The organism is Streptomyces sp. NPDC054813 (assembly GCF_053611365.1).
Genome location: NZ_JBSHAF010000002.1, coordinates 468995 through 526046, shown reverse-complemented (window position 1 = coordinate 526046; position 57052 = coordinate 468995). Strand labels below are relative to the sequence as shown.

The 57052-nt window shown below is 71.9% G+C and carries 47 protein-coding genes and 1 riboswitch (1 of these 48 only partly in view); of the genes, 13 read left to right on the top strand and 34 right to left on the bottom strand.

Features of this window, described 5'->3' with window-relative positions:
* Window positions 1-1426, bottom strand: partial view of an amidohydrolase gene (locus ACWGJB_RS05780; RefSeq protein WP_453378977.1) — the 5' portion only. 191 nt of this gene lie to the left of the window's left edge; only the first 1426 of its 1617 coding nucleotides appear in the window; it begins with the start codon at window positions 1424-1426; its stop codon lies off the left edge, out of view.
* A 162-nt stretch (window positions 1427-1588) separates the two neighbouring features.
* Complete coding sequence (locus tag ACWGJB_RS05775) at window positions 1589-2029, bottom strand: Lrp/AsnC family transcriptional regulator (RefSeq protein WP_053759891.1); 441 nt, start codon at window positions 2027-2029, stop codon at window positions 1589-1591.
* Window positions 2030-2296: 267 nt separating this feature from the next.
* Between ACWGJB_RS05775 and ACWGJB_RS05770 the strand changes: the two genes are divergently transcribed.
* A complete protein-coding gene (locus ACWGJB_RS05770; RefSeq protein WP_453378976.1) occupies window positions 2297-2755 on the top strand; it encodes a hypothetical protein in 459 nt (152 codons plus the stop codon).
* A 1-nt stretch (window position 2756) separates the two neighbouring features.
* Here ACWGJB_RS05770 and ACWGJB_RS05765 read toward each other — a convergent pair whose 3' ends face one another.
* The 3 genes from ACWGJB_RS05765 to ACWGJB_RS05755 all read right to left on the bottom strand — a co-directional run bounded on the left by ACWGJB_RS05765 (window position 2757) and on the right by ACWGJB_RS05755 (window position 6499).
* Window positions 2757-3860, bottom strand: coding sequence for a phosphotransferase family protein (locus ACWGJB_RS05765; RefSeq protein WP_453378975.1), 1104 nt, complete (start codon window positions 3858-3860; stop codon window positions 2757-2759).
* A 14-nt stretch (window positions 3861-3874) separates the two neighbouring features.
* Complete coding sequence (locus ACWGJB_RS05760; protein WP_453378974.1) at window positions 3875-4975, bottom strand: hypothetical protein; 1101 nt, start codon at window positions 4973-4975, stop codon at window positions 3875-3877.
* A 351-nt stretch (window positions 4976-5326) separates the two neighbouring features.
* Window positions 5327-6499 carry an acyl-CoA dehydrogenase family protein gene (locus ACWGJB_RS05755; RefSeq protein WP_453378973.1) on the bottom strand — a complete coding sequence of 391 codons (1173 nt, stop codon included), beginning with the start codon at window positions 6497-6499 and terminating at the stop codon, window positions 5327-5329.
* Window positions 6500-6829: 330 nt separating this feature from the next.
* Between ACWGJB_RS05755 and ACWGJB_RS05750 the strand changes: the two genes are divergently transcribed.
* Window positions 6830-8071 (top strand): glycoside hydrolase family 18 protein, encoded by a 1242-nt coding sequence (locus ACWGJB_RS05750; protein WP_360495284.1) that lies wholly within the window; start codon window positions 6830-6832, stop codon window positions 8069-8071.
* A gap of 58 nt (window positions 8072-8129) precedes the next feature.
* Here ACWGJB_RS05750 and ACWGJB_RS05745 read toward each other — a convergent pair whose 3' ends face one another.
* The 5 genes from ACWGJB_RS05745 to ACWGJB_RS05725 all read right to left on the bottom strand — a co-directional run bounded on the left by ACWGJB_RS05745 (window position 8130) and on the right by ACWGJB_RS05725 (window position 13176).
* Entirely contained in the window at window positions 8130-8789 is a 660-nt protein-coding gene (locus ACWGJB_RS05745) for a TetR/AcrR family transcriptional regulator (RefSeq protein ID WP_453378972.1), read from the bottom strand.
* A gap of 65 nt (window positions 8790-8854) precedes the next feature.
* Window positions 8855-8995 carry an SCO1431 family membrane protein gene (locus ACWGJB_RS05740; protein WP_453378971.1) on the bottom strand — a complete coding sequence of 47 codons (141 nt, stop codon included), beginning with the start codon at window positions 8993-8995 and terminating at the stop codon, window positions 8855-8857.
* Between the two features lie 96 nt (window positions 8996-9091).
* Window positions 9092-10471, bottom strand: coding sequence for a peptidase C39 family protein (locus ACWGJB_RS05735; RefSeq protein WP_453378970.1), 1380 nt, complete (start codon window positions 10469-10471; stop codon window positions 9092-9094).
* A 189-nt stretch (window positions 10472-10660) separates the two neighbouring features.
* Entirely contained in the window at window positions 10661-12115 is a 1455-nt protein-coding gene (locus ACWGJB_RS05730; protein WP_453379041.1) for an amino acid permease, read from the bottom strand.
* A gap of 110 nt (window positions 12116-12225) precedes the next feature.
* Window positions 12226-13176 carry a hypothetical protein gene (locus ACWGJB_RS05725; protein ID WP_453378969.1) on the bottom strand — a complete coding sequence of 317 codons (951 nt, stop codon included), beginning with the start codon at window positions 13174-13176 and terminating at the stop codon, window positions 12226-12228.
* A gap of 271 nt (window positions 13177-13447) precedes the next feature.
* On the opposite strand from ACWGJB_RS05725, the gene ACWGJB_RS05720 reads away from it, so the two are divergent.
* The 3 genes from ACWGJB_RS05720 (at window position 13448) to ACWGJB_RS05710 (ending at window position 16975) form a co-directional block, all read left to right on the top strand.
* Window positions 13448-14068, top strand: coding sequence for a uridine kinase family protein (locus ACWGJB_RS05720; protein ID WP_453379040.1), 621 nt, complete (start codon window positions 13448-13450; stop codon window positions 14066-14068).
* A 430-nt stretch (window positions 14069-14498) separates the two neighbouring features.
* Entirely contained in the window at window positions 14499-16358 is a 1860-nt protein-coding gene (locus ACWGJB_RS05715; RefSeq protein WP_453378968.1) for an AAA family ATPase, read from the top strand.
* A 50-nt stretch (window positions 16359-16408) separates the two neighbouring features.
* Window positions 16409-16975 (top strand): hypothetical protein, encoded by a 567-nt coding sequence (locus tag ACWGJB_RS05710; RefSeq protein WP_453378967.1) that lies wholly within the window; start codon window positions 16409-16411, stop codon window positions 16973-16975.
* Window positions 16976-17070: 95 nt separating this feature from the next.
* Here the strand turns inward: ACWGJB_RS05710 and ACWGJB_RS05705 are convergent, their stop codons facing one another.
* The 13 genes from ACWGJB_RS05705 to ACWGJB_RS05645 form a co-directional block, all read right to left on the bottom strand.
* Window positions 17071-17484, bottom strand: a complete 414-nt coding sequence (locus tag ACWGJB_RS05705; protein ID WP_453378966.1) for an SRPBCC family protein — start codon at window positions 17482-17484, stop codon at window positions 17071-17073.
* Window positions 17481-18500: an aldo/keto reductase gene (locus ACWGJB_RS05700; protein WP_453378965.1), complete on the bottom strand. Its 1020-nt coding sequence runs from the start codon at window positions 18498-18500 to the stop codon at window positions 17481-17483. Before ACWGJB_RS05700 ends, ACWGJB_RS05705 begins: the two co-directional genes overlap by 4 nt.
* Before the next feature lie 83 nt (window positions 18501-18583).
* A complete protein-coding gene (locus ACWGJB_RS05695) occupies window positions 18584-19366 on the bottom strand; it encodes an aldo/keto reductase (RefSeq protein ID WP_453379039.1) in 783 nt (260 codons plus the stop codon).
* Window positions 19367-19874: 508 nt separating this feature from the next.
* Window positions 19875-20960 (bottom strand): hemolysin family protein, encoded by a 1086-nt coding sequence (locus ACWGJB_RS05690; protein ID WP_453378964.1) that lies wholly within the window; start codon window positions 20958-20960, stop codon window positions 19875-19877.
* Window positions 20957-22285: a hemolysin family protein gene (locus ACWGJB_RS05685; RefSeq protein WP_453378963.1), complete on the bottom strand. Its 1329-nt coding sequence runs from the start codon at window positions 22283-22285 to the stop codon at window positions 20957-20959. Before ACWGJB_RS05685 ends, ACWGJB_RS05690 begins: the two co-directional genes overlap by 4 nt.
* Before the next feature lie 256 nt (window positions 22286-22541).
* Window positions 22542-22997 carry a PH domain-containing protein gene (locus ACWGJB_RS05680; protein ID WP_453378962.1) on the bottom strand — a complete coding sequence of 152 codons (456 nt, stop codon included), beginning with the start codon at window positions 22995-22997 and terminating at the stop codon, window positions 22542-22544.
* A 14-nt stretch (window positions 22998-23011) separates the two neighbouring features.
* The gene (gene hisG / locus ACWGJB_RS05675) at window positions 23012-23860 is read right to left on the bottom strand and encodes an ATP phosphoribosyltransferase (RefSeq protein WP_453378961.1); all 849 of its coding nucleotides are present in this window, start codon (window positions 23858-23860) and stop codon (window positions 23012-23014) included.
* A gap of 47 nt (window positions 23861-23907) precedes the next feature.
* Complete coding sequence (locus ACWGJB_RS05670) at window positions 23908-24180, bottom strand: phosphoribosyl-ATP diphosphatase (RefSeq protein WP_030946750.1); 273 nt, start codon at window positions 24178-24180, stop codon at window positions 23908-23910.
* Window positions 24181-24214: 34 nt separating this feature from the next.
* Window positions 24215-24700 carry a 6,7-dimethyl-8-ribityllumazine synthase gene (ribH, locus tag ACWGJB_RS05665; RefSeq protein ID WP_351933793.1) on the bottom strand — a complete coding sequence of 162 codons (486 nt, stop codon included), beginning with the start codon at window positions 24698-24700 and terminating at the stop codon, window positions 24215-24217.
* A 22-nt stretch (window positions 24701-24722) separates the two neighbouring features.
* Complete coding sequence (locus ACWGJB_RS05660) at window positions 24723-26012, bottom strand: bifunctional 3,4-dihydroxy-2-butanone-4-phosphate synthase/GTP cyclohydrolase II (RefSeq protein ID WP_453378960.1); 1290 nt, start codon at window positions 26010-26012, stop codon at window positions 24723-24725.
* Window positions 26009-26659: a nicotinamide riboside transporter PnuC gene (pnuC, locus tag ACWGJB_RS05655; RefSeq protein WP_453378959.1), complete on the bottom strand. Its 651-nt coding sequence runs from the start codon at window positions 26657-26659 to the stop codon at window positions 26009-26011. Before pnuC ends, ACWGJB_RS05660 begins: the two co-directional genes overlap by 4 nt.
* Entirely contained in the window at window positions 26656-27261 is a 606-nt protein-coding gene (locus ACWGJB_RS05650) for a riboflavin synthase (RefSeq protein ID WP_453378958.1), read from the bottom strand. The genes pnuC and ACWGJB_RS05650 overlap by 4 nt, the downstream gene beginning before the upstream one ends.
* Window positions 27262-27417: 156 nt before the next feature.
* Window positions 27418-27548, bottom strand: a riboswitch (FMN riboswitch).
* A gap of 263 nt (window positions 27549-27811) precedes the next feature.
* Complete coding sequence (locus ACWGJB_RS05645; RefSeq protein ID WP_453378957.1) at window positions 27812-29149, bottom strand: ROK family transcriptional regulator; 1338 nt, start codon at window positions 29147-29149, stop codon at window positions 27812-27814.
* Between the two features lie 133 nt (window positions 29150-29282).
* Between ACWGJB_RS05645 and ACWGJB_RS05640 the strand changes: the two genes are divergently transcribed.
* Window positions 29283-30497 (top strand): MFS transporter, encoded by a 1215-nt coding sequence (locus ACWGJB_RS05640; protein WP_453379038.1) that lies wholly within the window; start codon window positions 29283-29285, stop codon window positions 30495-30497.
* Here the strand turns inward: ACWGJB_RS05640 and ACWGJB_RS05635 are convergent.
* A complete protein-coding gene (locus tag ACWGJB_RS05635) occupies window positions 30457-30915 on the bottom strand; it encodes an acyl-CoA thioesterase (RefSeq protein ID WP_453378956.1) in 459 nt (152 codons plus the stop codon). The two genes, ACWGJB_RS05640 and ACWGJB_RS05635, sit on opposite strands and share 41 nt — an antisense overlap.
* Window positions 30916-31002: 87 nt before the next feature.
* Complete coding sequence (locus ACWGJB_RS05630; protein WP_453378955.1) at window positions 31003-32271, bottom strand: alginate lyase family protein; 1269 nt, start codon at window positions 32269-32271, stop codon at window positions 31003-31005.
* Window positions 32272-32628: 357 nt separating this feature from the next.
* On the opposite strand from ACWGJB_RS05630, the gene ACWGJB_RS05625 reads away from it, so the two are divergent.
* Window positions 32629-34014, top strand: coding sequence for a uracil-xanthine permease family protein (locus tag ACWGJB_RS05625; RefSeq protein ID WP_453378954.1), 1386 nt, complete (start codon window positions 32629-32631; stop codon window positions 34012-34014).
* Between the two features lie 184 nt (window positions 34015-34198).
* Here ACWGJB_RS05625 and ACWGJB_RS05620 read toward each other — a convergent pair whose 3' ends face one another.
* Together ACWGJB_RS05620 and ACWGJB_RS05615 are read right to left on the bottom strand one after the other, a co-directional pair.
* Window positions 34199-35689 carry an MFS transporter gene (locus ACWGJB_RS05620; RefSeq protein WP_453378953.1) on the bottom strand — a complete coding sequence of 497 codons (1491 nt, stop codon included), beginning with the start codon at window positions 35687-35689 and terminating at the stop codon, window positions 34199-34201.
* Window positions 35686-36294: a winged helix-turn-helix domain-containing protein gene (locus ACWGJB_RS05615; protein ID WP_453378952.1), complete on the bottom strand. Its 609-nt coding sequence runs from the start codon at window positions 36292-36294 to the stop codon at window positions 35686-35688. Before ACWGJB_RS05615 ends, ACWGJB_RS05620 begins: the two co-directional genes overlap by 4 nt.
* Before the next feature lie 284 nt (window positions 36295-36578).
* On the opposite strand from ACWGJB_RS05615, the gene ACWGJB_RS05610 reads away from it, so the two are divergent.
* Window positions 36579-37172 (top strand): LOG family protein, encoded by a 594-nt coding sequence (locus ACWGJB_RS05610; RefSeq protein WP_453378951.1) that lies wholly within the window; start codon window positions 36579-36581, stop codon window positions 37170-37172.
* A 73-nt stretch (window positions 37173-37245) separates the two neighbouring features.
* Here the strand turns inward: ACWGJB_RS05610 and ACWGJB_RS05605 are convergent, their stop codons facing one another.
* The 6 genes from ACWGJB_RS05605 to leuC all read right to left on the bottom strand — a co-directional run bounded on the left by ACWGJB_RS05605 (window position 37246) and on the right by leuC (window position 47549).
* Window positions 37246-38475, bottom strand: coding sequence for a class I SAM-dependent methyltransferase (locus tag ACWGJB_RS05605; RefSeq protein WP_453378950.1), 1230 nt, complete (start codon window positions 38473-38475; stop codon window positions 37246-37248).
* Window positions 38459-42463, bottom strand: coding sequence for a non-ribosomal peptide synthetase (locus ACWGJB_RS05600; protein ID WP_453378949.1), 4005 nt, complete (start codon window positions 42461-42463; stop codon window positions 38459-38461). Before ACWGJB_RS05600 ends, ACWGJB_RS05605 begins: the two co-directional genes overlap by 17 nt.
* Window positions 42460-43728, bottom strand: a complete 1269-nt coding sequence (locus ACWGJB_RS05595; RefSeq protein WP_453378948.1) for a M20 family metallo-hydrolase — start codon at window positions 43726-43728, stop codon at window positions 42460-42462. Before ACWGJB_RS05595 ends, ACWGJB_RS05600 begins: the two co-directional genes overlap by 4 nt.
* Window positions 43725-44837: a branched-chain amino acid aminotransferase gene (locus ACWGJB_RS05590; protein WP_453378947.1), complete on the bottom strand. Its 1113-nt coding sequence runs from the start codon at window positions 44835-44837 to the stop codon at window positions 43725-43727. Before ACWGJB_RS05590 ends, ACWGJB_RS05595 begins: the two co-directional genes overlap by 4 nt.
* A gap of 103 nt (window positions 44838-44940) precedes the next feature.
* Window positions 44941-46005, bottom strand: coding sequence for a 3-isopropylmalate dehydratase small subunit (leuD, locus tag ACWGJB_RS05585; RefSeq protein ID WP_453378946.1), 1065 nt, complete (start codon window positions 46003-46005; stop codon window positions 44941-44943).
* Between the two features lie 164 nt (window positions 46006-46169).
* Window positions 46170-47549, bottom strand: coding sequence for a 3-isopropylmalate dehydratase large subunit (leuC, locus tag ACWGJB_RS05580; RefSeq protein ID WP_453379037.1), 1380 nt, complete (start codon window positions 47547-47549; stop codon window positions 46170-46172).
* A 327-nt stretch (window positions 47550-47876) separates the two neighbouring features.
* On the opposite strand from leuC, the gene ACWGJB_RS05575 reads away from it, so the two are divergent.
* Window positions 47877-48872 (top strand): TauD/TfdA family dioxygenase, encoded by a 996-nt coding sequence (locus ACWGJB_RS05575; RefSeq protein WP_453378945.1) that lies wholly within the window; start codon window positions 47877-47879, stop codon window positions 48870-48872.
* Window positions 48873-49065: 193 nt separating this feature from the next.
* Here the strand turns inward: ACWGJB_RS05575 and ACWGJB_RS05570 are convergent, their stop codons facing one another.
* A complete protein-coding gene (locus tag ACWGJB_RS05570) occupies window positions 49066-50232 on the bottom strand; it encodes a LeuA family protein (protein WP_453378944.1) in 1167 nt (388 codons plus the stop codon).
* A 238-nt stretch (window positions 50233-50470) separates the two neighbouring features.
* Between ACWGJB_RS05570 and ACWGJB_RS05565 the strand changes: the two genes are divergently transcribed.
* The 4 genes from ACWGJB_RS05565 (at window position 50471) to ACWGJB_RS05550 (ending at window position 56923) form a co-directional block, all read left to right on the top strand.
* Entirely contained in the window at window positions 50471-51751 is a 1281-nt protein-coding gene (locus ACWGJB_RS05565; RefSeq protein WP_453378943.1) for a glutamate synthase-related protein, read from the top strand.
* Window positions 51729-51953: an MbtH family protein gene (locus ACWGJB_RS05560; protein WP_453378942.1), complete on the top strand. Its 225-nt coding sequence runs from the start codon at window positions 51729-51731 to the stop codon at window positions 51951-51953. The genes ACWGJB_RS05565 and ACWGJB_RS05560 overlap by 23 nt, the downstream gene beginning before the upstream one ends.
* On the top strand, window positions 51950-53770 hold the full coding sequence (locus tag ACWGJB_RS05555) for a non-ribosomal peptide synthetase (RefSeq protein ID WP_453378941.1): 1821 nt from the start codon (window positions 51950-51952) through the stop codon (window positions 53768-53770). The genes ACWGJB_RS05560 and ACWGJB_RS05555 overlap by 4 nt, the downstream gene beginning before the upstream one ends.
* 75 nt (window positions 53771-53845) lie before the next feature.
* A complete protein-coding gene (locus tag ACWGJB_RS05550) occupies window positions 53846-56923 on the top strand; it encodes an amino acid adenylation domain-containing protein (protein WP_453378940.1) in 3078 nt (1025 codons plus the stop codon).
* Window positions 56924-57052: the final 129 nt, after the last annotated feature.

Here is a 57052-nt window from a genome sequence, read left to right as displayed (position 1 = left end):
GCGCGCCCGGCACCAGGACGCCCGCGTCGTCCCGGCCGATCGCCCGCCAGCCGCCCCGCGTGTGCGCGGTGAACGCGGCGCGTACGGAGACCCGGTGCTCGGGCGTGTGATGGAAGGCGGCGGCGCGGACGGTCCCCCAGGGGTCGAGCGGGGTGACCGGGCTGTCGGAGCCGAACGCGAGCGGGACCCCGGCCCTGAGGAGCGCCGCGTAGGGGTTGAGGGTGCCGGCCCGCTCGGCGCCGAGCCGCTGGGCGTACATGCCGTCGGCGCCGCCCCACAGCGCGTCGAAGGCGGGCTGCACGGAAGCGATCAGACCGAACTCGGCGAAGGCGGCGATGTGCTCGGGGGTGAGCATCTCGGCGTGCTCGACGCGGTGCCGGGCGGCGCGGACGCGGGCCGGGCCGACCTTCTCGGCGGCGGCGCGCACGCCCTCCACCACGGTGCTCACGGCGGCGTCCCCGATGGCGTGGAAGCCCGCCTGGAGGCCGGCCTCGGTGCAGGCGGTGACATGGGCGGCGACGGCGGCCGCGTCCAGGTAGGCGGCTCCGGTGGTGTGGCCTGCGTCGCTGTAGGGCTCGTGCAGGCAGGCGGTGTGCGAGCCGAGGGCCCCGTCGACGAAGAGGTCTCCGGCGGCACCGAGCGCGCCCAGCTCCCGCGCCTTGTCGACGCCTTCGTCGGCCGCCTCCGCCCAGTAACCGACGACCCGGGGTCCGGGCACCTCCGCGGCGAGTCGCAGCAGGCCGGTGAAGTCGTCCTCGGAGGAGATCTTCGGCCCGCCGCACTCGTGGAGGGTGCCGATGCCGAGGGAGGCCGCGTGCGCGAGGGCGCTGCGCTGGGCCTCGGCACGCTGTGCGGGCGTCACGGCCGCGAACGCGGCGGCGCGTACGGCGTGGTGGGCGTCGCTGATGAGCGGGGCGTCCTCCCGGGAGACCGCACCGGGGACCAGGTCCAGCAGGGCCGTACTGACGACCGCCGAGTGGACGTCGATCCGGGACAGGTAGAGCGGGCGTCCACCGGTGGCCGCGTCCAGCTCGGCGCGGGTCGGCGGGCGGCCGCCGGACCAGCGGGAGGCGTCCCAGCCGTGCCCGAGCAGGACCCGGTCGTCCGGGCGGGCGGCGGCGAAGTCCCGTACCAGCGCGAGCGCCGCGTCCAGGGAACCGGCCCCGGACAGGTCGAGTCCGGTCAGGGCGAGACCCGTCGAGGTGGTGTGGACGTGGGCGTCGGTGAAGGCGGGGGTCACCAGGGCGCCGTCCAGGTCCACGACCTCGTCGGCCCCGTCCGCGAAGGCGTCGGCGGCCCCTTCGGACCCGACCCAGGCGACCTGCCCACGCTCCACGACCATCGCGGTCGCGAACGGATCGGCGGGACTGTGCACCTCGCCTCGGCGCAGCAGGACGGTCTTGGGCTCGGGGGCGCGCTCATTCATGGGGACCAGTCTCCCGCCTCACCCCGATCACTTTGAACGAGGGGCGCCCTGAACGCGCCCCGAAGGGGACGCGGGGCTGTTTTCGACATCCCGCTCCGCCGCGCGGGCGCGACCAGCCACGAACCACCCGCAGGCGACGAACGACCGACAGCTCAACGGCGCTCAGATCCTCGGCGGCCGCGCCTCATAAGGCGTGGACAACACCACCGTCGTCCGCGTGGACACCCCCGCCAGGCCGCGCAGCCTGGCCAGCAGCTCCTCCAGCTCGTGCGGGGTCGCCACCCGCACCTTGAGGATGTAGTTCTCGTCCCCGGCCACGCTGTGGCACGCCTCGATCTCGGGGACGCCGGCCAGCCGGTCCGCGATGTCGTCGGGGGCACTGGGATCGAACGGTTTCACCGAGATGAACGCCGTCATGGGCAGCCCGACGGCCTCCGGGTCGACGACCGCGGCATAGCCGCGGATGACGCCGCGCTGTTCCAGCCGGCGCACCCGCTGGTGCACGGCCGACGTGGAAAGGCCCGTGGCCTTGCCCAGGTCGGTGTAGCTCATCCGCCCGTCCTTGACGAGCAGCTGCACGATTTGACGGTCCAGCTCCTCCATGGCGCAAAAACTACAGTGCGCCTGATCTCCTGGGATACCTCGGCGACCCAGGTCATGGCCGGTTCGTGATGTCACGGAGAGCAGGTTGTGAGCCTGCTGAGGGACAAATCCACCGCACCGGGCACCTGCGGGCGGCATGTGACGAACGCCACAGCCCCCGAACAGGGCTCGTGATGTTCTCGTGATTACCGCCAAGACCGGACGGGAAGTGCTTGCTGTGGTCGAGGCCGCAGTGCCGTCACGGCCCAGCCCGAGGGGGAGTTACCCATGCAGAGTCTTAAGCGCCCTGGTCGTACCACGTCCAAGCGCCCGCAGCTGGTCGTCGAGCCCGAGCCGGAGGGCGTCGAACCCGACCTCTACGAGGCCGAGGAACTGGACGCGTACGACACCTTCGAGATGTACCGGGTGATCTGCCCGGACTGTGCGCAGCCGATCGCCCTGCTGGCGGACGAGGAGTTCCTGCCGGAGCACGCACTGTGCGCCTCGCCGTGGAACCCGTTCGGTCTCACGGTCTGTGCCGGCACGGGCCGTGCGGCGGCCGAGGCCCCGTCCGCGGACGAGTCGGTCGAGCCGCAGGAGCAGGACACCGCCCTCCTGCTCACCCTCCCCCAGGGTCTGGACTGGCGGACGCAGCCCTTCTCGCACGTCGGCGGCCCGGGCTCGCGCCCGATGCGCGTACCGGCGATGCGCCTCGGCAGCAGTGACATGGGCCGTCAGGCCGCCTGAGTCACCGCACCGCATCCCAGTAGCTGCCCTGCACCATGGCGCGCAGACTGCCGTGGTGCAGGATCAGTGTGTCCGGATCCGCCGGGACGGCGACCTCACCGAAGTACACCTGCCGATAGGCGATGCGCAGCATGACGATCGCGTGCCGCAGGGCCGCGTACAGGGTGTAGAAGTCCATGTCGCGCGGGGTGTGGCCGGTCAGCCGGGCGTAGCGGGCCTCGACGCGGTCGCGGCGCAGGAACCCGGGCAGTCCCGGCTGCCCGGAGGCGGCCGTGAGGTCCTGGAAGAAGCGGTGCAGATAGACGGTCCAGCCGAGGTCCACCTCGCGCGGGGCCGGTGCCGCCATCTCCCAGTCGAGGACGGCCACGGGGTCGAAGCCGTCGTAGACGACGTTCCCGATGCGTGCGTCGCCCCAGTTGAGGACCGGTGTGCCGGGCTCGTCCGGCCACAGCTCGGCAAGCCGGTCGAACGCGGCCTCGATCAGGGGTGAACGGGCGAGTCCGTCCACCACCCAGTCGTAGTAGGCGCGTTGGGACTCGACATGCCGGTGCAGGGCGTCGCCGTCCCCCGGGAGGGCGAGGAACTCCGCCTCGGAGAGGGGTACTTGGTCGTGCAGTCGGGCCAACAGGCCCACGGAAGCCGCTTCGAGTCGCTCGCGTTCGGTATCGCTCGCCGCATGCAGCCAATTCCCCTCGTACGTATAGGGCATGACGTCGGGTGGGACACGGCCCTCGGCCCGTTCCATGACGAAGAAGGGCGCGCCGAGCGGTCCGGGGTCCTCCTCCAGCCACAGGACGCGGGGCACCGGCACATCCGTGCGTTCGGCGACCAGCCGCATGGTGCGGTACTGGCGGGTGAGGTCGTACGAGGGGAAGACCGTGTACGCCGCAGGGTCGGCCGCCAGTCTCAACGCGCAGGCGCCCAGCGGCGGATGCGGGTGCTCGATCTCGAACAGCAGGGTCTCGCTGGACATGCCGTTGGAGGCGGGGGCCGTGACGCCGACGGCCTTGGCGCCGGGGAGCCGGGCGTCCAGCCAGGCGGTCAGCCGACGGGTGAGGTCCTCCGGGTCGCGCGTGGTGGTGCGTGGGCGCGGTTTCGTCGCCATCCCGGGCTCCTCCCTCAGGGCGCCACCGAGTCGAAGCCGGTGAAGCCGCTCGGATCGTGTCTGCCGAACGAGCCGTGCTCGAAGATGCCGTGGCCGACCCGGCCGTCCAGCCGGAAGCGGGCGGAGTGGTCGGTGACGCCGTAGGCCGCGCGGGGGTGCGGTGCGGTCATGTCGTAGGTACGGCGGTCCGTCCAGGCGTGGCCCTGCCAGGTGCCGTGCTGCCAGTCGTCCGCCGGTGGGTAGCCGGCGCCGATCGCGAGCGGTGAGGAGGCGAGGATCTCCACCTCCAGCTCCTGGGGCTTGCGCGGATCGCCGAGGTGGACGACGGCGTGCTCCGGGTGGCGGGTGCCGGAGCGGTAGCCGATCTCGGCGTGGGGCCAGCCGAGTTGGCGGTCGCGGTGGCCGGGGCGGACCAGGGTGGCGTCGTTCAGGGTGCGGTAGCCGTCGGCGTCCTCCTGGGTGACGACTATCAGGAAGCGGTCCTCGAAGCGGACCGGGCACCAGATCCAGTGGAAGCCCTCGGTCGGGTTCTCCTCGGCGAGCCGCCCGCCCTCCTCCCCCGGTATCGGGCGGACGCCCCAGCTGCGGTCCCGGGTGCCGGTCCAGCCGGCCGGGTCGACGCGGAACTCCTCGCCGCCGGCCCGGATCACCCCGGACACCCCCCCGGCCTGCACGAACCTGCGGCCCTCCAAGGTCAGCCGGTCGCCCCGGCGTTGCAGATGGTGCGGCTCCCACAGGGCCGGGAAGCCGGCGGTCCAGGTGAGATCGCAGGAGAGCGCGTCGTCGTCGCAGGTCAGGCGGAAGCGCCGGAGCGGCTCCTCGACCTCGATGCGCAGCGGGCCGACCGCCAGCCGCATCCGGTCGTCGCCGAGGGCGTCCGAGGCGCGTACCGCGTACAGGGTGTCCCCGGTGCGCAGGGTGGCGTAGGCGTCGATCACTCCGACGTTCGGGTAGACGCCGAGGCCGAGGATGAGCAGGGCGCGGCCGTTGTGGTCGAGGACGTGGAAGATGCAGCGGTCGTAGGCGTTCCGGTCCCCGGTGGCGACGTGCTTCATGGAGAGCGGGACCTGGTGCACCGGGTACTCGTCGAGCGGTACGGGACGGTCGTCGGCCATGGCGGGCCTCCCCGGAGGCTGGAGACGGTCCGGCTGACGGTACGTCAGAAAACGGGAAGGGGCCAGATCCGGGAGGGGACGTCCACGAACTCACGCACGATTCGGGGCATCGGTGACCAGGGCGGCCGCCCCCGCGTTGGCCGGGCATGACGACCACCTACACCGCCCTCGGCCGTCAGCGCCGTATCTTCGTACCCCCGCCCGCGGCGTCGGCCCCGCCTCCCGCGCCGCAGGACCCGCCCATCTACCGCGATCTGATGCGGACCTGGGCCGACCGGGGCCGCACCCTGCCGGGCCGCCATGACCCGGAGTGGGTCAGGCTGGCGGCCCCGACGGTCTCACGGGGGCAGTTCAGCGACTTTCCGGTCCCGCCACATGACGGGCGATGACCATCCTCTGGATCTGGTTGGTGCCCTCGACGATCTGCAGGACCTTGGCCTCGCGCATATAGCGCTCGACCGGGAAGTCTGCGGTGTAGCCGTAGCCGCCGAGGATCTGGACGGCGTCGGTGGTCACCTTCATCGCGGTGTCGGTGCAGTGCAGTTTGGCCATCGCGGCCTGCTTGGCGAACGGCCGGCCCGCGTCCCGCAGCCGGGCCGCCGCCAGGTACAGAGCGCGGCCGGCCTCGATCTGGGTGGCCATGTCGGCGATCATGAAGCGCAGGCCCTGGAAGTCGGAGATGGGGTGCCCGAACTGCCGCCGTCCGGTCGCGTAGGCGACCGCCTCGTCCAGGGCCGCCTGGGCGAGGCCGATGGCGCAGGCGGCGATGCCGAGCCGGCCGGAGTCCAGTGCGGACAGCGCGATGGCGAAGCCCTGGCCCTCCTCACCGAGCCGCCGCTCGTCCGGGACCCGGACGTCGTCGAAGTGGACCTGGGCGGTGGGCGAGCCCTTCATGCCCATCTTCTTCTCCGGAACCGCGCCGCTCAGGCCCTCGGCGTCACCGGGGACCAGGAAGGCGGTGATCCCGTGCGAGCCCTCCCCGCCGGTGCGGGCCATGACCGTGTAGAAGTCGGCGATGCCGCCGTGCGTGATCCAGGCCTTGGTGCCGTTGATCACCCACTCGTCGCCGTCCCTGACCGCTTTCGTGCGCAGGGAGGCCGCGTCGGAGCCGGAGGCCGGCTCGGACAGGCAGTAGGCGCCGAGCAGGCCGCCGCCGAGTACCGCGGACAAGTGCTCGACCTGCTGCTGCTTGGTGCCGTAGGCGGCGAGCGCGTAGCTCGCGAGGGTGTGCACACTGACGCCGAGGCCGACGGTGAGACGGGCCGTGGCCAGCTCCTCCAGGACCTGGAGGTAGACCTCGTAGGGCTGGTCGCCGCCGCCGTACTCGGCGTCGTAGGGCAGGCCGAGCAGTCCTGACTCGGAGAGCAGGGTGAAGACCTCGCGCGGGAAGCGTCCGGCGTCCTCCTCCTCGGCCGCCCGGGGCGCGATCTCGCGCTGGGCGATCTCCCGGACGAGCGAGATCAGGTCCCTCGCTTCTTCCGTGGGCAGCTGACGCTCCACCGGCTGCGGGTCGCGGTCGGACATGGCGTCGGTCTCCTCCCTGTCGGGCACCAGCGGTCGCGGCCCGTCGGGTAGGGGCGGCTCCGCAAGTCGTTCGAGTGCGGCCCAGGTCGGCCTTCCGGGTCACGGAAGCTGCTGACCAGCGGCTGCGCAGTGAGTATGCCCGATCGGGGACCTTCCGTCACCAGTTAACGACCGCTTACTTCTCGAATTCCAGGTCAACATTCGGCCGCCCCGATATTGGTCCGAACCATTGACCCGACTGGTCTAGTCCTCCTAAGGTTCATGACCAACGCTTTACCGCGTTCATGCCAATCGGCGCGCGTTCCCCTCTCCCCCAGGAGGAGACACCCGATGCACACCCCTCACCGCTCCCGGTTCCGGGCACTGCTCTCCGCGGCCTGTTGCGCCGTCCTCGGCGCCGGACTGCTGGCCGGCGCGGGCACCGCGTCCGCGGCCGCCCCGTCCGCTCCGTCCGCCCCCCAGGTGCAGGCCGGCTCGAAGGTGGTCGGCTACTTCACGGAATGGGGCGTCTACGACCGCAAGTACCTGGTCAAGAACGTCGAGACCTCGGGCTCGGCCGCGAAGCTCACCCACATCAACTACGCCTTCGGCAACGTCACCGGCGGCAAGTGCGCGATGGGCGACTCGTACGCTGCGACCGACCGCGCCCACACCGCCGCCGAGTCGGTGGACGGGGTCGCGGACACCTGGGACCAGCCACTGCGCGGCAACTTCAACCAGCTGCTGAAGCTGAAGAAGAAGCACCCGAACCTGAAGATCCTCTGGTCCTTCGGGGGCTGGACCTGGTCGAGCGGGTTCGGCGAGGCCGCCAGGAACCCGGCCGCCTTCGCCCAGTCCTGCTACGACCTGGTGAAGAACTCCAAGTGGGCGGGTGTCTTCGACGGCATCGACATCGACTGGGAGTACCCGAACGCCTGCGGCAACACCTGCGACACCAGCGGCCGGGACGCCTTCAAGAACCTGATGGCGGCGCTGCGCTCGAAGTTCGGGAGCAGCGCCCTGGTCACCGCCGCGATCACCGCCGACGCGACCAGCGGCGGCAAGATCGACGCGGCGAACTACGCGGGCGCGGCACAGTACGTCGACTGGTACAACCCGATGACGTACGACTACTTCGGCGCCTGGGACGCGACCGGGCCGACGGCCCCGCACTCGCCGCTGAACTCCTACTCCGGCATCCCGAAGGCGGACTTCTCCACCTCGGCGACGATCGCCAAGCTGAAGGGCCTCGGCATCCCGGCGTCCAAGCTGCTGCTCGGCATCGGCTTCTACGGCCGCGGCTGGACCGGGGTGACCCAGGCGGCGCCCGGCGGCACGGCGACCGGCCCGGCGGCGGGGACCTACGAGCAGGGCATCGAGGACTACAAGGTGCTCAAGACCAAGTGCCCGGCGACCGGCACGGTGGGCGGCACGGCGTACGCCAAGTGCGGGAGCAACTGGTGGAGTTACGACACCCCGGCGACCATCGCGACCAAGATGACGTACAAGAACCAGCAGGGCCTGGGCGGCACCTTCCTCTGGGAGCTGAGCGGCGACACCGCAGGCGGTGAGCTGATCAAGGCCGTCAACTGACCCCGGTCACGGGGGGCTTGGGGCGGGGGTTCCACGAGACCTCCGCCCCTTGTACGTGTCAGGTGTCCCGGCGGGCCGGGGCAGGCGCGGGGTAGGCGGGGTCCAGTTCCTCGATGGCGCGCATGGTGCCGCCGAGCGTCTTGACCAGCAGTTCGCGCATGGTGTCGCGGGAGAGTTCGGGGTGCTCGATCCAGCTGAGGGTCGCGCCCTCCACGCTGCACAGCCAGGAGAGCAGGCCCATCCTGGCCAGCGGGGCGATGTCGCTTCGGCCGTAGGCGCCTTCGGCGATGGTCCCGACCATCGCCTCGCGCACCCCGTCACGGATGGAGTGCACCTCGGCGTCGAAGCCGACGCCGCCGCTGACGATCGTGCGGTACGCGGCCTGGTGGTGCTCGGCGTAGCGCAGATAGCTGTCGATGGTGCGGTGGACGCGGTCCACCTGGGGCAGCTCCAGGCCGCTCCCGGCATAGGAGACCAGGTCGGCGACCGAGTCCTGGATGATCGCCAGGTAGTAGCCCCGCTTGGACTGGAAATAGTAGTAGATCAGCCCTTTGGCGACATGCGCCTGCCTGGCGATGTCGTCCATGGAGAGCGCGTCGTACGAGGTGTCGGCGAACAACTTCCGCCCGATGGCGATGAGTTCGGCACGACGGGCCACGGAACGCTCGGTGCCGCGCGCCCGGGGACGGGCGGCGGCACGCTGTTGACTAATATTCAATTTAGACCCTGGTCTCAGCAGGCTGCGGGACATCCGCAGTATGCCAGGTCGGGTAGTGGGTCAGGTCACAGCAGCCCGAGTTGGGTCACCAACATGGCGATGACCACGACAAGGGTCCAGCCCATGACGTGTTCCAGGACCTTCGGGCCGTCGTCCCTGGGGCCGCCGGTACGGGCGCGGGCGGCGGTGGTGGAATGCGTGGTCATACCGTCCACCATGCCACTCGTTGCGGCTTTTGCGGCGGAGAGCTTGGTCACAGGAAAGCGGCCCCCGGTCCGTCCGGAGGCCGCCGTCGTGCCTGGTCAGCGCACCCCCACCGCCGCGAGCGCCTTGAGCTGGCTCGGGCTCGGGCAGGCCGGGAAGTACAGGTAGCAGACGCCGCCGGTGCCGGAGGCGACCTTGCCGCCGGCGTTGTACCGCTTCGTCCTCAACCAAATGTTCTCGAACTCCCGCCGCAGATAGACCCGGCGGACCGCGTCGTCGTCGGCCGAGCACGGGTCGTTGGCGATCACGTCGCCGTCCGCGGTGAAGCCGATCACCGTCATCAGGTGCCCCGAGGTGCCGTAACCGGCGCCCGTCAGCTCGCTCGCCAGGAACGACTGGGACGTTATGGCCGGGATGCCGGCCGCGATCAGCGTCTCCAGGTCGGTGAGCGAGCCGAGTCGCGTTATCACGCCCTGCAGGTCCTTGTAGGTGGACGCGTAGGCGGCGTTGAACGGCCAGTTGCCGCAGCCCGCGTACTGGTAGTCGTAGGTGTACCGGGCCGCGTGGCAGACCTGCGGGTCGGCGTACGACGGGTCGACCCAGGCCAGTTGCGCGGGCGTGAGCCGGCCGCCCCAGTACTCGACGATCATCTGCGAGGAGGTGGGGCTGCACCAGGCCTCGCCGCCGTTGTCGTACTCGGGGTACTGGCCTTTGTGGATCTCCTGCGAGTAGCGCGGGACCTTCAGCTCCTGGGCCAGCCCCGGGACGGAGGCCGGGACGGTGAAGCGGTCCGGGATGTCGGAGCCCATGGCGCCGAGCCGCCAGACGGTCGGGGTGAGCTTGGTGCCGGGCTTGCGGTAGAGGGTCAGGCGCAGCTGGTACGAGGTCAGACGCAGGCCGGTGGTGGCGTCGTCGATGGCGAAGGTGTCCGTCCAGATGGTGCTCTTGCCGTCCGTCTGGCCGTCCACCGAAGTCCGCCTGATGTCCTGGTCGCCGGCGGCCCAGCGGCCCATCACGTACCAGGGGGTCGCGGTGCCGTCGGAGTAGGTGCCGTGCAGTTCGACCTGGATCCAGGTGCCGGCCGGGGTGTCCGCGTTCCAGGAGGCGATGGTCTCGGTGGCGGGCACGGTGAGCCGGCGCACCGGGCCGGTCCAGGTGCCGTACTCCCAGCGGGCGGTGGTGCCGGTGTGCGGGTCGGTGTAGGAGGTGGTGCCGACGGGGGTGCCGATCACCACGCCGGGACGCCGCCCGGCGACGGCACCGACGCCCTTGGCGGCGCCGGTCCGCCAGTCGCTGTGGGTGGTCCACGAGTGGTAGTCGACCGGACGGGTCCGGGCCCGGCCGGTGTCCTCGGTGTCGGTGTCCGACGCCGCGGCCGCGGGGACCGCCGGGACCACTCCCTGGGCGACGGCGGCCGCCGCGACGGAGGCCGCGGCGGCCAGAACTGTTCTGCGGGACGGCTGTTCGGCTCTGCTCATGGGTGGAAGACCCCCAGGTGTGCGCGACGCTGCTGGTCCGGTGCGAGACTGTGCGCCAACTATGGAGCAGCGGGCATGCCCCTGCCAGCACTTCCGCCCATGCCACGCCCACCAATATTGGTCTCGTCCGCTGAAAGGACCCCGGCGCTCCACACCGGGGTGTCCTCCACCGGAGCTCCCGCACCGCCGTCAGATGAGGTCCATCGCGGCGACCTCGTCGGGGCGGCCGTAGCTGACCGGCCCTTGGAAGCGGCGGCGGGCGGTGGCGAACCACCAGGCCGTGGCCACGACCAGGACGACGCCCAGGGCGATCGGCGCGTAGTTGAAGGTGTCGACGGTGATCGGCGATGCCTGCGGCAGCATGAACAGGACGCTGCTCAGCAGGATCCAGGTGACCGCCAGCCAGCCCACCGGCCTGCTCCAGCGGCCCAGGTTCCACGGCCCCGGCTGGAACCCGTCGCCCAGGCGCAGCCGCAGGAACACCGGCACGGCGTAGGCGAGGAACAGCCCGACGACGTTGACGCTGACGATCGCCGTGAACGCCGTGTGCGACCACCAGCCCGGCACGATCAGGGCGAGCGAGCAGGCCACCGCGAGCCATACGGCCTTGACGGGGGTACGGGTGCGGGGCGAGACCGAGTGCCACAGCCGGGAGCCGGGCATGGCGCCGTCCCGGGAGAAGGCGAAGATCTGCCTGGTGTTGCTGGTGAGATTGGCGAGGCCACAGAAGAGCATGGCGCCGATGACGACGAGCAGCATCGCCTTGGCCCAGCCCATGCCGAGTCCGTCGATGAGAATCTGGACGGGCGGCGCGGAAGAGCTCGCCACCTTGTCGTAGTCGCCGATGCTGTACACCAGCGCGAGCATCAGAACGAGACCCGTGATCGCCGAATAACCGATCGAGCGGATGATCCCCCTGGGGGCGTTCACGGTCGCCCGGACCGTTTCCTCGGACATGTGGAAGCTGCCGTCGAAGCCGGTGAAGGTCCAGCTGGTGACCAGCAGGCCGAGCATGCCGCCGTAAAGGCCGTTGGTGAAGCCGGTGTTGTTCACGAAATGCGTCACGAAGGATGCCGACTGATGGTGGGCAGGCATCACGATCAGTGTGCTCACGATCACCACGAGTCCGATCAGCAGCCACCACACGGAAATCCGGTTCAGTACGGCGACGAGCTGCACGGTGTAGGTGTTGGCGAGCCCCTGGACCACGATGATCAGGGCCGTGATCAGGACCGTCTGGTGGGCGGTCGGGGTGTACGAGGACCACTGCAGGGCGATGAAGGCCTGGATGAAGGTGGCCGCCGCGTATCCGGTGGCCGCGGTACCGCCGATCTGGCCCACGAAGTTCAGCCAGCCCGTGTACCAGGACCAGGCACCCTTGTGGCGTTTGGCGAGTTTACCGGCCGAGAAATACAGCGCGCCGCTCGTCGGATAGGCAGAGGCGACTTCCGCCATGGCGGCACCGATGCACAGCACCATCACGCAGACACCGATCCAGCCGAACACGAGAATGCGGGGGCCGCCCGCGTTCATACCGAATCCGAAGGACGAGAAAATCCCGGAGAGAATATTGATGATGGTGAAGGAGATAGCGAAATTGTCGAACGCCTGGAATCGGCGGGTGAGTTTCCGCGGATAACCCATCGCGTGCAGGGTCGCATCGTCGTCGAGGATGACGGGGTCCGCTGTGCGTTCTGACACGTACCGGCCTTTCTCTCTGTGAGGGTCTCTCTATGAGGGCTGTGAGGGTCTCTCTATGAGGGGGTGGGCAGGCCGCAGGCGCGGCGGGCCCGGGAGAGCTGCTCGGCGGGCTCGCCGAAGACGCTCCAGGGCATACGTGAGGCGTATCGCCCCATGGCCGTGAAGACCGCCCGGGCCTCGAACTCACGCTGGGCCATGACCAGGGCGTGCGCGAGGTAGGCCAGGTCGAGCACCGGGGTGAAGCGGTATCCGGCCGCCGCGGGCTGCCAGTTGTGGTAGATCGACAGTGCGGTGGCGCGCCACTGCGGTTGTTCCCAGACCCGCTCGGCGAGCAGTTGGGTGGGGTTGTGGCTCTCCACCAGCGCGACCAGGGGCAACAGCCGTATCGCCGAGTCGGCGGGGGCCCGTTGGGCGAGGAAGGCGGCGACGTCCCAGGCGGCGTTGACCGAACCGCCGTAGCGGGTGAAGAAGAAGGACAGGAAGCGGTGGTGGGCCTCGCGGTGCCAGGGGTCGAGGGCGAGCGCGTGCGCGAACAGCCGCCAGGGGCCGGGCGGCGAGGTCAGCAGGCCGCCCGGGGCGGGGTCGTGCGGTCGGTGCAGCCGGGCCATGGCCAGCTTGGCGGCCCAGGGTGTGGGATCGGCGGGGTTCATGGCGGAGGCCCGCTCGCAGGCGGCGAGGGCGATCCGCTCCAGCGCCTCGGCGCGCTCGTCGCGGGCGTCTGCCGCCCGGATCGCCCGCTGCACGGCCACCCGGGCCCACATCAGCGCGGACTCGGCGCTCGGCTCCTCGGCCAGCCAGCGCTCGACCAGGTCGGTACCGGCCGCCTCGGAGGCCAGGATCAGGGAACGGTGGGCGCGCAGGGCGAAGTCGGCGCGGGTCTCGGCCAGGGCCTCGCGGGCGCTGCGATATCTCCCGGCGCGCACATCCACGCAAACGCTCGCGAGCAAGCGGTCATCGGCCGCCGGATGCCATACGTACTGCCCCTCGAATAACTCCGCGGCCATCTTCCCCTGTCCGTCCCCGTTCGACGCTTCGCAGTCGCGCAGAAGGCACCCTACTCAGCGGCACACGCACCGGGAACGTCCGATTTCGACATATCGGTCAGCGGGTCGGAAATATTAGCGAGGACGCTGGAGAACGGCTCGAAATTAGTTCAAGCCGATACTTCTCGGGGGCCGTAAACGCCCGCTATGCGCCGCACTACTAGAATGTTTCCGGAAAACACCCCACACCACGCGACACCACACCACACCTCAGCACACCCCGGGAATCGTCATCCACCGCCTCGCCTCCGCGCTCCAGAGCCTGCCGCCTTCCTGCGGCCCGGTCCGCCTCGTCGGCGTCGACGGGCACGCCGGCTCCGGGAAGACCACCTTCGCCGGGCGGTTGGCCACCGCGCTGGGCGGGGCGCCGGTCCTCCACCTCGACGACATCGCCAGCCACGCGGAGCTGTTCGGCTGGACCGGACGGCTGCTGACCGAGGTGATCGAGCCACTCGGCCGCGGCGACACCGCCCACTACAGGCCCTACGACTGGCGCACCCGCGCCTTCGGCCCGCCCCGCCCGCTGCCGCCGGCCCCCGTGATCCTCGTCGAGGGCGTCGGCGCCGGGCGGCGGGCGCTGCGCCCGTTCCTGGCGCGGCTGCTGTGGATGGAGGTGTCCCCGGAGGAGTCCTGGACCCGGGGCAGACTGCGGGACGGGGTGGAACAGCGGGACTTCTGGGTCGAATGGGTCGGGGCGGAACGCGCACACTTCACCGAGGACCCTTCCAGGCCCTACTCCGACCTCCTGGTAACACAGTCACAGAAGGGGTACGAGGTACTTCCGGGGCCCGAGAAGACCATTGGACCGGACCACACGGTCACCCACCGTGAGGGGCCGTCGGCAGTGTGCTGAACTTGTGAAGACGCGCCCGTAAGAAGTTGCCTCAGTACCTCAACTCGGCTTGACCCAATGGCCGTACAGGACTTACGTTCTGAATGAGCGGCCCCTGGGAGCCGCCCCACAGACGCGAAGCCCCCGGTTGTTCCCCCGTGATCGGGGGCTTCGTTCTGCCCTTTACCCCTTTTGTGTGCGCCGCGTGCGCTTCCTTGCTCACCCTCGGTCACCGGGCGGTGTGCGCCCGGTCTGCTCCCACCTCGCCAAACGGCCTGTGCGGCACCCTTCGGCGGGCGGTGGAACCGCAGGTACGATGCCCTCGGTGCGACCTTCGAACGGCTGCTTCGCGCATCTGCAACTCCGGTCCGCGGCACAGCGGTTCGACCAACGGCGGCCATCGGGGGGAGCCCGGGGGCCAACCACGGGGGCACGGTTTGTGGGGGACGTGATGGAATTCGGCACGCAGGGCCTCGAGGCCCCGGCCGACCTCGCCTGGCTGCGAGGCGTGGACGCCTACACGATGGGCGCCTATCCGCAGGCGGAGGAGGAGTTCCGCGCCGCGGTACGGATGGATCCCGGGATGGCCGACGCCTGGCTCGGGCTGCACGCGCTGCGCGTCGACACGACGACCGCGCTGCTCAGAATGTTCCGGCACCGGGACCGCTTCGGCGATCAGCGCGCCCGGCACCGCCGCGCGCTCAACTCCTGGTACTGGCTGGGCTGGTGGGTGCAGCCGGTGCTTGAGAACCCGCGCGATCTGCTGCTCGCCCACGCCTCGCACTGGCTGGACGGCCGGCACGTCCCGGAACTCGACCGGGCCCTCGCCGGGCTGCCGCCCGTGGACGCCGACCCCCAGGTCCGCTTCCTGCACGCCTGCCGGGCCTATCTGGTCAAGGACTGGGAGCAGTTGGTACGGCACACCGACCCGCTCCTCGACGATCCCATGCTGGGCATCGAGGCAGGCCTCTTCGGCGGCATGGCCCGGGTCCGCCTCGAAATGTACGGGCAGGCCGAACCGTTGCTCTCGGCGGCGCTGATGCGCTGCCGCAGCGAGCAGCCGCAGCGCAAGGAGCTGCGCTACTGGCTGGCGCGGGCGCACGAGGGCACCGGGCGCAGCGCCGCCGCACTCCCCCTCTACCGGGCCGTGCACCGGGTCGACCCCGCGTTCATGGACACCTCGGCGCGGCTGGCCGCGATCGCCGAGGGCGACGGGTACGACGACAGCGCCGACCTCGCGGCGATCACCCTCGCCGGCGCCGGGCAGGACGTGGTGGACGGGCCGGACATGCTCGACCCGCTCTTCGGCACGGAGGGCCGCGATCTGCGGTTCGGGGAGGCGGAGCCGCCGGCCGGGGCGATGCCGTCGGTGGTCGATCCGGCGGTGCGCGAGAAGGTCGTACCCTCGCCTCCGCTGCCGGCCGGGCCGACCGACCCCGCGTTACTTGAGGAGGCGCTCGCCGAGTTGGAGCGCATGGTCGGGCTTGAGCCCGTGAAGCGGCAGGTCAAGGCGCTGTCGGCACAGCTGAACATGGCCCGGTTGCGGGCCGGGCAGGGGCTGCCGGTGCAGCCGCCGAAACGGCACTTCGTCTTCTCCGGGCCGTCCGGCACCGGGAAGACCACCGTCGCGCGGATTCTCGGGCGGGTGTTCTACGCGCTGGGGCTGCTGGGCGGCGACCACCTGGTCGAGGCGCAGCGGGCCGATCTGGTGGGCGAGTACCTCGGCCAGACCGCCGTGAAGGCGAACGAACTGATCGACTCCGCGATCGGCGGGGTGCTGTTCGTGGACGAGGCTTACTCGCTGTCCAACTCCGGCTACGGCAAGGGGGACGCGTACGGTGACGAGGCCTTGCAGGTGCTGCTGAAGCGGGCCGAGGACAACCGCGACCACCTCGTGGTGATCCTGGCCGGCTATCCGGAGGGCATGGACCGGCTGCTGGCCGCCAACCCCGGCCTCTCCTCCCGCTTCACGACCCGCGTGGACTTTCCCTCCTACCGGCCCCTGGAGCTGACCTCGATCGGCGAGGTGCTGGCCGCGGAGAACGGCGACGCGTGGGACGAGGAGGCACTGGACGAGCTGCGGTCGATCGCCGGGCACGTGGTCGACCAGGGGTGGATCGACGAGCTGGGCAACGGGCGGTTCCTGCGGACGCTGTACGAGAAGAGCTGTGCGTATCGGGATCTGCGGTTGTCGGTGTACCCCGGGGTGCTGTCGCGGGACGACCTGGCGACGTTGCGGCTGCCGGACCTGATGCAGGCGTACGGGGAAGTGCTGTCGGGGCGGGGGCCGCAGGATCCGGCCGGTATGTAGGTGCCGATACGCCGGTCCGGGAGGACGCTGTGGTGGGGGAAGAAGGACCGATGCCGGCGCCCGGTCTGTTCGAGCTGGAGACCGTCGTGGTGGGGCAGCCGAAGCGGTCATGGTGGCGCAGATACACGGGGCCCGGCCTGGTCCTGTCCACCGTGACGGGGACCCCGCTCGGCCAGGTCACGTACACCGACGACGCGCACTCCGTCCTCACCAGGACGTCCGGCGAGCTCATCGTCCGTATCGAACAGTTCGGACCGGTGCAGTTCCGCTTCATCGATGCCGCGGACCGGGAGGTCGGCACCGTCGATACCCGTGGACTCGTCAAGGCCCGCCGGCTGGGCCTCCGGACGGAGGGGGGACGCCGGCTCCTCCTCACGCGGCTGGGTCTCCTGTACGCCGAGTGGCATCTCACGGAGACCGATCCGGAAGGAGGCCCGGCGCCGGAGATCCTCGGCCGGGTCACGGTGAGCACCGTCGACTCGTGGATCGGGTTGCAGCAGTACGTGGTCGAAATGGCCCCCCGGCTGGACGCCTCCGATCGGCGAACCGTCGTCGCCTCGGTCGTCTGTCTGCACCTGCTCCGCCGGCCTCCGGGTGACACGGCCACGCCGGTGTGAGCCTCGCCCCGCCCCAGCGGCCGGAGCATGCCTGCCCGAGAGCAGCCGGGATCGCCGGGATCCCGGCTGCTCTCGGCGGCTGTCGCCCGCCCCGGTCAGGCGGCGAGTGTCTCCGCCAGGGCGGCCAGGCCGTCCCGGTAGATGCCCTCGAAGAGCGCGGTAGCCTCGGCATCGGTGACACCGTCCGCGGTGAACGTGCCCGACCACTCCACCCGGCATCCGTCGCCGCCGCGGTCGACGACCTGCAGCGTGGAACGGTAACCCGTGACGGGGAAGGGGGCCTGCTCGATCGAGTAGGTGTAACTGCGGGCTGTCTCGTCGAAGGCTTGGAGGCGTTCGACGATGACGGCGCCCTCGGCGTTCGTCAGCGTGCGCAGCCGGCCGCCCTCGCTCGACCGGCTCCCCGTGATGTACGGCAGCCAGTCGGGCAGGGAGTCGAAGCCACCGATGAGCTGCCAGACCCGGTCGGCGGACTGCCGCACGTCGAGGGTGGCGCGGGCGGCGGTCACGAGGCGTCCTTCAGGGGGACCGGCGCGTCGTGCGCGATGATCTTCTGCTCGCGCAGGGCCTTCCAGAAGCCGTACGGGACGGGCTCGACGAGCGCGGCGAGGTCCTCGGCGATACGGCTGGGCCGGGTCGCGCCGGGAATGGCCGCGGCGACGGCCGGGTGGGCCAGCACGAACTGGAGCGCGGCGGACTTGATGCCGATGCCGTGCTGCTGCGCGAGCGCCTTGATCCGGCCGACCTTGTCGACGATGTGCGCGGGCGCCTCGGCGTACTCGAAGTGGCTGCCGCCGGCGAGGATGCCGGAGCTGTAGGGGCCGCCGACGACGATGTCGACGTCCTGCTCGGCCGCGGCGGGCAGCAGGCGCTGGAGGGCGCGCGAGTGGTCGAGCAGCGTGTATCGGCCGGCCAGCAGGAACGCGTCGGGGTGCGGCTCGTCCAGGTCCAGCGTCATCTCCAACGGCTCGACCTTGTTGACGCCCAGGCCCCAGGCCTTGATGACGCCCTCGTCGCGCAGCCGGGTCAGGGCGCGGAACGCACCGGTGCGGGCGCTCTCGTACACGCCGACCCAGTCGTCGCCGTAGAAGTCCTGGGCGACGTCGTGCACCCAGACGATGTCGAGGCGGTCCGTCCTGAGGCGCTTGAGGCTGTCCTCGACGGAGCGCAGCGTCGCGTCGGCGCTGTAGTCGTTGACCATCTTGTTGGGGCGGCCGTGCTCGAACAGAGCGCCCTTCTCGCCGAGTTCACGGCTCGCGGGGTCCTCGACCTCGTCGAGGATGACCCGGCCGACCTTGGTGGACAGGACGTACTCGTCGCGCGGCTTGTCGGCGAGGACGTCGCCGAGCCGGATCTCCGCCAGTCCCGCACCGTACAGGGGCGCGGTGTCGAAGTAGCGGATGCCCTGGTCCCAGGCGGCCTGCACGGTGGCGGCGGCCTCGTCGTCGGGAATGGCGCGGAACATGTTGCCGAGCGGTGCGGTGCCGAAGCCGATACGGCCCGGCAGGAGGGAGCGGATGCTCATGGTGGTGCCTCAATCTGCGTTACTGCGTGGGGGGTACGAAGCGGGGGCGTCGCTGGTGGTGGGGCGTCGGCCCGGGTGTCCGGCTAGTTGAGGGTGTCGGGGTCCGGGCCCGTGCGCATACCGCGGTCGAGCGCGGTGAGCGCGTCGATCTCCTGCGGGCCGAGCTCGAAGTCGAAGACGTCGAAGTTCTCGCGGATACGGGTCTCCGTGACCGACTTCGGGACGACCACGTTGCCGATCTGCAGGTGCCAGCGCAGCACGACCTGGGCCGGGCTCTTGCCGTGCTCGGCGGCGATCGCGGTGACCGCGTCGTCCTTGAGGACGGCGCCCTGGGCGAGCGGGCTCCACGCCTCGGTGACGATGCCGTGCCGGGCGTGGAAGTCACGCAGCTCGGCCTGCTGGAGGCCCGGGTGGAGCTCGATCTGGTTCACGGCCGGGACGACGGAGGCGGCACCGAGCAGGCGCTCCAGGTGTGCGGGCTGGAAGTTGGAGACACCGATGGCGCGGGTGCGCCCGTCGGCGTACAGCTTCTCCAGCGCGCGCCACGTGTCGAGGTACAGGTCACGGGCCGGGGTCGGCCAGTGGATGAGGTACAGGTCGACGTGGTCCAGACCGAGCTTGTCCAGCGAGGCGTCGAAGGCCGCGAGCGTGGTGTCGTAGCCCTGGTCGGTGTTCCACAGCTTGGTGGTGACGAACAGCTCGTCGCGGGCGATGCCGGAGTCGGCGAGCGCCTGGCCCACGCCGCGCTCGTTGCCGTAGATCGCGGCCGTGTCGATGCTGCGGTAGCCGGCCCGCAGGGCGCCGGCGACGGCGGCGGTGGTCTCCTCGTCGGGGACCTGGAAGACACCGAAGCCGAGCTGCGGCATGGTGACGCCGTTGTTGAGGGTGACGGCGGGGATGGAGGTCACGAAGTTCTCCCTGTCCTTGTCGATCACCCTGGTCGCCGGAGGCGCCGGGGGTGATCTTCGTGGGTACGTAGTCGATGGTCCGTGTTGTTCGTCGTCGGCGCGCGGCCAGTGGTGCGCGGCGTCGGGCGTCCGCCCGTGGCCGGAGCCTGGATCTGCGCGGCGGCGCGGAGGTGCGGCCGAAGCCTGCGGTGACGTCGGGCAGCAGGCCTTCGATGACGAATTCGGTGGTGCCGAAGACACGACCACAATAATTGCAGACGCCGGTTAATTGCAAACGCGGCATACCGGCGTGCGCACCCATGGAGAGGGCAGGTGATTGTCTGTTCGGGCTCGCGCAGGCCCTGACGGCAGCCCTCATGGGCGGCCTGACGTCGGTACCTCCGGGCGACGTCGAGGTGCGGTGCCCTTAGTGGGGCGCGGGGAGCCGCGTGACCGGCCATCGCCGGGACGCGGCTCCCCGTGGTGCTCAGCCCACCGCGACTTCCTCCGGCTCGCCGCTGGCCCGGGGCTCGGGCGGCCTGGTCGGCCGTTCCTCCCGGTGTGCCGGGTCCGTCACCTCGCCCACCAGCAGTTCCAGCACGTCCTCCAGCGCCGCCAGCCCCAGGACCCTGCCGTGGCCGTCGGCCACCTGCGCGAGGTGCGTCGCCGCGCGGCGCATCACTGTCAGCGCGTCGTCGAGGGGCAGCTCGGCCCGCAGGGTCGTCATCGGGCGCCACAACTGCTGCGGCACCGCCCGGTCCGAGTCCTCCAGGTCGAGTACGTCCTTGACATGCACGTACCCCATGAACGCACCGGACTCGGCGGAGACCGGGAAGCGGGAGTAGCCGGTGCGGGCGGTGAGCTCGACGATCTGGCCCGGGGTGACCGACGGAGGGACCGTGATCAGGGACTCGCGGCGCAGGAGTACGTCCGTCACCGGGCGGGAGCCCAGTTCCAGCGCGTCCTCCAGCCGCTCCCGCTCCTCCGGATCCAGAAGGCCCGCCTGGCCGGAGTCCTCAAGGAGCCGGTTGAGCTGCTCGCTGGTGACGACGGCCTCGACCTCGTCCTTCGGCTCCACCCGGAACAGCTTCAGGATGCTCTGGGCACAGGCGCCCAGGGCGACCGTGATCGGCCGGCACACGCGGGCGAACGCCACCAGGCCGGGGCTCAGCCACAGCGCCGCCTTCTCGGGCGCCGCCATCGCCAGGTTCTTCGGCACCATCTCGCCGATGACGAGGTGGAAGAAGACGACTCCGGCCAGCGCGATCACATAGCCCAGCGGGTGGATCACGCCCTCGGGCAGGTGCACGGCCTCGAACACCGGCTCCAGCAGGTGCGCCACGGTCGGCTCCGCCACCGCGCCCAGCGTCAGCGAGCAGACGGTGATGCCGAACTGGGCCGCGGCCATCATCTGCGGCAGGCGTTCCAGGCCGTAGAGGACCTGGCGTGCCCTGGCCGTGCCCAGCGGTTCGATCTGGCTGCGGCGGACCGAGACCAGGGCGAACTCCGCGCCCACGAAGAAGCCGTTGGTGAGGACCAGCAGGGCGGCGAAGAACAGTTGGAGGACGCTCATCGCACGGCCTCCGCGACGGCGGGGGCGGTGCGGACCAGGCGGACCCGCTCGGCGCGGTAGTGGCCGACCCGTCGGACCGACAGCCGCCAGCCGGGCAGCTCGGCCCGGTCGCCGGGCGCCGGGATCCGGCCGAGCAGGTCGGCGACCAGGCCGGCGACCGTCTCGTACGGGCCCTCGGGCACGTCGAGGCCTATCCGCTGGAGGATGTCGACGCGGACACTGCCGTCGACGTCCCAGGCGGGCTTGCCGTCCTGCGCCGGGGCGGCCGCGAGTTCCGGCGCGTCCGGGCTGTCGTGCTCGTCGCGGACCTCGCCGACGAGTTCCTCGACGATGTCCTCCAGGGTGACCACCCCGGCCGTACCGCCGTACTCGTCGACGACGACCGCGATGGGCTGCTCGGAGCGGAGCCGGGCGAGCAGCGGCTGGACCGGGAGGGTCTCGGGGACGAGCAGCGCCTTGCGGGCGATGCGGCCGACGGGAGTGCGCAGCCGGTCGTGGACCGAGACCGCCAGGGCGTCCTTGAGGTGGGCCATGCCGACGATCTCGTCGATCTTCTCCCGGTAGACCGGGAAGCGGGACAGGCCGGTGGCCCGGGTGAGGTTGACCACGTCCTCGGCGGTCGCCGAGTCCTGGAGCGCGCTGACCTTCACTCGGGGGGTCATGACGTGCTGCGCGGTCAGCTCGCCCAGGGACAGGGTGCGGACGAACAGGTCGGCCGTGTCCTGCTCCAGCGCGCCGGCCTGCGCGGAGTGCCGGGCCAGCGAGACCAGCTCGCCCGGGGTGCGGGCGGAGGCCAGTTCCGCGGTGGGTTCGACGCCGAGGGCACGGACGAGCCGGTTGGCGACCGTGTTCAGCGCGGCGATGACCGGGCGGAACAGGCGCGAGAAGCGGGCTTGCGGGCCGGCGACGAAGCGCGCGACCTGGAGCGGCTTGGAGACCGCCCAGTTCTTGGGCACGAGTTCGCCGATCACCATCTGGATCGCCGAGGCCAGCAGCATGCCGACGACGACCGAGACACCGGAGACGGCGCCCTCGGGGAGGCCGATCGCGGTGAACGGGCCGCGCAGCAGCTCGGCCAGTGCCGGTTCGGCGAGCATGCCGACGACCAGGGACGTGATGGTGATGCCGAGCTGGGTGCCGGAGAGCTGGAAGGACAGTTCCTTCAGCGACTCGACGACCGTACCGGCGCGCTTGTCGCCGTCGGCGGCGGCCTTCTCGGCCTCGGGTCGCTCCACGGTCACCAGGCCGAACTCGGCGGCCACGAAGAAGCCGTTGGCGAGGATGAGCAGGAACGCGGCTGCCAGGAGCAGCAGGGGGGTGGTCATGATGCCGCCGCCTCCGATTCGTCGCGGACCTCGAATCGGGGGTCCGCGGTATGTCGGGAGGGGGCGGCGCAGGTACTACAGGACGATCCGTCCATCGCCGGAGAGGGTCACTCCTCGCGTAGCAGGAACCCCTGTGCGCCGGGCGCGCGACAGGGGTGGAGGCGGGACGTGAAAAGCCTCCGCCAACAGATTAATCAAGACAGGGCCCACTACGGCAGAGTGGACGACCCCGAGGTGGCCCCGAAGTTGCGTGATTTCAGCCCTGGTGCTGCTCGGGGTCATGGATCGCGTGGGCCTCGGCGAGGGCCCGCAGGGCCTTGGCGTCGGCGATGGCGCGCTGCTTGGCGATGCCCGGCTGGATGCCGAGCGCGGGCAGGCTGGTGCCGTCGCTGAGGTTCAGGAACACCCACGGGTCACCCGGGCGGAGGTTCACCTGGACGATCTCCGCCCACTCCAGATGCCGCTTGCTGGCGATGTTGACGACGGTGACGCCGGACTCGTCGGCGACCACCTTCACGCGGGCCAGCTGGGCCAGCGCCCAGAAGATCAGCGCGCCGGTGAGGACGAAGCTGAGCTGCTCCCCCGGGCCGAGCTGTTCGAGGAGCAGCGCGACCGCGGAGATGGTGGCGAACATGGCGGCGCCCGCGGTGAGCAGGATCGCGCGGGTGTGGCCCGGCCGGAAGGTGACGGGAAGGGAAGGAAGCTCGGACATCTCTCGCGGGCGTTTCAGAGGCGGCAGGCGTGGATGGCCGTGGTCAGGATGGCGCGGGCGCCGATGTCGTACAGGTCGTCCATGATCCGCTGCGCGTCCTTGGTGGGGACCATGGCGCGGACGGCGACCCAGCCCTCGTTGTGCAGCGGGGAGACGGTCGGGGACTCCAGGCCCGGGGTGAGGGCGACGGCCTTCTCCAGCTGCTCGACCCGGCAGTCGTAGTCCATCATCACGTACGTCCGCGCGACCAGGACGCCCTGGAGGCGGCGCAGGAACTGCTGGACCTTGGGTTCCTCGATGTCGGCGCCGGCCCGGCGGATGACGATCGCCTCGGAGGTCATGATCGGCTCGCCGAAGACCTCCAGGCCCGCGTTGCGCAGCGAGGTGCCGGTCTCGACGACGTCGGCGATGACCTCGGCGACACCCAGTTCGATGGCGGTCTCGACGGCGCCGTCCAGGTGGACGACGGAGGCGTCGACACCGCTGTCGGCGAGGTGCTTGGCGACGATGCCCTCGTAGGAGGTGGCGACCGTCTTGCCCTTCAGGTCCGCCAGGCCGTCGGCCGCGCCCGGTTTGGAGGCGAAGCGGAAGGTGGAGCGGGCGAAGCCGAGCGGCAGGATCTCCTCGGCGTGGGCGCCGGAGTCGATGAGCAGGTCACGGCCGGTGATGCCGATGTCGAGGCGGCCGGAGGAGACGTAGATCGCGATGTCCCGGGGACGCAGGTAGAAGAACTCGACGTCGTTGACCGGGTCGACGATGCGGAGTTCCTTGGACTCCCTGCGCTGCCGGTAGCCGGCCTCATGCAGCATGTCCGCCGCAGGGCCTGAGAGGGAACCCTTGTTGGGGACGGCGATGCGCAGCATGAGGTCGGCTTCCTTTGCTCGAAAAAGGGGGGTTTGTCGGAAAGGTTCTACAGGTGGGCGTAGACGTCGTCCAGCGAGATTCCGCGGGCGACCATCATCACCTGGACGTGGTACAGCAGCTGCGAGATCTCCTCGGCGGCTGCTTCCTTGCCCTCGTACTCGGCGGCCATCCAGACCTCGGCGGCCTCTTCGACGACCTTCTTGCCGATGGCATGGACCCCCTTCCCGACCAGCTCGGCGGTGCGGGACGTGGCGGGGTCGCCGTGGGCGGCCTTGTGCTGGAGCTCGGTGAAGAGCTCCTCGAAAGTCTTGTTGGACATGGTGAGCGCCAGACTACGCCAAACGCCGCGTCGCTCAGTGCCAGGGTTCAGATACTGAGCGGAGGGTGGCCGCCGTCGCGACCGCCGCCGTCACCGCCTCGTGGCCCTTGTCCTCGTTGGAGCCCTCCAGGCCGGCCCGGTCCAGGGCCTGCTCCTCGTTGTCGCAGGTGAGCAGGCCGAAGCCGACCGGGACGCCGGTCTCTACGGAGACCTGGGTGAGGCCCTGGGTGACGCCCTGGCACACGTACTCGAAGTGGGGGGTGCCGCCGCGGATGACGACGCCGAGGGCGACCACCGCGTCGTAGCCGCGGCCCGCGAGGACCTTGGCGGCGACCGGGAGCTCCCAGCTGCCCGGGACCCGCAGCAGGGTCGGCTCGTCGATCCCCAGGTCGCGCAGGGCGCGCAGGGCGCCGTCCACCAGACCGTCCATCACCTTCTCGTGCCACTGGGCCGCGATGACGGCGACCCGCAGGTCGCTGACATTGCGTACGGACAACTCCGGTGCACCCTTGCCGCTCACGTCTCTCCTCAGTGCTGTTTCTTTACTGGTTGCCGCAGCCGGACACGGCAGGGGTGTCCAGCCAGGGCAGGTCGTGGCCCATCCGGTCCCGCTTGGTGCGCAGGTAGCGGAGGTTGTGCTCGCCCGCCTGTACGGGCATCGGCTCCCGGCCGGTGACCTTGAGGCCATGGCTGAGCAGCGCCTCGGTCTTGTCGGGGTTGTTGGTCATCAGCCGGACGCTGCGGACGCCGAGGTCGGTGAGGATCTGGGCGCCGGCGGCGTAGTCGCGGGCGTCGGCGGGCAGGCCGAGTTCCAGATTGGCGTCGAGGGTGTCGCGGCCGCGCTCCTGGAGCTCGTACGCGCGCAGCTTGGACAGCAGCCCGATCCCGCGCCCCTCGTGTCCGCGCAGGTAGACGACGACACCCCGGCCCTCGTCCTGGATGCGGTCCAGGGCGGCGTCGAGCTGGGGGCCGCAGTCGCAGCGGGCGGAGCCGAAGACGTCTCCGGTGAGGCACTCGGAGTGGACCCGGACCAGGACGTCCTCGCCGTCGCCGATCTCGCCGTGGACGAGGGCGACATGCTCGACGCCGTCGGTGGTGGAGCGGTAGCCGTACGCCGTGAAGGTCCCGTGCTTGGTGGGCAGGTTGACCTCGGCCTCGCGGCGGACGGTGGGCTCGGCGGAGCGGCGGTAGGTGATCAGGTCGGCGATGGAGATGATCGTCAGGCCGTGCTTGCGGGCGAACGGGATCAGCTCGGGGAGGCGGAGCATACGGCCGTCCTCGCCGGCGATCTCGACGATGGCTCCGGCCGGACGCAGGCCGGCGAGCCGGGCCAGGTCGACGGCGGCCTCGGTGTGGCCGTTGCGGGCGAGGACGCCGCCGGGCCGGGCCCGCAGCGGGAAGACGTGGCCGGGGCGGACGAAGTCCGAGGGCTCGGCGCCACCTCCGGCCAGCAGCTGGAGGGTGGTCGCGCGGTCGGCGGCGGAGATGCCGGTGGTGACGCCGTGCGCGGCGGAGGCGTCCACGGAGACGGTGAACGCGGTCTTCATGGACTCGGTGTTGTCCTCGACCATCTGCGGCAGCTGGAGCCGGTCGAGTTCGGCGCCCTCCATGGGGGCGCAGATCAGGCCGCGGCACTCGCTCATCATGAAGGCGATGATCTCGGGGGTGGCCTTCTCGGCGGCGATGACGAGGTCGCCCTCGTTCTCGCGGTCCTCGTCGTCGACGACCACGATCGGGCGGCCGGCCGCGATGTCGGCGATGGCCTGCTCGACCGGGTCGAGGGTGAGGTCCTCGATGCCGTCGGTGCGGTAGAGAATCGGTGCCGCGGTCATGCGGGTGCCCCTTCCAGAGCGGGCCGCGAGCCCTGGCGGGAGCGCAGCCACCAGTCGCGCATGCCCCACAGGACGAGCGCGCCGTAGATGACGTAGACGAAGCCGGAGAAGGCGTAGCCGTTGGCGAAGTTGAGGGGGACACCGACCAGGTCGACCAGGAGCCAGGCGATCCAGAACTCGACCATGCCGCGGGCCTGGGCGTACATGGCGACGACGGTGCCGACGAAGATGTAGGCGTCCGGCCAGGGGTCCCAGGACAGGGACGGGTAGGCCTTGAAGAGCACGGCGACGGCGACGGTGCCGACGGCCGCGGCGGCGACCATCGCGCCGCGTTCGCGCCAGGTGGCGAACCGGGGGGCGATGTGACCGTCACCGCCGTCTTCGGCCCGACCCCTGTTGCGGTTCCACTGCCACCAGCCGTACAGCGCGACGACCATGACGACGGCCTGCTTGCCGGCGCTGCCGGTCAAGTGGCCGTAGAAGGCGCCGAAGAGGATGAGGCCGGAGGCGAACTGGACCGGCCAGCTCCACAGGTTGCGGCGCCAGCCGAGGGCGAGGGCGACCAGGCCGAGGATGTTGCCGATCATGTCCGACCAGAGGATGTGCTGGCCGAACAGGACGAAGGCCTCGGAGTTCAGCCAGTTCACTTGCCCGCTCCCTGCGCGCTCGCGAGCAGCCGCTCCACGTACTTGGCGACGATGTCGACCTCGAGGTTGACCGGGTCGCCAGGCTGCTTCAGGCCGAGGGTGGTCAGGTCCAGGGTGGTCGGGATGAGGCTGACGGTGAAGTAGTCGGGGCCGGCCTCGACGACGGTGAGGCTGATGCCGTCGACGGTGATGGAGCCCTTCTCGACGACATAGCGGGCGAGGTCGGCGGGGAGGGAGACCTTGACGATCTCCCAGTTCTCGGACGGGGTCCGGGACAGCACCTGACCGGTGCCGTCGACATGGCCCTGCACGATGTGGCCGCCGAGCCGGGAGCCGACGGCGGTGGGGCGCTCAAGGTTGACGCGGGAGCCGACGTCCAGCGCACCGAGGGAGGAGCGCTTGAGGGTCTCCTGCATGACGTCTGCGGTGAACTCGTCGCCCTCGTGCTCCACGACGGTCAGACAGACCCCGTTCACGGCGATGGAGTCGCCGTGCTGTGCGCCCTCGGTCACTACGGGGCCACGGAGCCGGAAACGGGAGGCGTCGCCGAGATTCTCGACGGCGGTGATCTCACCCAGCTCTTCGACGATTCCGGTGAACACTTCCCGGGTCCTCCTGCCTCAACGGGGCACGGACTCCGGGGCCTGTCGACGAACGACAGAAAGGACGGAAGAGCACACCGGGAGCGACGCCGACAAGGTCCCGTCCGTGACGGACGAGACCAGATACGGCGGCGCGCACAGATACATGCTCGCCCGCCGCGCACTGCCTCCCATCCGGACTTTAACCGTCGGTCCAGGAATTTCACCTGGTCAACCGGCCGCTGGAAGCGGACGGGTCGCGGACTGTAACCGCCGGTTCGGAGTTTCACCGACCCCGGAGTGCGCTGCTTCTGGTACACGGCCAGTGTGCCACGCCCGGGGGTGGTCCATGCAGGGGAACCGTGTGGGCTGCCTCACAGACCGTGTCACTGGACTTCCCTGACGGGACGTCAAATGCGAGAGCGACGCCCAACGGGCCCTCGGACCAGGCATCTTGACGCGATCCGCAGCTATTGACCCTACTGGTCTAGTCCATTTATCGTTCGAGCGAGCCCGGCGGCGGTGACGACGGCCCTTGCCCGTCGCCGGGTCACCCATCAGGCCGGTCGGGTCAGCGGTCCTGCGGCGCGAACAGTTCGTCCTGCGCGCGCTCCCGTGCCGTCAGAAGCGCTCCGCGCAGCACGGCTCCGCCGCCGAGGACACTCGCGCGCACCTCGGTGGCCAGCGGGGACATCCGGCGCAGCCGCTCCTCGACACGGGCGGCGAGCGCCGCGGCGCCGGCCGAGCCGATCTCGCCGCCCAGGACCACACAGCCGGGGTCCAGGACGGCTACGACGGCTGCCACGCCTACGGTGATGCGGTCTGCCACGGCGTCGAGGAAACGGGCGGAGTCCGCCGGGCGGGGTTGGCGGTCGTCTGCGGGTCCGATGGGGCTGGTCGCGCAGTTCCCCGCGCCCCTTTGGGGCGCCAGCGAGCCACCGTCAGTTCCAAGGCGCCCCTGGGACGTCTCGTCGCTCCCGCCCGAGCACCGGACCGCCTCCCCCACCAGCCGCGCGGCCGCGGGCTCGGGGCCCGTCAACCCGGCCGGGTCCAGCCCGTGTTCCTCGGCCAGTTCGGTGATCGCGGTCGCGCCCACCAGGGAGTGGTAGCCGCCGGCGCAGTCCGTCGCCGACGGCAGTGCGCGGGTGCCCGGTACCGGCAGGAAGCCGATCTCGCCCGTGCCGCCGGAGGCGCCCCGGCGCAGGCTGCCGTCCAGGACGACGGCGGCGCCGCAGCTGTGTCCCAGCCAGAGCAGCACGAAGGTGTCGCGGTCGCGGGCGACGCCCTCCTGCTGTTCGGCGAGGGCGGCCAGATTGGTCTCGTTCTCGACGCTGACCCGGGCCTCCGGGAAGCGCTCCTGCACGGCGGCGACCAGTCGGCGGTGCCAGGCCGGCAGACCCGCCGAGTCGCGGAGTTCGCCGCTCGCCGGATCGATGAGCCCCGGCGCCCCGATGCCGACGGTGTGCAACCGCCCGCCGCCGGCGGCCCCCGCCTCCTTGATCGCCCGCTCGACCAGCTCCACCGCCTGCTCGACGGCCGCCGCCTCCCCCGCGGCCGCCTTTCCCGCCTCCGGCCCGACCGGCACCGCCCCTTCGGCCAGCACCTGCCCCACCAGGTCGGACACCAGCACCGAGACGCTCTCGGTGCGCACGTCGAGGGCGGCCAGACAGACCCGGTCGGCGACGATGCCGTACAGCCGGGCGTTCGGTCCCCGGCGCTGTTCGCCGGACTCTCCGACCACCGCGATCAGGCCGGAGTCGGTGAGCCGTTCGACGAGGTCGGCGACGGTGGGCCGGGACAGCCCGGTCAGCTGTTTCAACTGCCCTGCCGTCAGCGGACCTTCCCGCTGGAGCAGGGTCAGCGCGAGCCGGTCGTTGATGGCCCGGGCGGTGCTCGGTGATGCGGGCATGACGGGCATCCTCCCAGATCGACGCGGCTCAGGACGGCCACATCACTCCCTATCTATCAGGCAGGGTCCCTGATAGTTTACGGCGCGACAGCGGGGCTGCACCCACCCGGGGAGGGGCAGGACCATGAAAGCCATGAGAGACGCGGACTACGAGCAGCACGAGGTGAAGCGGGCGCGGTACGCCGTCGCGGCCGTGTTCACCGTGCACGGTGCCGTCACCGGCTCGTTCGCGACCCGGGTGCCCTGGATCCAGGACCATGCCGGCCTGAGCGCGGGCCAGCTCGGCTTCGCGCTCGCCTTCACCGCGTTCGGCGCCTCCTGCTCGATGCCGCTGGCGGGCCGGATCAGCCATCGCTTCGGCAGCCGTACGGCGCTGCGCGGGCTGATCGCGATGTGGACGCTGTCGCTGGTCCTGCCGTCCCTCGCGCCGAACCTGTACACGCTCTGCCTGGCGATGTTCGCGTACGGCGCCAGCGCGGGGATGGCCGACGTCGCGATGAACGCGCTCGGTGTGGAGGTGGAGCGCCTGCTCGGGAAGTCGATCATGTCGGGTCTGCACGGTATGTGGAGCGCGGGCGCCCTGATCGGCTCGGCGGCGGGCACCCTCGCCGCACATCTCGGCTCGGACGCCCGGCTGCACTTCGCACTGGCCGCCGCCACCCTCACCGTGCTCGGTGTCCTGGCGGCCGGCTGGGTGCTGGACGTACAGCCCGCCGAGGACGAGGAGCCACCGCCGCGGTTCGCGCTGCCGCCCCGGTCGGCGCTGTTGATCGGCGCGGTCGGCTTCTGCGCGGTGTTCGCGGAGGGGGCGAGCCTGGACTGGTCGGCGGTGTTCCTGCGGGACCGGATGGGCAGTTCGGCGGGGCTCGCGGCGGCCACCACCACGGGGTTCATGCTGACCATGGCGATCGCCCGGATCAGCGGGGACGCGGTGGTGAACCGCTTCGGCACGGTGCGTACCGTGCGCGCCGGGGGTGTGCTGGCCGCGCTCGGCGGACTGCTGATCGTCCTCGCGGGGCATCCGGCGGTGGCCATGACCGGGTTCGCGCTGATGGGCCTCGGCATCGCCGTCGTCGTACCGCTGTGCTTCGCGGCGGCCGGGCACGCCGGGCCCAACCCGAGTCAGGCCATCGCGGGCGTCGCGACCATCACCTACACGTCGGGGCTGGTCGCGCCCAGTCTGATCGGCGGGGTCGCCCAGGCCACCAGCCTGGTGGTGTCGTTCGGTGTGGTCACGGCGCTGACCTGCGGTCTGGTGGTGTTCGCGGGCGTGCTGCGGGCGGGGGAACGCGGGGTGCGGGCGGAGGTCAGCCCGCCGGCCGCAGCAGTTCCTGACCCGCGGCCCTGAAGCGCTCGCTCCAGGGGGCGGGGCGCAGGGTGGCCGCGTCCAGCCGGACCAGGACCCGGGTGCCGTGCGCGTAGGTGGTCGCGCCGTCCACCGAGCAGAACCGGAAGCCGTAGGTCAGGCCGGTGTTGCCGAGCCGTTCCAGCCAGAGGTGGACGGCGTAGGCACCTGGCCGGGTGACCGGCGCCTCGTAGCCGATCCGGAGTTCCCTGACCGCGTTGCAGGCGTCCTCGGCCGCGGCCCAGTCGCCCTCGAAGGCGAAGCCGTGTCCCTGCCAGAGCTCGGCCCAGGCCCGCTCGACCATCACCGGGTAGCGGGCGTTGTGGAGCAGCCCGAGTGCGTCCAGGTCGTCGAAGTGGACGGTGACGGGGATCAGCCGGCCGTAGGACAGGGCGGGGGCGGTCGGGGCTTCGGCGGTCACGGATGGGGCTCCTGGGCGTTGCTGACATTTCGCTGACCTTCAGCTGACGCCAGTCTAAGCGAGCGCTCAGGAGCCCCACCGGCGGCCTCAGCCCGCGATCGAGTCGAGCTGCTCGGCGGCCGGCCGCAGCGCCCAGAGGTCGCCGCCGGGCGGGGCCTCCAGCTGCCGTACCGCCCGCTGGGCCGCCTTGTCGCCGGCGTCGGCCGCCGCGTGGACGACGTCGGACGCCGCGTAGCGGTAGAACTCCAGCTCGGGATAGGACCAGGCGGTGGCCCCGGTCGCGGCGGGCAGCAGATAGTCCACGGCCTTGAACAGGCTCTGTCCGTCCGGCCCCCGGTAGGTCCAGAGGTCCACCCCGACATGCCGGCCGATGGCCGCGAGCCGGGTGTAGGCGACCAGGTCGAAGGTCGAGTAGTGCCAGCTCCTGGTCCGGGCCAGCTCCTGCGGCTGACTCCCGTCGGCCCCGATCTGCGGGTCGATCCGCCTGGCCCGGGCGTCCAGCACGGTCTTCTTCGCCAGTGCCCGGTCGCCGGTCGCGTAGGCGAGGGCGGCGAGCTGCATGTCGTAGAAGGTGCCGTGGTTGTTGGCGGCGGCGCCCTCCTCCTTGCCGAAGGCGCTGTTCTCCAGCCAGTCACGGAAGTCCGTGTTCCAACTGCGCATCCCGGCACGGTCCCCGGCACTCCAGCCGGGTGCGCCGGTGGCGAGGATCGCGAGGGCGTCGACCACGCTCGTGTACGACTGGGAGAAGTCGATGATGCCGATGGCGCGGCCGTCGTACTTGCACGGGATGAACTGGGCGTGGTCGAGGTTCGGGTTCATCCGGGTCGCCGGGTCGAGGAACCAGGTGCGCAGGACCTGTCCGGCCTTCTCCGCGTACTGCCGCTTGCCCGTGTAGTACCAGGCCAGGGAGAGGTCATAGGTCGAGTCGAAGACCTTCTCCACGTCCTGGCGGTCGGTGCCGGTGTCGACCTCGGGATTGCGCTGTCCGTCGCGCTGGACGTAGGGGCAGCCCCAGGGGTTGTCGGCGGTGGGTGTGGTGGTGGGCCACCAGTAGGGGGCCTGGCTCAGGTAGTCGTGGACATCTCCGCCGGGCGCGGGCTTCGGTTTGTCGACGACCGTCCAGGGGCCCTGGCCCAGCCAGGCGTCGGCGCGGGTCGTCAAGTCCATGACAGCACGGCGGAGTTGGGGGTCGCCGTGGTCGAGATCAGCCTTGGTCCGCTGGAGGCGAGCGCCGTCGAGCACGGCGGTGTCGGGGGCCTTCTGGGCCCTCGCGGTCGCGTGGGCGGAGGGAACGAGGACGGCCCCGATGGCCGCCAGTGCCGTCAGGACGACGGCCGCGCGGGATCTTCCACTCATCGAGCACTCCGATCGGACGGGAAGCAGGACAGGAAGCGGACAGGAAGCAGCTTGGTCAGATACATGAACATAGTTCACGAGTGGGACCGTGCGAGCGTAGGACCGCCAGGTGGCCATGACAATGGTTCGGACCGTCTTCACGTATGAAGCCGTCATCGCGCGAGAGGCCGCGTCTTCACAGCACGTGCACGACCGGGCTCGGCGCCCAGCGCCGTGCACGACGCCGCAGGTCGAATCCCAACTCTCACGGCCCGTCCTGCAGGCGTGCGCCTGAACTGCGTGTTCCGCTAGTCGTCGAGCCCCGGTGCGGCCTGCGGGTCTCAGCACCACCCCAGCAACACATCGAGGAGCGGGACCATGGCGGGCTTCGGCTGGAAGCTGCACGGCGACGGCAAGAGCCTCGCGTCGGGTGAGGTTGTGAGACCGGACGAGCGGCTCACCTGGGGGCGCACCGTCGGTCTCGGCGCGCAGCATGTGGTCTCCATGATCGGAGCCTGCTTCGTCGCCCCCGTCTTGATGGGTCTCGATCCCAACCTCGCCGTGATGGCCTCCGGCGTGGCCACCATTCTGTTCCTGCTCATCACCGGGGGCCATATTCCGAGCTACCTGGGCAGCAGCCTGTCGTTCGTCGGTGTGGCCGCCGTCATCAAGGCACAGGGAGGTGACGCGGCGACTCTCACTGGCGCGCTGCTGGTCGTCGGCGCGGTCCTTTTCCTGTGCGGGGCGGTCGTACGCGGTCTCGGCGCCCGCATCATCCACGCCGTACTGCCTCCAGTGGTCACGGGCGCGGTGGTCATGCTGATCGGGTTCAACCTGGCTCCGGTCACCGCGGGCACCTACTGGCCACAGGATCAGTGGACGGCTCTTCTGACCATGCTCTTCACGGGTTTCGCCCTTGTCGTACTGCGCGGCTTCTGGTCCCGTATCGCGATCTTCCTCGGGCTAGCCTTCGGTTACGCCATCTCATGGGTCCTCGACCGCGCGTTCGGTGAGATCCACTCCCCCGCCGGCGGTGCCACGCCGGTCGACCATTGGCGTCTCGACCTGTCGAGCGTGCTCAAGGCGGACTGGATCGGCCTTCCGGCTCTCCATGCCCCGAGCTTCTCCCTCTCGGCAGTCGTGGTCGCCCTGCCCGTCGTCATCGCCCTCGTCGCCGAGAACGCCGGACATGTCAAGGCTGTCGGTGAGATGACGGGTGATCCACTGGACGACAGGCTCGGTACGGCGATCATGGCCGACGGTGCAGCGACGGTGCTGTCGACGTCCGTGGGCGGCCCTGCCACGACCACGTACGCCGAGAACATCGGTGTCATGGCCGCCACGCGCGTCTACTCGACCGCTGCCTACTGGTGCGCCGCCGCCTTCGCGATCCTGTTCGGGCTCTGCCCCAAGTTCGGTGCCGTTGTGGCCGCCATTCCCGGCGGCGTCCTCGGCGGCATCACGGTCATCCTCTACGGCATGATCGGCCTGCTGGGCGCCCAGATCTGGGTTCGTTCCCGCGTCGACCTCTCCAACCCCCTGCACTTGGTTCCGGTGGCCGCCGGGCTCATCATCGGGATCGGCAACGTGAGCCTGACGCTCACGCCCGACTTCCAGCTCGGTGGCATCGCGTTGGGCACGCTGATCGTCCTCATCGGCTACCACGCCCTGCGCGTCCTGGCTCCCGCCCACATGACGCACGAGCCTCCGCTCCTTGAACCGGGCAATCAGGGGTACGACCGAGGCGTGCCGGGCGGATCGTGATCACGGCACGGTACTGCTCCAGCCTGTTGAACGCTCGCTCGACGGCGTTGGGCTTCGTGTACCGCTCTTCGTGCGGGACCGGCCCGGACCGGTCCGCGGGGCGGAACTTCGCCGGAACGTCTGGAATTGGGGGCAGTCCGCCTGCTGCCCCGTGAACACACCGGCAAGCGGTACGGCCGAGGTGCTATCCGTGCGGGTGGGGCAGGGGTGCCTGCGCGGGGGCGGGGGCCGTGGCGGTCGCCGGGGTTTCCGGGGTGTTGCGGGCACCCAGTACGAACAAGGACATCAGACCGGCCGCCAGGTAGAGCACCGCCTGCGCGTTCAGCAGCGGCACCGGGCCCAGTCGGTCGGCGAGCAGGCCCGCCAGGGCCATGCCGAGGGCCTGCGCGCCGTTGGACACGGTGTAGAAGGAGCCGAGCGCCCGGCCCAGGTGGTCGGCGGGGACCCGCTGCTGGACCATCCCGAGCACCCCGGCGTAGTAGACGCCACCGGGCAGGCCCACCACGGCGAACAGTCCGACGTACACGCCGAGGGTGGTCGTGACCATCGGCGCGTTCCAGATCAGCAGCGCCAGTCCGGAGAAGGACAGCGCTCCCCACGTGATCAGTGGCTTCGGGTGGACGCGGGTGCCCAGGAAGCCCAGCGCAAGGCCGCCCGCGATGCCGCCGATGCCCTGGATGCTGCGCAGCAGGCCGATCTCGGCGTCGGTGCCGTGCAGGGTCGTGGCGACGAAGACGACGAACAGGACGACGAACAGGCCCTGTCCTATGGCGCAGAGGATGGCCGCGAGGAAGGACACGCGCAGGCGGCGGTCGTCGGTGATCACCGCGACGCCTTCGCGCCAGTGCCGGAACATCCGACCGAGGCCCGCGGCGGCCGGAGGCTCAGGCTCCTCGAACCGCTGGGGTATCTCGCGGGCCTCGGAGCGCGCGGACGCCGACTCGGTCCCCGGCACGGCCGCTGCGCCTGCGGGCGCGTCCCCTGCGTCCCCCGGCACGACCGGTCCGTCTCCCCGCACAGACACACCCTGCGCGGGCACGACCGGCGTGCGTTCCGGACGACGGATCCGGCTGACCACCCCGGCCGCCAGGAGCAGGCCGATGACCGAGGCCGCCGCCACCGGTCGCAGCCCACCGGCGACCACGATGCCGCCGAGCAGACTGCCGCCCAGGCGGCCGAGGTTGGAGTTCAGGACGACTAGGTTGCTGGCCGCCGCGCTCTGTCCGGGCTCGACGAGATCGGGCAGCAGCGCGTTCTTCGACGTCAGGACGAACTGCGCGCACACCGCGCGCCCCGCGATCACGACGTAGACGAGCCACAGCTGGTCGCCGGAGGTGACGGGAAGGAGCAGAGCCGCCAGGGCCGCGTGCAGCAAGGTGCAGACGAGCAGCAGCTTCTTGCGGTCGTAACGGTCCGCGGCGACCCCGGCTAGGGAGCCGACCAGGACGCCCGGGGCGAGTTCGATCAGGAAGGCGACGGACGTCGTCATCGCCGACTGGGTCATGCGGTAGACGAAGATCGGGATGGCGGTGACCAGCATCCAGTCGATCGTGTCGTCGAGCAGCCCGGCCGCCCATAACGTGCGGAAACGCGGGTTGTGTATCGGGGAGTTCGCGGAGTTTTGGACGGATCCGGCGGACCCGGTCGGCTGCTTTCGGCGGAGTATGGGGGTCAACTCTGCTCCTTGGGCCAGCGGAACGCCTGGACGCTGAAGCTGATCTCGGCCGCGTCGGGCGGCACGTCCCGGCGGTTGGCGATGATGTACGGGCGTACCAACAGGTCGATCACCGAGGTCAGGTGGAGGAGTTCGTCGGGCGTGAGGGTGAGTGCGTAGGAGTCGAACACCGCCGCCCGCTGCCACGGCTCGTCGAGCGAGCCGAAGCCGGCGAGGAAGTACCGGACCGTACGGGTGAGTTCGCTCAGCTCGGCCCCGACGACCGCCGAGTGGGCGGCGAGCGACTCGGGCCCGTCGCCGTCCGGCAGGAAGTCGAAGCCGGTGGCGACCGCGCGCCACGGCCGGTCGCGCGCGTCGGCGCCGTCCTCCGCCTCGACGCGCTCCACGAGTCCGTACCGGTGGAGGAGGCGGAGGTGGTAGCTGCAGTTGGAGGCCGAGTCGTCGACCGCCTCCGCACAGCGGCTCGCGGTGTCCGGTCCTTTGCGCATCAGGTGGTGCAGCAGGCGCAGGCGCAGGGGGTGCGCGAAGGCGCCCAGGACGCGCACATCGGTGATCGGGACCCGTCCGGGGCGGGCAGCGGAGTTCGCTCGGGACGTGAAAGACACCTTTCAATACTGCGTCGGGTCGGCATCGGGCGCAAGGCCTCATACGGCGGGTCAGGGCCATGGGGCGCACAGCGCTCCGGCAGGGTCGCCGGTCCCACCTGAAATAGATATTTCACTGTACGACAAAGACCAGCTCACCCAGCCACATTCCCTTTCCGTATCTCCTCCCCTTTCCTCGGTCTTCCCCCCGGGGTGGAAATGCGCCGGCGAGCGGCGAGATCCCTCAAGAATTCCTCTAGCCTGTCGAGGAGAACCCGACCACCGTCCCAGGAAGGGAATTCGACATGGCATTTCCCACATCGAGCTCGCGGCGCATCGGCGTGCTCTGCGGTTCGCGCGGCGGCCGGACGCCGCACTACGTGGAGGCGGCGACCGCGCTCGGGGAGGGGCTCGGGCTCCGTGGTGCCGACCTGGTCTACGGCGCGGGAGGCGTCGGCGTCATGGGCGCCGTCTCCCAGGCCGCGCACCGGTCCGGAGCCAAGGTGACCGGGGTGATCCCGCACGCGCTGCACGAGCGCGAGCGGGCGGTCGAGGCGTGCGGCGAGATCTTCGTGGTGCCCACCATGCACGAGCGCAAGGCGCTGATGTACCGGCTCTCGGACGCGTTCCTGGTGCTGCCGGGCGGATTCGGCACGCTCGACGAGCTGATGGAGGTGGCGACCTGGAACCAGTTGGGATATCACCAGAAGCCGGTTGTCCTCGTCAACGTACAGGAATTCTTCCAGCCCCTGATATCGATGCTGGACCGCATGTGCGAGGAAGGTTTCTTCACGCCCCGGGAGCGTTCCATAGTCAAGATCGCCGACGCTCCGGAGGCGGCGCTCGACTTGCTGGGGCTGCCTCGCCCGGCGTCCGTGACCCAGATGGCTTCCGCCTGAGCGGAAGTGGAGGGGGGTGGGCCCCGCACCGGTCGGTGCGGGGCCCACCCCCCTCCCTTCCGCCCGCCGCCCCCTACGGTCCCGGCACCGCCCGCAGCTGCGGGAACGACGGGGTGGTGAGCCGGATGCGCACGTCACGCAGCTCGTCGCGGGACGGCACGCCGCCCCGGTCGGTGAACAGCTCACGCACCGTGCGTTCGCCGTCCGCCACGTCCGGCAGCCACGGCATGACCGAGGCGGAGCCGGCGGCCAGCGGCTGCGGGGCGTCCAGCGGCTGGTAGCCTCCCGCGCGTCCCATGACCCACACCCGCTGGCTCCCGGTCACGGGGACGAACGCGGTGTCCAGGAACGCCTCGTCGCGGTCCGTCTCGCACAGGACGGGCAGCGGGTTGTCCGTGCGGCGCAGGTAGAACCACAGCAGCGGGCTACGGTCGACGCTCAGCGCCTGGGTGACCTGCCAGCGCTCCACATCGTCCAACCTGTCGACCTGGCGCCCCAGTTGGTCGTCGGAGCTGGGCACCCGCCAGTCGTACAGGTCGAGGCCGGTGGCGAGCGGGCTGGCGCAGGGCGCCTCCAGGACGAGCCCGGCCGTGCGAGCCGTGTCGTGCAGGGTACGGACGGTGAAGTTGCGCTCGCAGGGGTTGAGCCAGCTGTCCGCGAACTGCTCCTCCGGCTCCCCGAGGTCGGCGCGCAGCTGGCGGGTGAGTTCGCTGTCGCGGGTGAGGGAGCCGGCGACCCGACGGGCGAACCGGAGGTCCTGTTCGCGTCCGAGCAGCCGCATGGCCTCCTGGAACGCGGTGATCTCGCGCCGGTGGTAGGCGTTGTAGACCATGAGTTCCAGGACACCGGACGGTTTGAGGGCGGCGGCGAGGCGGGCGAGGAGCATCCCGGGGTCGGGGTGGTGGTGAATCACCCCCGTGCACACGACGTAGTCGAACTCCTCCCGGTACGGGGCGTCGCTGATGCCCTCCTCGCACAGGGTGAGGTTGGTCGCGCCGACCTGGTCGCGTGCGGTGCGGCACAGCTCCAGGGAGTCCGTGGAGACGTCGCTGCCGACGACCTCTGCGTCGGGGAAGCGCAGGGCGACGATCAGCGCCTGGTTGACGCCGCAGCCGGGCACCCACACGCGGGCGGCGCGCGGGACGCGCCGGTGGGTGAAGTCACCCAACTCCTGTGCGAGCAGGGCCGGATGGAGGGACGGGTCGTCGGGAGCGGTGAGGCGGGTGGCGTGCCAGGGGTAGGGGAACTCGGAGTAGAACTCGCCGATGATCTGCTCGGCGGCCCTGTCAGCGTGCGTGGTCATCGCGTGCCTTCCCTCCCCGGGCGATCAGTTCCCGCAGCGCCGCCGCCGAGGAGGCCGCGGCGGGCAATTGCATCATTCCCAGGTGGTCGCCGCCCACCTGGATGTGCTTGACCGGTCCCCCGGCGTGCTCCTGCCACTGCGCCACGAGCAGGATCTGGTCGTCGCCGTCCTTCTCCTGGGAGGTCAGGACGGTCATCGGGCCGTCGTAGAAGCCGACTTCGTACCCGCCGAGCGTTTCCAGCTGGCGCTGCCAGATGAGCAGGACGTCCTGCGGGAAGAGGGAGTAGTCGCGGCAGGTGGCTGGGTCGATGCCCATGGCCTGGAACAGGTCGCCGCGCAGTACCGCCTGGAACTCCTCCTCCCGCTCCTCGTCGCCGGCCAATCCCAACCGGGTCCGGATGCGTCGCAGTTGGCGTACGTAGCCGCGCCAGCGGGTGTTCTCCTGCGGGGTGCTGGGGTCGAGCAGCACCAGGTGGGCGACGTCCCCGCCGAGCGCGCGGAGCTGCCGGGCGGTCTCGAACGCGGTGACCCCGCCCGCCGACCAGCCGACCACGTTGACCGGGCCGGACACGGTGTCACGGATCTCCGCGGCGTAGCGGGCGGCGGTGTCCTCCAGGCGCTCGTCGCCGTCGGGATCCTCGCCGCGCAGTGCCCCGAGGGTGAGCCCGTACAGCGGACCCTCGCCGTGCAGGATCTCGACGAGGTAGCGGTAGCAGAAGACCGTGCCGCCCAGGGGGTGGACGAACACCGTGGGCACGCCGTCGCCGTCCGGGGCGAGCGGCGCCAGGCTGCGACCGCCGCCGGACGGCTGGGCGCTCTCGCCGAGCGCGGCGGCGATCCCGGCGACCGTCGGGTCCTGGAGGAAGCGGGCGAAGGTCAGCTGGGCGCCGAGCAGGCCGCGCAGGCGGGCGACGACGGTCAGGACGAGCAGGGAGTTGCCGCCGAGGCCGAAGAAGTTGTCGTCCGGGCCGAACGCGTCGGGGGCGAGGCCCAGGACCTCCGCCCAGGCCCGGGTGACGGCTTCCTCCGCGGGGGTGCGCGGGCCTCGGGGCACGCCGGTGGCGCCGCCGCCCCACTCGGGCTCGGGCAGGGCCGCCCGGTCGACCTTGCCGTTGGCGTTGAGGGGGATCCGCGCGAGTTCCAGGATCCGGGCGGGCACGAGATGCGCGGGGAGGGTGCGGGCGAGTTCGGCGCGCAGGGCGGCGGCGTCGAACGCGCTGCCCGGCTCCGGCACGACGTGCGCGACCAGCGCGGTGGCGCCGCCGGGCGTGCGGGCGGTGACCACGAGGGCCTGGCGGACGCCGGAGGCCGCGACGAGGGCGGCCTCGGCCTCGCCGGGTTCGACCCGGTAGCCGTTGATCTTGACCTGGTGGTCGGACCTGCCGAGGAACTCCGCCTGCCCGTCGGGCAGCCAGCGGCCGAGGTCGCCGGTGCGGTAGAGCCGCGCGCCGGGCGGGCCGTAGGGGTCGTCGACGAACCGTTCGGCCGTGGCGCCGGGCCGGTTCGCATAGCCACGGGCGACACAGGTCCCACCGATGTGGATCTCGCCGACGACGCCCGGCGGCACGGGTGCGCCGTCCGCGTCCAGGACGTACAGCGTCGTGTTGGGGATGGGGCGTCCGATGGGCAGGGTGGCCGGTGCGTCGGCCTCGCGGGCTCCCGGAGCGGCGGGGGGCGGTATCTCGTAAGCGCTGTTGGCCACGGTCGCCTCGGTCGGCCCGTACTCGTTGAGCAGCGGCACGTCGGGGGCGAGTGCGCGCCAGGCGGCGAGGGCCGCGGGCGGGAAGGCGTCGGCGCCGACGACCAGCAGCCGGGCCAGGCCGCGGGCCTGTGCGGGGGTGAGCTGGGCGGTGAGCAGTTCCAGATGGCCCGGGGTCAACTTGATGAAGCTGTACGGGGCCCCGCCCGCGAGGACCTCGCCGAGGCGGTCCGGCGGAAGGCCGTCCGGGGCCAGGGCCACGGACTGGCCGGTGAGCAGGGGGGTGTACAGATCGGGCACCACCATGTCGAAGGCCATGGAGGAGAAGAGCGGGGCGCCGCCGTCGCCCTCGGCCGCGTACCGACGGACGCACCAGGCGAGGAAGTTGGCGAGCCCGCGGTGCTCCACGAGCACGCCCTTGGGCCTGCCGGTCGATCCGGAGGTGTGGATGACGTACGCGAGGGCGCCGGCATCCGGCCCCCCGGGCAGGTCGCTCTCGGCGTGGACGGCGATGGCGGGCCACGCCTCGTCGAGCACGACCACGTCGCCGCCGAGGGCCGCGGCCCGTCCTGCGAAGGCCGACTCGGTGACGACCAGGCGCGCGTCGGTGTCCTCGACGACGAAGGCCAGCCGGGGGTCGGGGAAGGCCGGGTCGAGCGGTACGTACGCGGCGCCCGCCTTCCACACGGCGAGGCAGGCGACGACGAGGTCCGGCGAGCGGCGCAGGAGCAGCGCGACGCGGTCGTGCGCGGTGACGCCCTGGTCCACCAGGTAACGGGCCAGCCGGTTGGCCCGGCCGTTCAGCTCCCCGTACGTCAACGTCCGCTTCCCCTCGCCCAGTTCGCGTACGGCGACGGCCTCAGGGGTGCGGCGGACCTGCTCCTCGAAGAGCCGGTGCGCGCACTGGTCCTCGAACGGCGCGCGGCCTCCGTCGGCGAACCGCTCCAGCACCTCGGCGCGGCGGTGCTCCGGCATGACGGGCAGGCCCGCGAGAGGGGTGTCGGGCGCCGCGAGCGCGCTGTCGAGCAGCGCGGTGAAGCCTTCGGCCAGCGCGCGGACGCCGGTGGCGTCGCAGACGGCGGTGCGGTAGGTGAACTCGCCGGTCAGACCCTCGGCGTCGGGCCTCAGTACGAGCATCAGATCGGTCTTGGGCGCGTGGTCGGGGAAGGGGAACGCGGTCGTCGCGCAGCCGGGCAGGCGCAGAGCGGGGGCCGTGTCGTGGTCGAGTTCGAAGAACACGTTGAACAGCGGGTTGCGCAGCCCGGACGAGGCGGCGGTGCGCACGGTGTCGAGGACGTCCTCGAACGGCACGCGTACGTGTTCGAACGCGTCGAGCACGGTGTCGGTCACCGTCTCGGCGGCGTCCCGGAAGGTGAGGTCCGCGCGGACGCCGGTGCGCAGCGCGAGGGTGTTGAAGAGGGGGCCGACGACCTGGCGCGCTTCCTCGGTCAGCCGGGTGGACGCGGTCGTGCCGACGGTGACCTCCTCGGTGCGGCACAGCCGCGCGAGTAGGGCGGCGTACGCGGTCAGCAGTACCGCGTAGCGTGTGGTGTGCGTCTCGCGGGCGTACGCGTCGACCCGCTGGACCAGGGATGCGGGCAGCGGGAAGCGGTGTCCAGCCCCGTCGCGGTCCGTGCGCCCGGGGGCGCCGGTCAGGGGCAGCGCCAGGGGCTGCGCGCCGTCGAGGCGACGGCTCCAGTAGGCGAGTCCTTCGGCGTGTTCGCTCTCGGAGACAGTGGCGTGGCGGAAGTACTCGGGGGTGTCGTCGTGCGTCCGCGGGGCGGTCGGCCCGGCGCCGGTGCGGCGGGTGTAGGCGTCACTCCAGGCGTCGTACAGGATCTGCACGGAGTCGCCGTCGCAGACGGCGTGGTGCAGATGCAGCGCGACGACGTGGTCCCCGGGGCCGAGGCGCACCAGCATGGCGCGCAGCAGGGGGCCGTTCTCCAGGTCGAAGGGGATCCGCGCGGCGGCGGCGACGCGGTCCCGCGCGGTCTCCTCGGCGGCCGTCGCGGGCAGGCCGCCGAGGTCGGTCTCCGCCAGCGGGGTGGCGAGGTCCGGATCGACCACCAGGGAGAGGCCGTTGTGACCGTAGCGGGCGAAGCGGGAGCGCAGCAGGGGCTGTTCGGCGAGCACGTCGCCGAGTGCGGCGCGCAGTGCGGGCCGGTCCAGCGGCCCGGTCAGGCGTACTGCGGAGGAGACGGTGAACTCCGAGCCGATCGGGTCGAGTTGGGCGGCGAGCCACATGCCCCGCTGGAGGGGGCGGGCGGGCTGCCGGGTCGCGGTGGTCATGACGTCGTTCCCTCCAGGAGGGCGCAGCCGAGCAGGACGTCGGCGCCCCGGACGAGGTCGGCGGGCGCGGTGCGTTCGTACGGGACGTGGCTCGCGCCCTCCTCGCTGGGCACGAAGATCATCCCGGTGGGGGCGATACGGGCCATCCACTGGGCGTCGTGTCCGGCGCCGCTGGGCAGCGTGACGCTGGACAGGCCGAGGGCGTCGGTGGCACGTCGCACGGTGGCCCGCCGGTCCGCGTCGCAGGGGGTGGGGCGCACCCGCTGCACCTCGGCGACGTCGACGGAGGTGCCGGTCGCACGGGCGGCCTCTTCGCCCAGGGCCCGCAGCCGGTCGAGGCCGGCCTCCAGGTTGCCCTCGGACATGTCGCGCAGGTCGACGATGAGCGTGGCCACGCCCGGGACGACGTTCCACGCGCCGGGCGAGACCCGGCAGTCACCGACGGTGGCGACCCTGACCACGCCGTCGGGGCCGGTGAGCCCGGGCACGCCGACGGTGATCCGGGCCGCGGCGAGCAGCGCGTCGTGGCGGTCGGCCATGGGGGTGGTGCCCGCGTGATTGGCCTGGCCCCGGACGGTGACCTCGGCGGTGAGACGGCCGGAGATGCCCTCGACGATGCCGATCTCGACGCCGGAGCCGATGAGCACCGGCCCCTGTTCTATGTGCAGTTCGAGGTAGGCGGCGACGGAGCCGGGGGTCCGTCGGACGTCGTCGACGCGCCGGCTGTCCCCTCCGGCGGCGTCGAGGACCTGGGCCAGCGGCCGGTCCTCTCCGGCGACCGGTAGCTCCAGTTCGCCGGGGGTGAGGCAGCCGGCGACGGCACGGGAGCCGAACATGGCGGGGGTGCCCGTGGTGCCCTCCTCGTTGCTGAACGCCATCACCGTCAGCGGCCGGTCGAGCGGGGTGCCGCGCTCGTGCAGCGTGTGGGCGACCTCGACGGCCGCGAGGACGCCGTACGCCCCGTCGTAGGCGCCGCCGCCGGGGACGGTGTCGAGGTGGGAGCCGAGCACCAGGGACGGGCCGTCCGGGTCGCGTCCCGGGCGCGTGCCGACGAGGTTGGCGGCGGCATCCACGTGGACCGTGAGCCCGGCCTCGCGCATCAGCCCGGCCACGAACTCCTGTCCTTTGACGTCCTCGTGGGTGAAGGCGCGGCGCGTCACGCCGCCGTCGGGGGTCGCCCCGACGGCGCGCAGCCGCTCCAGGTTGTCCAGCAGCCGTGCCGCGTCGACGCGCGCCGGACTGAGCGAGGTGGTGGTCGTGGTCATCGCCGCGCTCCCGTCGTGGCGGAGTGCCGCCAGCCGTGGACGTCGGGGATCAGCCCGTGGTGGTGGGCGAGCAGCCGTTCCTTGACGGCGCTGGTGACGGGACCCGTGGTGCCGTCACCGACCGTCCACTCGCGGTCGCCGTCCCGGACGCGTCCGACGGCCGTGACGACGGCGGCCGTGCCGCACCCAAACGTCTCGGTGATCAGTCCCGCATCGCACCCCTCGCGCCACTCGTCGAGGGCGACGGGCTCCTCACTGACGCGGTAGCCGAGTTCGGTGGCGACGGCGATGACCGAGTCGCGGGTGATGCCGGGCAGGAAGCTGCCGTTCAGCGGCGGGGTGACGACGGTGAGGTCGTCGCCGCGGCCGCGTACGAAGAACAGGTTCGCGCTGCCCATCTCCTCCACCCAGCGGCGCTCCACCGCGTCCAGCCACACCACCTGCTGGCAGCCGGCCCGGCCGGCGGCGAGCTGGGCGGGCATGGTGGGCGCGTAGTTCCCGGGAGTCTTGGCACTTCCCGTCCCGCCGGGAAAGGCGCGGGCGTAGTCGCGGCAGACCCACGCGGAGACGCCGTCGGGGGCGTCGCCGAAGTAGCTGCCGATCAGGAAGGAGATGACGACGACGGTGTACTCGCGGGCGGGGCGCGGCACCACGTTGGCCTCGGAGGCGAACATGTACGGCCGCAGGTACAGGCTGTGTCCGGGGCGGTCCGGGACGATGTCGGTGTTCGCCTCGACGAGCCGGTCCAGGGCGTCGACGAAGAGGTCCTCGGGCAGCTCGGGCATGGACAGGCGGCGGGCGGAGCCGCGGAAGCGGCGGGCGTGGTCGCGGGGCCGGAAGACGGCGAAGGAACCGTCGGGCTGGCGGTGTGCCTTGAGCCCTTCGATGACGGACTGGCCGTAGTGGAGCGCGGCGGTCGCCGGGGACACGGACAGGTTCTCGTGCGGGCCGAGCCGGGGCACGGTCCAGCCGTCGTCCTCGGTCCACCGCAGCGTCACCATGTGCGGGGTGAAGTCGCCTATCTCCGCCTTCCCGATGCCCGACTCGCCCGGCGAGGTCGCGCCGGCGTGAGTGGATGCGGGTGCGGGTGCGGCACTGCTGACGGTCATCTGGTGATCCTCACGTGCTCGGTGGATGGCAGAGGTCCTGGGGGCAGGTGGGGGGCGTGGGCAGGGGACGCGAGGTGCGGGGTGCGTCAGAAGCGGTGGGGGATCAGAAGTCGAGGACGAACAGGAAGGAGTCGCGGCGCGTGACCAGCCCGTCGGGGCCGAACTCGAAGATCTCGGCGAACCGGTGGGCCTGTTCCCGGCCGTTGGTGAGGCGACCGCTGAAGGCCCCGTCGACCGCGACCGCGCCGTCGCTCAGGAGGACCCGGGACAGCGTGTGCGTGCCGTCGGCGACGGTGCGCTCGTCGCGGTAGTACGCCTCGATGGCGTCCCGGCCGACCAGCGCGGGGCTGCCGGGCCGGTGGTAGACGGCGTCCTCGTGGAAGAGTGCCGCGAAGCCGGCGAAGTCTCCCTCGTCGATGCGGCGGTACAGGGCGTGGACGGAGTCCTCGGGTGACATGGGCGCCTCCTGGGCGGGGTGGGGCCGCCGCGCACGGCGCGGACCGGCCGTCGGGAAGCGGGCCGTGGTCGTCGGGGTGGGGGCCCGGCGTGTCTCGTACGCACGCACGTCGTCCTCGTGGTGGAGCGCGGCGCCGATGGCGTCCTGGCCGCGCAGCAGCCGGATCTGGGTGTCGGCGTCGAGTGCGAAGGGCTGGACGAGGCCCGCGACGGTGACGGTGAGGTCCGCCAGGTCCACGCGGACCTCGGTGGCCGGGTCGGCGTCGACGGCCCGCCAGACGGCGTCGACGAAGCTCTGCGGCACGGTGACGGCGTACAGCCCGTTGAACCAGGCGTTGGCGCGGAAGATGTCCCCGAACCGGGGGGAAAGGACCGCGCGGATGCCGTGTTCGGCCAGCGCCCAGACGGCGGCCTCGCGCGAGGAGCCGGTACCGAAGTTCTCGGCGGCGACGATCACGCTGGCACCGCGGTGGCGGGGGGCGTCGAGGACGAAGCCGGAGTCGTCGGCCCGCCGGTCGGCGAACAGGCCGTCGGCGAAGCCGGTCCGCTCGGTGTTCGTGCAGAAGCGTGCCGGGATGATCTGATCGGTGTCCACGTCGCGTAAGCGCAGCGGGACCGCGGTCCCCACGTGCACGCCGGCGGGCGGGGGTGCCGCGGGCACGCCGGCCGTGGGAGCGGTGGCCGGGAGCGCGGCCGGAGTCGTCGGCGTCATCGCCGTTTCCTCTCCTCGTCGGTGGGGTCCTCGGGGAGTCGCAGGGGGGCGGGCGCGGGCGCCCGTGTCCGGGGTGTGCGTGGCCGGGGTGTGCGGCGGCCGGAGCGACGCGTGCGGAGCGGAGCCGCCGTGGGGTCACGCGCGGGATACGCGCCGCTCGCCCGTCACAGGTCGTCGGGACCCGCGATCCGGCCGCGCACGGCGGTGGCCGCGGCGACCGCGGGCGAGACGAGGTGGGTGCGCGACCCGGTGCCCTGGCGGCCCTCGAAGTTGCGGTTGGTGGTGGAGGCGGAGCGGATCCCGGGGGCGAGCCGGTCCTCGCCCAGGCCGACGCACATGGAACAGCCGGGCGCCGCCCGGAAGTCGGCCCCGGCCCGGGCGAAGACCTCGTCCAGGCCCTCCGCGACCGCCTCCCTGCGCACCCGGGCCGAGCCGGGCACCACCACGGTGTCCACCCGGACCCGGCGGCCCCGCAGCACGGAGGCGGCGGCCCGCAGGTCCTCGATGCGGCTGTTGGTGCAGGAGCCGATGAAGACGGTGTCGACCGCGATGTCCCGTACGGCGGTGCCGGGGGCCAGGCCCATGTAGTCCAGGGCGCGACGGGCGGCGGACGCCTCGGCCGCGTCGCCCAGCTCGCCGGGGTCGGGCACCCGGCCGTCCAGCGGCACGCTCTGGGCCGGGTTGGTGCCCCACGAGACGCGGGGCAGCACGCCGGCGCCGTCCAGGGTGACCTCACGGTCGAAGACCGCGTCGTCGTCCCCGGCCGGCGCGAGGCCGTCGAAGCGCCCGGCGTCCCGGGGGGCGGCCCGGCGCAGATAGTCCCGGGTGATCTCGTCGGGTGCCACGATCCCGACCCGTGCGCCCATCTCGACGGCCATGTTGCACAGCGTCATCCGGCCTTCCATGGACAGCGCCCGCACGGCCTCGCCGCGGAACTCCACCACGTGGCCCTGTGCCCCGGCCGAGCCGACCCGGTGGATCACCGCGAGGGCCAGGTCCTTCGCCGTGCTGCCCGTCGGCAGGGTGCCGGTCACCGTGACGGCCATGTCCTTCGGGCGGGCCAGCGCGAGGGTCTGGGTGGCCAGGACGTGTTCGACCTGGCTGGTGCCGATGCCGAGAGCCAGCGCGCCGAACGCGCCCAGGGTCGTGGTGTGCGAGTCGCAGCAGACGACCGTCATCCCTGGCCTGACCAGGCCGAGTTCGGGACCGATGACGTGCACGATGCCCTGCGAGGCACTGCCGAGCCGGTGCATCGGGATGCGGAACTCGGCGCAGTTGCGGGCCATGGTCCGCCGCTGGAGCCGCCGTGCCGCGTCCGGGTCGACGTGGTCGACGGCGCGCGTGGGGGTGCTGTGGTCCTCGGTCCCCAGGGTGAGGTCCGGACGGCGCACGGTGCGGCCGGCGTCCCGCAACCCGGCGAAGGCCTGGGGGGTGTTCACCTCGTGCAACAGGTGGAGGTCGATGTAGAGCAGATCGTTGCCGGCCTTGGTCCGGCGCACGACGTGGCGGCGCCACACCTTCGCCGCGAGTGTCCGGGGGGACACGTCCGCGGCCGGTGTCTCGGGTGACACGTATACGGCCGGTGTCTGGGGTGACACGGCGGGCACCTCCGCATTCCTGGTGATCGTCTCGGCCGGGGCTCTCGTGGTCCCCTCGCCCGGTTCCGCCGGTGGCTCCGGTCGTCCGGCTCTCCGGATGTCCCCTCGGCCGGTGCCGGTCCGCTCGTCCGGTTCTCCGGCGTTCCGGTTCATCGAAACACCCGGGTCGAGGCCCGGGAATCGACAGCCGTGATGAACTCACTCGCCCTCAGGTGGAGTCCGCTCGGCCGCTCGACCGATGATTCGCGCGGGTCGCGGGCGGAGCATGGCGGAATGGAACCGATTCACGTACTCACCCCGGACCAGCGCGACGAAGTGACCGCCGTGCTCGGCGCCGTGCCAGGCAATCCGTACCGGGACCACCGGGAATTCGTCGCGGGCGTGGCGGAGATCGACGCCCCGCGGTTCCTCGTGGAAGTCTGCGAGCGCGTCCGGCAGGACCGGCTGAACGGCCGGAGCGAAGCCCACGTGCTGCGCAACTGCCCCGTCGACCCGCACATCCCGGACCTCGACCTCGACGACCCGGTCACCGACAAGTACCGGAAGAAGACCACCTTCGTCGGCGAGGCGTTCCTCGCCCTGGTCGCCCGGCTCACCAGGACGCCGCTCATGGCGTACGGCAGCCGGAACAACGGGGACTTCTTCACCGACGTCATCGCGATCAACAGGTACAGCGGCATGCAGACGGGGTTCAGCGACAGCGAGCTCCCCTTCCACAACGACCGCACCGCGCACTGGGCGCGGGCCGACCACATCGCCCTGCTGGGCATGCGCTGCCCACAGGACGAGGTCATCTACACCACGTTCGTCAGCGGGCGCGCCCTGCTGCGGCACCTGTCGGACGAGGACCAGGAGATCCTGCGGCAGCCGTACTTCACGACGTCGTTCGACGCCTTCTCCCGGGACACCAACAGCAGTCAGCGGTCCTCGGGCGCGCACCCGATCCTGGAGGGCGACCACTCGATCCGCTACCTGGAGACGACGACGACCGTGCTGTCCGACGCCCCCGGCGAGGCCAAGGACGCGCTGCTGGCCATGAAGAACGCCTTGGTCGTCGCCGAGAAGCAGCGCCACCGCCTGCGCGACGGGGACCTGTTGCTCTTCGCCAACCAGGACGGGCTGCACAGCCGCGACCGCATCGAGATCCTGGACGCGGACCGGGCCGCCACGCGCTGGCTGCTGAAGACGTACGCGTTCCGCGACCAGGCCACGGCCGACTCGTTCGCGGGCCGCTGGAAGGACGGGGTGCCGGGGCTCATCGACGACTGACACGCCGACCCGCCCCGCGGGAGACCGGGCGGCTCGTCGCCACCGACGAGCCGCCCACGCGCGCGTCCTCGCCCACCGAGACAGAGGCAGCCGGGCACGGCCCCGTACGAAGACCTCCCCCGAGCACGACGAGGGCGGTGGGAGCCGGACCGTGAGGTCCGTCTCCCACCGCCCTCGTGCGCGGCGTCCCGTCTCAGTGCGCCGCCCCGACGGTGAGCAGTTCGTCGGCGAGCCTGCGCCGCAGGACGGAGATGTCCTCGCAGTCGCCGCCGACGCGGTCGGTGATGTGCCGGCGGTAGAGCGCCTCCATCCGGTCGTCGTCGACGTCCACCCGCATGTTCTCCAGCAGGTGGCGCAGCACCGAGCGGCCGGAGTGGCGGGCGATGAGCAGGGAGCGCTCGCGGCCGAAGCGGCCGGGTTCCACGAACTCGTACGTGGCGGGGTCCCGCAGGATCCCCGCCTGGTGGATCCCCGCGGCGCTGCCGAAGGCGTACGTCCCGAAGATCGCCTTGTTGCGCGGCTGGTCCAGCTTGATGATGTCGCGCAGCGCGTCGTACACGCCGTACATGGCGACGGTGTCGATGTCGGTGTAGAGGCCCAGGGAGTCGCTCTTGTACGACAGGAGCGCGACGAGCTCCTCCAGCGCGGCGTTGCCCGCGCGCTCCCCGATGCCGCCGACCGTGGTCTGCACGCCGTCGGCCCCCGCCTGGAGACCGGCGAGGGTGTTGGCCGTGGAGAGCCCGAAGTCCTCGTGGCAGTGGGTGAACACGCTGATGGGCCGCGGTGTCCAGGAACGGACCTTGCCCATGAGCTCGCCGTACTCGGCCGGGGTCATGCAGCCGGAGGTGTCGGCCGCCACGACGCAGGTGGCCCCGGCGTCAACCCCCGCCTCGATCTGGGCGCGCAGCAGTTCGTCCGAGCCCCGGGAGGCGTCCTCGAGGGCGAGCGAGATGTAGGGCACGCCCATCCTGCGGGCGTGGGTGACGCACTCGACGATCTCGTCGATCGACTCCTTGCGGGAGATGCGGCGCTTGCGGTCGAGGTGCAGCTCGCTGGAGGTGGCGAGGATCTGCACCTCGTGGTTGCGGGTGCCGCCGGCGGCCACCGCGCAGTCGATGTCGGAGCGCACGGCGCGGCAGAACGTGGTGAACCGGGCGCGGGTGAGGTGGCGGGAGATCAGCCGGGTGGCCTCGGTCTCCGCGGGTGAGGAGGCGGGGAAGCCGGTCTCGACGACGTCGACCCCGAGTGCCTCGATCCGCAGCGCGAGTTCCAGTTTTTCCTGCGGTTTCATGGAATTGCGCGGCGCCTGTTCGCCGTCCCGCAGAGTGGTGTCGAAAATGGAAACTCGACGTTTTTCCATCGGTAACCCCTTTCGCGGCCTTCCAGATACCCTCATCGAGCCATGGGGGCCGAGAGACGGTCAATCGTTCTCACGCCCAACTCCCTCCACCTCGGGCGGAGATGACCTCCTCCACGGATCCGGTTCGAGCGGTTTCAGGGAAACTTCCGACCGGAAGTTCCGGGCGGTTCCGCGCCACGGGCTAGGTTGGTGGCCACCCATTGCGACGGGATCTCACATTCCATTACGGGAGGCCCGCATGAGCGGCATGCTGCGCGCGCCAGGATTTCCGGAGGCCGCCGTGCGTCATCGCGCGCGCACGGGTATCGAGGCGGCTTTTCCGCCGCTGGACGGCTATGGCGCGACGCTCTACGGCAGCGGCTGGTCCGGGCCGGGCCCCGACGATCCACTGGAGCGGATGCGGCTGCTCCCACCGGTGTTCATGGAGCAGCGCCTGGAGAAGCTGATCGACCTCGGGCGCGAGCCCATGCCGTCGGACGTGTCCCTGGAGACCGTGATCGGCGGGTTTCCGTCCCGGCTCCCCTTCTACGTCTCGGCGTTCGGGTCGACCGCCGCGGCCCGCGGCGACCTGGGCACCTCGCTCGGGCGGCAGGCGGCCCGGTTGGGCATCCCGCTGGTCGTCGGCGAGAACGTGGTGCCGGTCATCGGCTACGGACGGCTCGGGGCGCAGCCCGCCAAGGCGCTGCTGGCCCGGATCGAGGCCTACGGAGAGGAGGGCGACGGCCGCTACGGCGGGATCGTGGTGCAGCAGAGCACCGAGGACGCCGACGCGGAGGTGTGGAACCTGGTCTACAGCGACCCGGCGGCCCAGCCGTTCCTCGAAGCGGGGCGGCTGGCCTTCGAGTTGAAGACCGGTCAGGGCGCGAAGCCGGGCCTGGGCGGGATGACGCTGATGGACGGCGAGGCCGCGGCGGCGGTGGCGGAGCAGTACGCGCTGCTGCCGATCCCCGGTGACGGCCGGACGCTGCGGGCCTCCAGCCCCGGTACGTACACGGAGGAGATCCTGCGCCAGCAGATCAACCTGATGCGCAACAACTACCCGCGGGCCCGGGTGTGGGTGAAGCTCCACCCGGGCCGGGACGTCGGCGCGGCCGCCCGGGTGGCCTGGGGCGCCGGCGCGGACAGCGTCACGGTGGACGGCGCCGAGGGGGGCACGGGCTGGGCGCCCGGCGGATTCCTCGACCACGTGGGTCTGCCGCTCTTCGACTGCCTGCTGGCCGCCGGGGACGACCCGGGGTGCCTGCTGGCGGGGGGCCGGATCTGGGAGGGGACCCGGGCGGTGAAGTGCCTGGCGCTCGGGGCGCGGGCGGTGGGCCTGGGCCGGGCGGCCCTGGTCGCCGCCGACGAGGACCCCGACGAGGGGCTGCTGAGGCTGGTGGCCTGTCTGGACCTGGAGGTGCGCATGCTGATCAGCGCCCTCGGCAAGTACGACACGACCGCGGTGAACAGGGACGACGTCGGCCCGCTGCCGACCGTACGGAAGGAAGAGGTGCCTCATGGCGAATCCGTTCGAGGATGACTCGGCCCCCTATCTGGTGCTCGTCAACGACCAGGGGCGGCACTCGCTGTGGCCCGCCGGCATCCGGGTGCCGGACGGCTGGCGGGTGGTGCTCACGCGGCGGGACCGGGCGGCCTGCCTGGAGTACGTGGACCGCCACTTCGCCGTGGTGGCGCCCCGGCCGGGCGAGCCGGCCCCGGCCGGACCGGGGTGGGCACGGTGACCACGCTCACGGTCCCCGCACTGGTCGCCGCGCAGGCGCGGCGCACCCCGTACGCGACGGCCGTGATCTCGGACCGGGTCACCCTGGACTACGCGACGCTGTGGCGCCGGGTCCGTGAACTGGCCGACGTCCTGCGTCAGGAGGGCGTCGGCCCGGGCAGTGTGGTGGCGGTCCGCATGGACCGCTCCCCCGACCTGGTGGTCGCCCTGCTCGGCGTGCTGGCGGCCGGCGCGGCGTATCTGCCGCTGGAGAAGGACACTCCCGCGCAGCGCGCGGCGCTGATCCTGGAGGAGGCGGCGCCGGACCGGGTCCTGACCGCGCTGCCCGCACCGCGCCGCGCGGGGGCGGCCCCGGAGGCCGAGGTGGTGCGCGCGCGCCCGGAGGATCCCGCCTACCTCATGTACACCTCCGGTTCCACCGGTCGTCCCAAGGGCGTCGTGGTGCGCCAGGAGGCGATCGCCCGGCATCTGCGGTGGATGCGGGAGACGGTCCCGCTGGCGGCCGACGACCGGGTGCTGGTGAAGACACCGGTGGGCTTCGACGTGTCCACGTACGAGTACTTCTGGCCGCTTACCTGCGGCGCCACCCTGGTCGTCGCGTCACCCGGGCTGGAGCGCGAGCCGCACGGCCTCGCCGCGCTCATCGCCCGCCGGGGCGTGACGACGGTGCAGTTCGTCCCCTCGATGCTGCGCCTGTTCCTGGACGCGGACGTCGCGGTCCACTGCCGGGGGCTGCGGCGGATCATCTGCATCGGCGAGGCGCTGCCCGTGTCGCTGCGCGACCGCTGCCTGGCCCTGCTCGACGCCGAGTTGCACAACCTGTACGGGCCCACCGAGGTGACGGTGGCGGCCACCGCGTGGCCCTGCCGCCGCGGCGCAGACCCGGACAGCGTGCCGATCGGCGTCCCGGTCGCGGACACCGGTGCGCACGTGCTCGACGAGCGGCTCGACCCGGTGCCCGTCGGGGTGACGGGCGAGCTGTACCTCTCGGGCGTGCAGCTCGCCGAGGGGTATCTGGCGCGTCCGGGTCTGACGGCGGAGCGCTTCGTGGCCAATCCGCTGGGTCCGCCCGGCTCGCGCCTTTACCGCACGGGCGACCTCGCGCGCCAACGGGCTGACGGGGCACTGGAGTTCATCGGCCGGACCGACGGCCAGGTGAAGTTCCGAGGCCGGCGCGTCGAGCTCGGCGAGATCGAGGTGGTGCTGTGCGCCCACCCGGCCGTGACCCAGGCCGCGGTCGTCCTCGCCGGGCCGCCGGACGGCGACCGGTGGCTGGCCTGCTTCGTCGTACCCGCGCCGGGCGTGCCCGTACCCGAGCCGCAGGCCCTGGGCGCGCACCTGCGGGACTCGCTCCCGGACGCACTGGTGCCCACGGCCTGGGCGGTCCTGGAGCGGGTGCCGCTGACCGGCAACGGCAAGCTCGACCGGGCGGCGCTGCCCGAGCCGCCGCGCCCCGGCACGGCACCCGCCACGCCGGCCGCCACCGCCGCCGCGGAGGCCGCCGACGAGGTGACGGCCTGGCTGTGCGGCGCGACCGACGAGGTCCTGCGCCGCCCGGCGGGCGACGCGAGGCCGGGGCACTCCTTCGTCGGCCTGGGCGGCGACAGCATGGCGGCGATGCGCCTGGTCAACCTGGCCCGCGCGCGAGGCCTCGCGCTCACCGTGGCCGATGTCGTCGGAGCGGCCACCCTGGCCGAACTCGCCGCCTCGGTGAGCACGTCGGCGCCAGCCGCGGGCACCGCCGCGGAGCCGGAGCTGCTGCCCGACCTGGACCCCGGCGAGTACGCCTCCTTGGCGGCGCAGCTCTCGCGCGGCTGACCGCCCCCCGGGCCGGGTCCCCCGCGCGGGCGGCCCCGGGCCGGGCCACCCGATCCGTCCCGAAGCGGAGGACAGATGTCAGCACCGGCCATCGACGAGATACTCCCCCTCACCCCTCTTCAGGAGGGCATCCTGTTCCACTCCCTGGCGGAGGGCGGGGCGCGCGGGGTCTACGTCGCGCAGTACACCGTCCCGCTGGAGGGCACGCTGGACGAGGCACGACTGCGCGACGCGGTACGGCGGACACTGGTGCGCCATCCCAATCTGCGGGCCCGCATCCACCACCGGGCCAACGGACAGCCCGTGCAGGTCGTCCCGCGTGATGTGGAGCCGCACTGGTCGGTGGCGGGCCCGGACGACGGCGACGCCGTGCTGCGCACCGCGCGCACCGGCGGCGTCGGCGTCGAGGGCGGTCCGCTGATCCGTTTCGACCTGGTGCGCGACGGCACGGACCGGCACCGCCTGGCGGTCACCGCGCACCACTGCGTGCTGGACGGCTGGAGCGCCTCCGTGCTGCTGCGCGAGGTCTTCGCCGGGTACGCCGACGAGGACCTGGCGCCACCGGTGCCGTACCGCGGCTTCCTCGGCTGGCTCGCGGGGCGCGACCGGGCGGGCGCCGAGCGGGCCTGGCGGGAGGAGCTGGCGGACGCGGCGCCGACGCTGCTCGCACCCGAGTCGGATGGGGCGTCCGCACGCTGGGCGACGGTCGTGGAGGAGCTCTCGCCCGCGCGGACGGCCGAACTCCTCGCTCGGGTGCGGGGTTCGAACGTGACGCTCACGACGGTCGTCCAGGCCGCGTGGGCGCTGGTGCTCGCGCGCCACACCGACCGGGACGACGTCACGTTCGGCTCCGTCCTCAGCGGACGCCCGGCCGAACTGGACGGCGTCGAGGACATGGTGGGCATGCTCGTCAACACGGTGCCCGTGCGCGTCCCGACGGGCGCGTCGGCGACCCTGGCCGACCTGCTCGCCGACGTGCGGGCGCGGCGGCTGGCGCTCGCCCCGCACGACCACATGGGCCTGGGCCAGGTGGCCAGGGCCGCCGGCGTCGACGGGCCGCTGCTGGACACGACGGTGACCGTGGAGGCGGCACCCGAAGGGCCGCCACGGACAGGGGACTTCGGTGGGCTCCGGGTCGGCGATGTCGGCTGCGAGGAGACGGCGCACTACCCGGTGACGGTCGTGGTGACGCCCGGGGAGCGCCTGTCGGTGCGGCTGCACCACGACGCGGGCCGCGTGCCCGCGTCTCTCGCGCGCGTCCTGGCCACCCAGCTGACGCGGGTGCTCGGCGTCATCACGGACGAGCCCTCCGCGCGCCCCGGTGACATGGAGCCCTGCGACGCGGAGGAGGCCGGGCGGATGCTGGGCGCGGGCAGGGGCGTACGCGTCCCGCTCCCCCGGCACCCGTGCGTGCACACGGTGTTCGCCGAGCAGGCCGCCCGCGAGCCGGACGCCACGGCCCTGGTCTTCGAGGGCGAGCGCGTCTCCTACGGTGAACTGAACGGGCGCGCCAACCAGTTGGCCCACCACCTGATCGGCCTCGGGATCGGCCGCGGCGACTGGGTGGGGGTGCGCCTGGAGCGCGGCCCCCACCTGGTGACGGCCCTTCTCGCGGCGCTCAAGTCCGGTGGCGCCTATGTGCTGCTGGACCCGGACTTCCCCGACACGCGTGCCGCCGAGTGCGTACGGGCGACCGGCTGCCGGATCGTGGTGAGCGACCGCCCCCTGCCGGACGCCGTGGTGGAGCGGGGCGGCCCGCGTCTCGTACGGATCGACGATCCGGCTCTCGAAGGGGCGCCCGGGACCGATCCGGGGGTGCCGGTCGACGGGGAGGATCTCGCCTGTGTGCTGTTCACGTCAGGATCGCAGGGGCGGCCCAAGGGGGTGGTGGCACCGCACCGCGCGCTCGTCGGCAGTCTGCTGGGGCAGGCATTCGCGCGCGTGACGCCGTCGGACGTCGTGCTCCAGTGCTCGCCGATGTCCTGGGACGCCTTCGCCTTCGAACTGCTGTCCGCACTGTTCGCGGGAGCCGCGTGCGTCCTGCAGCCGGGCGGGGCGCCCGAGCCCGAGGTGGCGGTGCGCCTGATGGGCGAACACCGCGTCACCGTGGCCCACTTCTCCTCCAGCCTTCTGAACTTCCTGGTGGACGCCCACCCTTCGGCGTTCGACACGGTCCGGCTCGTCCTGACCGGCGGCGAGGCCGCCTCCCCCGGGCACCTGGAGCGCCTGCTGCGCCGCCGGCCCCGGCTGACCCTGGTCAACGCCTACTCACCGCTGGAGTGCATGATGGTCACCGTCTTCCGGCGGGTGACCCTGGAGGACTGCGTCGACGGCTCCGTCCCCCTCGGCGGACCGGTCGCCAACAAGCACTTCTACGTCCTCGACGACCATCTGCGGGTCCTGCCGCCCGGCATGGTGGGCGAGGTGTACCTCGGCGGCGTGGGCGAGGCGCACGGCTACCTGGGCGACGCCCGGCTGACGGCCGAGCGCTTCGTGGCCGACCCCTACGGGCCGCCCGGCTCGCGCATGTACCGCTCGGGGGACCTGGCCCGATGGCGCGCCGACGGGGCCGTGGAGTACCTGGGCAGGCGCGACGACCAGGTGAAGCTGCGCGGCTTCCGGATCGAGCCCTCGGAGGTGGAGGCGGCGCTGGCCCGGCACCCGGGGATCTCCGGTGCCCGGGTGCTGGTGCGCACCGAGGGGCCGGGTGACCAGCGGCTCGTCGCCTATGTGGTGCCGCACGGCGGTACGCCTCCGGAGCCCGACGAGTTGCGCGCGCACGCGGCCGCCGCGCTGCCCGGGCACCTGCGGCCGGTGGCGTACGTGACGCTGGAGCGGTTCCCCACGACGCCCAACGGCAAGCTGGACCGCCGGGCACTGCCCGCCCCGGAGTACGGCTCGGCCTCCTCGTCCTCGCCGGCTCCGGAGGATCCCGTGCGGGCCCGGCTGTGCGTGCTGTTCGCCGAGGTGCTGGGCCTCGAACGGGTCGGTGTCGACGACGACTTCTTCCGTCTGGGCGGCCACTCGATCCTGGCGCTGCGCCTGCTGGGCCGGATCAAGGCGGAGTTCGGCCAGGAGGTGCGCCTGCGCACGCTGCTGCGCCATCCGTCCGTGGCCGGCCTGGCCGGTGAGCTGGCGGCGGCGCCACGCTGACACAGGTACGAGGCCGACCCGGGCCTGACACGGACGAGGGGGGCCCGCCCCCGGGGGGGGGGGGGGCCGCGGGCGGGGGCCCCCCCCCCCCCCCCACCCCCCCCCCCCCGCCCCGGCGGCGGGCGCGCC

What these genes read in the sequence shown, in the direction of transcription:
- ACWGJB_RS05775 (WP_053759891.1), bottom strand. Translation starts at nt 2,029, where the DNA reads ATGGAGGAGCTGGACCGTCAAATCGTGCAGCTGCTCGTCAAGGACGGG.
- ACWGJB_RS05770 (WP_453378976.1), top strand. Translation starts at nt 2,297, where the DNA reads ATGCAGAGTCTTAAGCGCCCTGGTCGTACCACGTCCAAGCGCCCGCAG.
- ACWGJB_RS05765 (WP_453378975.1), bottom strand. Translation starts at nt 3,860, where the DNA reads ATGGCGACGAAACCGCGCCCACGCACCACCACGCGCGACCCGGAGGAC.
- ACWGJB_RS05760 (WP_453378974.1), bottom strand. Translation starts at nt 4,975, where the DNA reads ATGGCCGACGACCGTCCCGTACCGCTCGACGAGTACCCGGTGCACCAG.
- ACWGJB_RS05755 (WP_453378973.1), bottom strand. Translation starts at nt 6,499, where the DNA reads ATGTCCGACCGCGACCCGCAGCCGGTGGAGCGTCAGCTGCCCACGGAA.
- ACWGJB_RS05750 (WP_360495284.1), top strand. Translation starts at nt 6,830, where the DNA reads ATGCACACCCCTCACCGCTCCCGGTTCCGGGCACTGCTCTCCGCGGCC.
- ACWGJB_RS05740 (WP_453378971.1), bottom strand. Translation starts at nt 8,995, where the DNA reads ATGACCACGCATTCCACCACCGCCGCCCGCGCCCGTACCGGCGGCCCC.
- ACWGJB_RS05735 (WP_453378970.1), bottom strand. Translation starts at nt 10,471, where the DNA reads ATGAGCAGAGCCGAACAGCCGTCCCGCAGAACAGTTCTGGCCGCCGCG.
- ACWGJB_RS05730 (WP_453379041.1), bottom strand. Translation starts at nt 12,115, where the DNA reads ATGGGTTATCCGCGGAAACTCACCCGCCGATTCCAGGCGTTCGACAAT.
- ACWGJB_RS05725 (WP_453378969.1), bottom strand. Translation starts at nt 13,176, where the DNA reads ATGGCCGCGGAGTTATTCGAGGGGCAGTACGTATGGCATCCGGCGGCC.
- ACWGJB_RS05715 (WP_453378968.1), top strand. Translation starts at nt 14,499, where the DNA reads ATGGAATTCGGCACGCAGGGCCTCGAGGCCCCGGCCGACCTCGCCTGG.
- ACWGJB_RS05710 (WP_453378967.1), top strand. Translation starts at nt 16,409, where the DNA reads ATGCCGGCGCCCGGTCTGTTCGAGCTGGAGACCGTCGTGGTGGGGCAG.
- ACWGJB_RS05700 (WP_453378965.1), bottom strand. Translation starts at nt 18,500, where the DNA reads ATGAGCATCCGCTCCCTCCTGCCGGGCCGTATCGGCTTCGGCACCGCA.
- ACWGJB_RS05695 (WP_453379039.1), bottom strand. Translation starts at nt 19,366, where the DNA reads ATGCCGCAGCTCGGCTTCGGTGTCTTCCAGGTCCCCGACGAGGAGACC.
- ACWGJB_RS05690 (WP_453378964.1), bottom strand. Translation starts at nt 20,960, where the DNA reads ATGAGCGTCCTCCAACTGTTCTTCGCCGCCCTGCTGGTCCTCACCAAC.
- ACWGJB_RS05685 (WP_453378963.1), bottom strand. Translation starts at nt 22,285, where the DNA reads ATGACCACCCCCCTGCTGCTCCTGGCAGCCGCGTTCCTGCTCATCCTC.
- ACWGJB_RS05680 (WP_453378962.1), bottom strand. Translation starts at nt 22,997, where the DNA reads ATGTCCGAGCTTCCTTCCCTTCCCGTCACCTTCCGGCCGGGCCACACC.
- hisG (WP_453378961.1), bottom strand. Translation starts at nt 23,860, where the DNA reads ATGCTGCGCATCGCCGTCCCCAACAAGGGTTCCCTCTCAGGCCCTGCG.
- ACWGJB_RS05670 (WP_030946750.1), bottom strand. Translation starts at nt 24,180, where the DNA reads ATGTCCAACAAGACTTTCGAGGAGCTCTTCACCGAGCTCCAGCACAAG.
- ACWGJB_RS05660 (WP_453378960.1), bottom strand. Translation starts at nt 26,012, where the DNA reads ATGACCGCGGCACCGATTCTCTACCGCACCGACGGCATCGAGGACCTC.
- ACWGJB_RS05645 (WP_453378957.1), bottom strand. Translation starts at nt 29,149, where the DNA reads ATGCCCGCATCACCGAGCACCGCCCGGGCCATCAACGACCGGCTCGCG.
- ACWGJB_RS05640 (WP_453379038.1), top strand. Translation starts at nt 29,283, where the DNA reads ATGAGAGACGCGGACTACGAGCAGCACGAGGTGAAGCGGGCGCGGTAC.
- ACWGJB_RS05630 (WP_453378955.1), bottom strand. Translation starts at nt 32,271, where the DNA reads ATGAGTGGAAGATCCCGCGCGGCCGTCGTCCTGACGGCACTGGCGGCC.
- ACWGJB_RS05625 (WP_453378954.1), top strand. Translation starts at nt 32,629, where the DNA reads ATGGCGGGCTTCGGCTGGAAGCTGCACGGCGACGGCAAGAGCCTCGCG.
- ACWGJB_RS05610 (WP_453378951.1), top strand. Translation starts at nt 36,579, where the DNA reads ATGGCATTTCCCACATCGAGCTCGCGGCGCATCGGCGTGCTCTGCGGT.
- ACWGJB_RS05605 (WP_453378950.1), bottom strand. Translation starts at nt 38,475, where the DNA reads ATGACCACGCACGCTGACAGGGCCGCCGAGCAGATCATCGGCGAGTTC.
- ACWGJB_RS05600 (WP_453378949.1), bottom strand. Translation starts at nt 42,463, where the DNA reads ATGACCACCGCGACCCGGCAGCCCGCCCGCCCCCTCCAGCGGGGCATG.
- ACWGJB_RS05595 (WP_453378948.1), bottom strand. Translation starts at nt 43,728, where the DNA reads ATGACCACGACCACCACCTCGCTCAGTCCGGCGCGCGTCGACGCGGCA.
- ACWGJB_RS05590 (WP_453378947.1), bottom strand. Translation starts at nt 44,837, where the DNA reads ATGACCGTCAGCAGTGCCGCACCCGCACCCGCATCCACTCACGCCGGC.
- leuD (WP_453378946.1), bottom strand. Translation starts at nt 46,005, where the DNA reads ATGACGCCGACGACTCCGGCCGCGCTCCCGGCCACCGCTCCCACGGCC.
- ACWGJB_RS05575 (WP_453378945.1), top strand. Translation starts at nt 47,877, where the DNA reads ATGGAACCGATTCACGTACTCACCCCGGACCAGCGCGACGAAGTGACC.
- ACWGJB_RS05570 (WP_453378944.1), bottom strand. Translation starts at nt 50,232, where the DNA reads ATGGAAAAACGTCGAGTTTCCATTTTCGACACCACTCTGCGGGACGGC.
- ACWGJB_RS05565 (WP_453378943.1), top strand. Translation starts at nt 50,471, where the DNA reads ATGAGCGGCATGCTGCGCGCGCCAGGATTTCCGGAGGCCGCCGTGCGT.
- ACWGJB_RS05560 (WP_453378942.1), top strand. Translation starts at nt 51,729, where the DNA reads ATGGCGAATCCGTTCGAGGATGACTCGGCCCCCTATCTGGTGCTCGTC.
- ACWGJB_RS05550 (WP_453378940.1), top strand. Translation starts at nt 53,846, where the DNA reads ATGTCAGCACCGGCCATCGACGAGATACTCCCCCTCACCCCTCTTCAG.